The sequence below is a fragment of the Shewanella sp. POL2 genome, assembly GCF_000282755.1.
Classification (GTDB): domain Bacteria; phylum Pseudomonadota; class Gammaproteobacteria; order Enterobacterales; family Shewanellaceae; genus Shewanella; species Shewanella xiamenensis.
Window position 1 is genome coordinate 1 of sequence record NZ_AKZL01000042.1, and the last position, 41301, is coordinate 41301.

29 protein-coding genes and 1 riboswitch are annotated in these 41301 nt (G+C 46.1%); of the genes, 12 read left to right on the forward strand and 17 right to left on the reverse strand.

What is annotated here, in order from left to right; all coding sequences use genetic code 11:
* The 3 genes from SHEWPOL2_RS12585 to SHEWPOL2_RS12595 all read right to left on the reverse strand — a co-directional run.
* Positions 1-1912 (reverse strand): hypothetical protein (locus SHEWPOL2_RS12585; RefSeq protein WP_037428719.1); only part of this gene is annotated, 1912 nt, incomplete at its 3' end.
* 899 nt (positions 1913-2811) lie between these two features.
* Complete coding sequence (locus tag SHEWPOL2_RS12590; RefSeq protein ID WP_037428721.1) at positions 2812-4392, reverse strand: Na+/H+ antiporter NhaC family protein; 1581 nt, start codon at positions 4390-4392, stop codon at positions 2812-2814.
* An 83-nt stretch (positions 4393-4475) separates the two neighbouring features.
* Positions 4476-4647: riboswitch (Lysine riboswitch) on the reverse strand.
* A gap of 140 nt (positions 4648-4787) precedes the next feature.
* Positions 4788-5750, reverse strand: coding sequence for a dienelactone hydrolase family protein (locus tag SHEWPOL2_RS12595; RefSeq protein ID WP_037428724.1), 963 nt, complete (start codon positions 5748-5750; stop codon positions 4788-4790).
* Positions 5751-6032: 282 nt separating this feature from the next.
* Between SHEWPOL2_RS12595 and SHEWPOL2_RS12600 the strand changes: the two genes are divergently transcribed.
* The 4 genes from SHEWPOL2_RS12600 to SHEWPOL2_RS12615 all read left to right on the forward strand — a co-directional run bounded on the left by SHEWPOL2_RS12600 (position 6033) and on the right by SHEWPOL2_RS12615 (position 13799).
* Positions 6033-8306 (forward strand): hypothetical protein, encoded by a 2274-nt coding sequence (locus SHEWPOL2_RS12600; protein WP_037428726.1) that lies wholly within the window; start codon positions 6033-6035, stop codon positions 8304-8306.
* 9 nt (positions 8307-8315) lie between these two features.
* On the forward strand, positions 8316-10049 hold the full coding sequence (locus tag SHEWPOL2_RS12605) for a hypothetical protein (RefSeq protein WP_037428729.1): 1734 nt from the start codon (positions 8316-8318) through the stop codon (positions 10047-10049).
* A 127-nt stretch (positions 10050-10176) separates the two neighbouring features.
* Positions 10177-12489 (forward strand): toxin-antitoxin system YwqK family antitoxin, encoded by a 2313-nt coding sequence (locus SHEWPOL2_RS12610; protein ID WP_037428730.1) that lies wholly within the window; start codon positions 10177-10179, stop codon positions 12487-12489.
* Positions 12490-12701: 212 nt separating this feature from the next.
* Positions 12702-13799, forward strand: coding sequence for a calcium:proton antiporter (locus tag SHEWPOL2_RS12615; RefSeq protein ID WP_037428733.1), 1098 nt, complete (start codon positions 12702-12704; stop codon positions 13797-13799).
* 62 nt (positions 13800-13861) lie between these two features.
* Here SHEWPOL2_RS12615 and SHEWPOL2_RS12620 read toward each other — a convergent pair whose 3' ends face one another.
* Positions 13862-15418 (reverse strand): rhomboid family intramembrane serine protease, encoded by a 1557-nt coding sequence (locus SHEWPOL2_RS12620; protein ID WP_050991360.1) that lies wholly within the window; start codon positions 15416-15418, stop codon positions 13862-13864.
* 211 nt (positions 15419-15629) lie between these two features.
* Entirely contained in the window at positions 15630-16595 is a 966-nt protein-coding gene (gene pbpG / locus SHEWPOL2_RS12625) for a D-alanyl-D-alanine endopeptidase (RefSeq protein WP_037414829.1), read from the reverse strand.
* A 764-nt stretch (positions 16596-17359) separates the two neighbouring features.
* On the opposite strand from pbpG, the gene SHEWPOL2_RS12630 reads away from it, so the two are divergent.
* Positions 17360-17800, forward strand: a complete 441-nt coding sequence (locus SHEWPOL2_RS12630; protein WP_037428736.1) for a DUF2846 domain-containing protein — start codon at positions 17360-17362, stop codon at positions 17798-17800.
* 109 nt (positions 17801-17909) lie between these two features.
* Here SHEWPOL2_RS12630 and lysS read toward each other — a convergent pair whose 3' ends face one another.
* Together lysS and prfB are read right to left on the reverse strand one after the other, a co-directional pair.
* Positions 17910-19412, reverse strand: a complete 1503-nt coding sequence (lysS, locus tag SHEWPOL2_RS12635; protein ID WP_037414843.1) for a lysine--tRNA ligase — start codon at positions 19410-19412, stop codon at positions 17910-17912.
* 29 nt (positions 19413-19441) lie between these two features.
* Positions 19442-20540, reverse strand: a protein-coding gene (gene prfB, locus SHEWPOL2_RS12640) for a peptide chain release factor 2 (protein ID WP_181382077.1) whose coding sequence is annotated in 2 segments (ribosomal slippage) — positions 19442-20464 and positions 20466-20540 — 1098 coding nt in all. Because the reading frame shifts where the segments join, the coding sequence is not laid out codon by codon here.
* Positions 20541-21055: 515 nt separating this feature from the next.
* Here prfB and fdhF point away from each other — a divergent pair.
* Positions 21056-25339, forward strand: a complete 4284-nt coding sequence (gene fdhF / locus SHEWPOL2_RS12645) for a formate dehydrogenase subunit alpha (RefSeq protein ID WP_037428739.1) — start codon at positions 21056-21058, stop codon at positions 25337-25339.
* Between the two features lie 92 nt (positions 25340-25431).
* On the opposite strand, the gene SHEWPOL2_RS12650 is transcribed toward fdhF, so the two are convergent.
* The 5 genes from SHEWPOL2_RS12650 to ohrR form a co-directional block, all read right to left on the reverse strand.
* Complete coding sequence (locus SHEWPOL2_RS12650) at positions 25432-27096, reverse strand: methyl-accepting chemotaxis protein (protein WP_037428742.1); 1665 nt, start codon at positions 27094-27096, stop codon at positions 25432-25434.
* 129 nt (positions 27097-27225) lie between these two features.
* Complete coding sequence (chrA, locus tag SHEWPOL2_RS12655; RefSeq protein ID WP_037428746.1) at positions 27226-28377, reverse strand: chromate efflux transporter; 1152 nt, start codon at positions 28375-28377, stop codon at positions 27226-27228.
* A 183-nt stretch (positions 28378-28560) separates the two neighbouring features.
* On the reverse strand, positions 28561-29715 hold the full coding sequence (rlmC, locus tag SHEWPOL2_RS12660; RefSeq protein WP_037428748.1) for a 23S rRNA (uracil(747)-C(5))-methyltransferase RlmC: 1155 nt from the start codon (positions 29713-29715) through the stop codon (positions 28561-28563).
* 179 nt (positions 29716-29894) lie between these two features.
* A complete protein-coding gene (locus SHEWPOL2_RS12665; RefSeq protein ID WP_037428751.1) occupies positions 29895-31070 on the reverse strand; it encodes an FAD-dependent oxidoreductase in 1176 nt (391 codons plus the stop codon).
* A gap of 64 nt (positions 31071-31134) precedes the next feature.
* Positions 31135-31629, reverse strand: coding sequence for a hydroperoxide resistance transcriptional regulator OhrR (gene ohrR / locus SHEWPOL2_RS12670; RefSeq protein WP_037428753.1), 495 nt, complete (start codon positions 31627-31629; stop codon positions 31135-31137).
* A gap of 127 nt (positions 31630-31756) precedes the next feature.
* Between ohrR and SHEWPOL2_RS12675 the strand changes: the two genes are divergently transcribed.
* The 3 genes from SHEWPOL2_RS12675 (at position 31757) to SHEWPOL2_RS12685 (ending at position 34108) form a co-directional block, all read left to right on the forward strand.
* Positions 31757-32182, forward strand: a complete 426-nt coding sequence (locus SHEWPOL2_RS12675) for an organic hydroperoxide resistance protein (RefSeq protein ID WP_037428754.1) — start codon at positions 31757-31759, stop codon at positions 32180-32182.
* A gap of 215 nt (positions 32183-32397) precedes the next feature.
* Positions 32398-33822, forward strand: a complete 1425-nt coding sequence (locus SHEWPOL2_RS12680; RefSeq protein ID WP_037428756.1) for a cytochrome c biosynthesis protein — start codon at positions 32398-32400, stop codon at positions 33820-33822.
* Positions 33823-33922: 100 nt separating this feature from the next.
* Positions 33923-34108 carry a hypothetical protein gene (locus SHEWPOL2_RS12685; protein ID WP_011621607.1) on the forward strand — a complete coding sequence of 62 codons (186 nt, stop codon included), beginning with the start codon at positions 33923-33925 and terminating at the stop codon, positions 34106-34108.
* Between the two features lie 93 nt (positions 34109-34201).
* Here the strand turns inward: SHEWPOL2_RS12685 and SHEWPOL2_RS12690 are convergent, their stop codons facing one another.
* Genes SHEWPOL2_RS12690 through SHEWPOL2_RS12700 form a run of 3 tightly spaced genes read right to left on the reverse strand, consistent with a single transcriptional unit; the run spans position 34202 to position 35488 of the window.
* The gene (locus SHEWPOL2_RS12690; RefSeq protein ID WP_037414668.1) at positions 34202-34492 is read right to left on the reverse strand and encodes a hypothetical protein; all 291 of its coding nucleotides are present in this window, start codon (positions 34490-34492) and stop codon (positions 34202-34204) included.
* Positions 34493-34547: 55 nt separating this feature from the next.
* Positions 34548-35081 carry a class I SAM-dependent methyltransferase gene (locus SHEWPOL2_RS12695; protein ID WP_037428758.1) on the reverse strand — a complete coding sequence of 178 codons (534 nt, stop codon included), beginning with the start codon at positions 35079-35081 and terminating at the stop codon, positions 34548-34550.
* Positions 35078-35488 carry a hypothetical protein gene (locus SHEWPOL2_RS12700; protein ID WP_037428760.1) on the reverse strand — a complete coding sequence of 137 codons (411 nt, stop codon included), beginning with the start codon at positions 35486-35488 and terminating at the stop codon, positions 35078-35080. The genes SHEWPOL2_RS12695 and SHEWPOL2_RS12700 overlap by 4 nt, the downstream gene beginning before the upstream one ends.
* A 497-nt stretch (positions 35489-35985) precedes the next feature.
* Here SHEWPOL2_RS12700 and fccA point away from each other — a divergent pair, with 497 nt between their 5' ends.
* The 3 genes from fccA (at position 35986) to SHEWPOL2_RS12715 (ending at position 39817) form a co-directional block, all read left to right on the forward strand.
* Positions 35986-37776 (forward strand): fumarate reductase flavoprotein subunit FccA, encoded by a 1791-nt coding sequence (gene fccA / locus SHEWPOL2_RS12705; RefSeq protein ID WP_037428763.1) that lies wholly within the window; start codon positions 35986-35988, stop codon positions 37774-37776.
* A gap of 244 nt (positions 37777-38020) precedes the next feature.
* The gene (gene ldhA / locus SHEWPOL2_RS12710) at positions 38021-39010 is read left to right on the forward strand and encodes a lactate dehydrogenase LdhA (protein ID WP_037428766.1); all 990 of its coding nucleotides are present in this window, start codon (positions 38021-38023) and stop codon (positions 39008-39010) included.
* Positions 39011-39079: 69 nt separating this feature from the next.
* Positions 39080-39817, forward strand: a complete 738-nt coding sequence (locus SHEWPOL2_RS12715) for a dienelactone hydrolase family protein (RefSeq protein ID WP_037428768.1) — start codon at positions 39080-39082, stop codon at positions 39815-39817.
* A 59-nt stretch (positions 39818-39876) separates the two neighbouring features.
* On the opposite strand, the gene SHEWPOL2_RS12720 is transcribed toward SHEWPOL2_RS12715, so the two are convergent.
* Positions 39877-40422 carry a DUF3332 domain-containing protein gene (locus SHEWPOL2_RS12720; RefSeq protein ID WP_037414674.1) on the reverse strand — a complete coding sequence of 182 codons (546 nt, stop codon included), beginning with the start codon at positions 40420-40422 and terminating at the stop codon, positions 39877-39879.
* A gap of 247 nt (positions 40423-40669) precedes the next feature.
* The gene (locus SHEWPOL2_RS12725; RefSeq protein ID WP_037414676.1) at positions 40670-41215 is read right to left on the reverse strand and encodes a mechanosensitive ion channel family protein; all 546 of its coding nucleotides are present in this window, start codon (positions 41213-41215) and stop codon (positions 40670-40672) included.
* Between the last annotated feature and the right edge of the window lie 86 nt (positions 41216-41301).

Genomic DNA, 41301 nt, shown 5'->3' on the forward strand with positions numbered 1-41301 from the left:
CACCATCGGCCGCCATATCAATCTGTTTTTGTAATGCTTCTGTAGATTGACCAACCACTATTGGAAATGGTATTGAAGATAACACTTTATCACCAGTTATAGAGCTGAGTGAATTGAATACTAACTTCCCTTCCCCTTGACTATCTCCCCTAATATCAAGTGTAAAACTATAAGCCCATTGATAGTCTTTAAAAACAATTTCGTTTCCAACCAAACAACTATACTTTTCATGGCTATTAACACATTCGGCACTTAATAATGTGATATTTTCCGGTATGTCCAGTCTAATTTTATTGCCGGTCACAGGATCAAAGCCACCAAATTTAGATTCTTGCTGATGAATTGTAAACGCTAGCTTTTGTGAAGTACCAACTAATTCCATCATATACTCTTGACGGTTATCAATCCACAATCGATAAGATACATCAGCAGCATGTCTTGCAACATCAATTGTTGCTTGGTTATTCGACAAATCCTCATCATGTCCAAGATGCTGTATTTTTGCAGTGATAACACTTTTAATCTCTGCTCCATTTGCTGTGTCAGCATTTAAATAGATCTCTTGAACAGCTTTATATCCTGGTGATATATTATCCCATTTACAGGTCAGTTCGAGCCGATTATCTGTTAAAGTACAAAAATTGGAATGAGCATAACTATCGCTATCAAAATAAACAGGAAGAGATGTTGAGTAGGTCGTCAACACTGTTCCGCTGTCAGTTGATTTTACATCACTTTCGACTTCAGCTTTTACGATAATTTTTTTAGAATAGCCTTGGGTTTCATGGGATAAAGTAACTCCGAGATCAGCAATTTTAGGAAGTATTTTTTTATCGTTAGGATGACCAAAAGATAAGAACTCTTGCAAATTTGTAAAGCCATCACCATCTAAATCTTGAGTCGCATCCAAAGCCGATGTTGGATTTAAACCAAAAGCCAACTCCCAACCATTAGTTATTCCATCGTTATCCGCATCCTCAAATGAGGTCAATATGGAGGGTTTATAGTATTCCTTTAAAAAAGCATATTCTTTATTTACCATGCCACTATGTAGCATAATTTTATAATAGGTGTAATTAGAGATTATGTTTCCTCTTAACTCCTTATAGAATTCAACTGAAAATGTAGCTTGACTACTGTTACTTCCCCTAACAACAAACTCACCACTTTCTTCATAGGCATGTACCATAGTGTTAAGTTTAAATAATTCATTCGTTTGGACATCCCAGAACCCTAAAGATGAATCGAATACGCGACCTTGTATCCTAAAACCATCATTTCCACATAACACCATCTCATTACCAGTTCTAATAAATTTAAAATTTGAAAATAAGATTTGTTTTTTATTATTTACATCTGAAAACATTAAATTATATGTTGCTTCAGTTTTTGCACAAGTTAAGTCCTGCTCTACATATTGTGCAGTACCAGCAAGTAAACTGTGACCTAAAGTACCTTTTACATCAACATCCTCAAAAATCACGGTACTATCAATAAGTATTCCATCGGTGGAAAATCGGTTTGCTCTCACAGTAGCTTTACCGTTAGTTGTCATACCATCTTCAACGCAATTAGTGAAAGCAATATTTTTTTCTTTATCTGAGCTTCCATTCGAAATTTTAATCGTTCCACCACCAGAGCAAGTCGAACCCAGTTCGCCACTTTGATCGTTATAGTCCGGTAGTAATTCAGGAATGAGTGTAAAGATGTACTTGTACACTTGGCCTAATGTTTCTGTATTCAATGGAGCTGCAGACTCAATACCTGCATATTGGTCTTTAATATTGATAAATTTAGACAAGGGATCTTTGGTGACAGGAGGTGGGGTAGGTGTTTCTGCTGAAGAATCTCCACCACCGCCACCACATGCTGAAAGACATAAACACAAAAGGGGTACAAGTGCATATTTCATATCATAACATCCATTTATTTGATTTTATTAAATTATTTAAAATATTCGGATAGGTATAACTTTCATTGTTTATAACTGACACTGAGGTTAAAAAAATTGGACAGGCACTTTTATGCCTTAACAATCGACCTATAACACCTGAGCCGAAGGAATACACCACCCCCTCGGAGTTGCCGCAGGGCATTTGCGTTCGTTGCGTGAGCGAGGCATGGATGCCGAGATAGCGTCAGTCGAATCAGGGACGAGCGTCTGACGCGATAGCATAAGAACGCTTAATGCCCAAGGGGCTTTCAACTCCGTTAGGGGCGGCAAGGGAGATCCAAGAGGGAATTGCTGTTGATCCCCTCTTGGTCGGGTGTGGGTTGAAGACCCACGACCTTGATTCACCTCGGCCGAAAGGCCGCTAAATAACCAGTTCACTACTTTGTGAACCGACAAAAATCTTTCCATGGCTACCGCACTTGGCCAACACCCATTAGCCAAGGGATTGCACTGCTGTAATGCTTTTATAGAATCTAGAATCTAGAATCTAGAATCTAGAATCTAGAATCTAGAATCTAGAATCTAGAACCTAGCACCTAGCACCTAGCACCTAGCACCTAGCACCTAGCACCTAGCACCTAGCACCTAGAGTCTTATCGCATATTGTTCAGGAGGTGTTCTTGCGAAATAAAGACACATCTTCCTGATGCAAGTGAACTGAATCGAGGTCACGATTAAGTTTCATCCTTGTTAAAAACCTAAGATAACGTTGTGCTGAACATCTGTCTACCACTTTCACATTACAAATTAGATAGTTAAGTGATGACTTAAGTTTATTTGAACGGATGCAGGCTTACTCAAGCCCACAAAAAACCAAGGGGCCCATAGGCCCCTAGTTGATAGCGTGTAAAAGTGCCTTATGCCGTAGCTAACAAAGGCTGATTTTTCGTTTTACGCAGATGATAAGCAGTGAAGAGCACAAACCACAGGGCGCTTACGGCGAATCCAGCTAAGGTTGAATGCATAATCCCCATGGCCAAATAGCCTAAGGTGGCGCCAAAGGCGATGGCTAACGCATAGGGTAGCTGGGTCATCACATGGTCAATATGGTGGCAACCTGCCCCCGTGGCCGACAAAATACTGGTGCTGGAAATCGGCGAGCTATGATCGCCAAACACTGAACCCGCGAGCACTGCGGCAAGCATTGGCAGCATTAACGCGATATCGCTGGCAGCGGCCATGTCGCCAGCCAGTGGCAACATAATACCAAAGGTGCCCCAACTGGTTCCGGTAGCAAATGCCATGGCGCAGGACAACACAAACACCACCGCAGGCAACACTTCAATTGGCAAGTTACCGTTGGCGAGGGAGGCCAGATATTTGCCAGTCTCAACATCGCGAACAACCGCACCAATCGCCCAGGCAAACAGCAAAATATTAATGGCGGGTAGCATGGCCATCACGCCTTGCGGGGCGGCTTTAAGCCAGTTTTTAGCACCCAATTTTAACCGCAGCGCAAGCAGAATTGACACCGCTAAGCTGCACAGCGCGCCATACACTAGCGAGGAGCCCACATTGGTGTTTTCAAAGGAGCCAAGTACGCTAAATGGCAGCTCTTTTTCATCCAATACTGCCGCACCAGAGGAAATCATAAAATACACGGTCGCGCCGGTGAGGGTTAGGATCGGCAATACCATATCGATCATGCCACCGTTACTTTCTTCAGGGCTTTCCATATCTAAGCCGATTGGACGAGGCTTAGTCGGATCCCAAAGCTTCCCTTCCAGCGCCCATGCTTCATGTTTACGCATTGGGCCGATATCCATTTGAAAGATAATCACCACCAGCACCATCAACAGGGTAAACACGGCATAGAGATTCATCGGGATCATCTCAACAAAGGCTGAGATTGGGCTTTGCTCACTAATGCCGTGGGCGGCCATAATGCCACCGATAAGCGCGATAATATAAGCGCCCCAAGAGGAGATGGGCATCAATACGCACACGGGCGCAGCGGTAGAATCTAAAAGATAAGCCAGTTTGGCGCGGGAGATTTGAAAGCGATCGGTCACCGGACGGCAAATAGCGCCAACCGACAAACTATGAAAAAAGTCGTCAATAAAAAACGCAAACACCATCACCCCAGTTAAGCCTTTCGCGCCGCGACGGGTCTTAGCGCGCTTAGCTGCCCACTCGGCAAAGGCGCGGGTGGCGCCAGAAACCGTCATCAGACTAATGAGTCCACCAAGCAGCAACATAAACAGCAACATATTGATATTGTCGCGATTAAGTGCGCCATCGACCCAAAAAATCTTCAGCACGGTATTGAACATATAGTGCAATGAATCAAGGGGAGAAAACTGATTGAGTAACAAACTGCCGGCCACAATCCCTACGCCAAGGGATAACAGTACGCGACGAGTGATGATCGCCAAGGCGACGGCTAATAAAGGGGGAAGCACTGACCAACCTGAGTCAGCAAAATGACTAATGTCCATGATCTCTTTTCACCAAAAAACGGGTGGAGATCTACCGAGAGGATAAAGAAACAAAACCTATAGGGAGGTATTACTCCTCAGCCCCTTCAGGTAGCGCTCCATAGTGGATGACTATGGCAGTCTTGCACCTATTTGATGCAAAACCAGCAGCTCGGTTTGATGACCTGGCTACTTCGGCGCTGACTCCTTTCCTTGTACATCTGCGGCATCACCCTCCGCACAAGTAGTCATAGGCAGCGCGCCTCTACTTAAAGGTATTCGAGCGGGCATTCTAGCGAGATGGGAACCGATAGCAAGTATTTTGATCCCACTCGCGTATAAAACAATGAATCACCTACAAGTTGGTAACACAAGAAACATCAGCCCATCAAGCGTTGCAATAGCGCCAAATGGACTTATACGAGTAAATGTTTACCAAAAAAATCTAAGGTTCTTGTCCATGCGAGCTCAGCCGTTGGCTCATCATAACGGGCGGTGGAGTCATTATGAAAACCATGATTCACATTCGGGTAAAGATAAGCGACGTAATCGGCTTTATTAGCCTTTAGCTGGGCTTCATACTCGGCCCATGTATCGTTAATCCGTTGATCTAAAGCGGCAAATTGCAACATCAGTGGGCCTTTCACGCGGCTGCGCAGCTCAGTTGCTGCGGGTGTGCCATAAAAAGGCACACCCGCCGCTAGCTCATCGGGAATGGTGGCGGCGAGCATATTGACGATATAGCCACCAAAGCAGAAACCGACGGCACCGAGTTTGCCATTACTCTGCGGGTGCGACCTTAAAAAGCGCGCGGCGGCGATAAAGTCCTGCTCGATTTTGGCTCTATCAAGGCTAGCTTGCATGGCGCGGCCCGCATCATCATTACCAGGATATCCACCAAGGCTGTAAAGCGCATCTGGGGCAAAGGCGATATACCCCTTGGCCGCTAAGCGGCGAGCCACATCTTCGATATAGGGATTTAAGCCACGATTTTCGTGCACCACCAATACCACAGGGGCTTTTTTACTGAGATCTAAGGTCTTAGGATCGCCCGCCTTTTGGCCTGGGATCAGCAACGCGTTTGGCAAGACTAAATAACCGCGGCCTTCACCATAACCATCGGGAGATGGAAACTTTACATAACTGGCTTGAATGCTGGGATCGTTAAAGGAGACTTGCTCGGCTAAGGCGTAATTAGGCATTAGTGCGCCCGTCAGCGTGGTCATGGTAAAACCCAGTGCCACAAGGCCCGCAAGGCGAGCCATAAACTCACGGCGGTCGATAATGCCGTGGGCATATTCGTCATACCAGTCAAAGGCTTCCTGAGGAATGACAGGGAAAGGTGGTGTGGTTAGTTCTGGCTTATGATCTGGGCTCATCGTTCTTTCTCCATTAAACAAGCTAACCACTGGTTTATATTCCCTAGCTTGTGAGTTATCTAGCGGCCTTACCAAGAGTAAAGGATGAGAGCTTATCAGGGCAATTAGCTTTATGCCGCCCATTTAATAATTCTCCACTCATCAATAGCCAATTTATGGTTGACCATGCGCCCAAATTGGCGTGAGCTTTTTATTCCCTAGGGGTATTTTTGTGTATAATGTCGCCAAACAACACATTAATATCATTACATTTCAATAACATAAGTTACCAATGGAGTTCAAATGGCTATAGGGATATGCAGGGTACTTTGTACCACTGTCACGCTCACGCTTGGGTTAACGGCTTGCGATAATCAGGTTTCTGATAAGTCAGCAAGTATACCCGCTTCGCGCGAGTATCAGATTATTTCTACTTCACACCTCAACGATGGTTTCGAAACTCGTAAAGTGTTGCAGGCACGATTGCTGCTGGATTACCAGTTACAAGATACAGAAGGTAAGGCGGCCAGCTTAACCACGCCACTAACCCATAATGCCCGCTTTTTTATCCAACCTAACCTGCTGCAAATTAGCGATTATGGCATGCCGATCCCGGTGAGTAATATCGACCCAAAAGCCAAATCCAATGAACTCGCTCAGTTGGTTAAAGATGGCTTTAATGTGGAATTTAACAATGGTGAAGTCCGCCAACTGACACCCATTGCCAAGATGGATCAAAAAGATATCAAGGAGTTATTTGAGCGCTGGCAAAATCTTAATAACTTGTTTAAACAAGCCCCAACCTTGCCTGTGGCGCTTGAGCCTCGCGTCGGTTATAGCACAAGCGCCCCGATGGATGGGCGCTTAACTTGGACGGTTGAGCAGGTCAGTGAAGATAAATTAATCGCCGTGTTACAAGGTGAAAAAGGCAAGTATAAGGCCTATGGCAAGTTCGAAGTTAACCGTAAAACCGGTTGGTTAGAGAGCATGGCGTTTTTTCAACGGGAAGAGCGCCAAGGCAGTACTTTCACCCACCGTACCGTGATGGCGCCTAAGGATAGGCCGTATATCATGAGCACGCTTTGGCATGCCGATGATAGATTTGATGCTGAGCGCGATAGGGATGATCGGCAAAAGGAGCTATACCGCATTAGCGAGGTACCGCAGGAGTATCGCCCCAATAATGAGGCATTTATAAAATCCTTATTACCTGATCAACAAGGTATTTTAGATAATGTTGGCCCTTGGGGTACTGATACCCCTGAAGATCTGCAATTGCGCTTTGTCCACAATATGAGCCCGCAATATGTGGAAGCCGATGTACGTTATGAGGACTTAAGCGCCTTTGATGCTAACGGTAAACCGATTGATATTCACTTCTGGCAGCACGGTAGAGGTTGGGCGAGGAATTATAATCCCTCGATTGAATCTGCAACCGATATTATTGCGACGGGGTGGGATAACACTGCGAATAAACTCAAGCAGATAGACCATATTAATGCCAAGCTAACGCTTATCCCACAGACGAATAAGATCGTCGAAAAGTCGTGGGATGAATTGCTGGCAACACCTTACACCTTTGGCGATGCCAGCCTAACAATCCAGGTGCTCGATGCCGAGGCGAAACTGTTTAAAGTCATATCAAAACAGAGTGAGGATCAGAGTATTAACCTGCCTTTCCAACAGTTTAAAGGCATGATCGCAGATGCCCGTCGCGAAGGTAATTATCCCTCCTGGTTAACGGCGACGGAAAAGGAGCTGCTAGAACAATTAATTGGAGCCGATGAGAGCCATCACCTCACCAGCAACGCACTCTTACTCAAGCTCGATGAGACCCCAAAAACCGTGGTGTTAATCGAGAAACAACCCCAGCCGGAGTTGACTCAAACCAAGACGATTCGCTTTGTACAATTTACCGAGTACGACAAAAATCTGGCGAATCCTCCCACCGAGTTTGGTAACGCCAGCCTAGGTAGCTTCACCAATCCGACGCTAGATAGCGCTAAAAATGAGGTCAATACGATCCAAGGGATAAAACTGGTGTCTGACAATGGCCATAATCTATCTATTCCCATGTCAGCGGCTTTGGCGACCGCCTGTAAACCTGAAATAGAACAAGGTTTTAATGAGGGTAAAAATCCCGTCACTTGGCAGTTTGTTCCCAATGCCCTAAGCGGCAGTGCCTATATGTTGATGACTCCGGATCATGTGCGGCAGTTTTTCTACGATAAACAGATCAAGGGTAAGATCCGTTGCCAAGGTGATATCCATTGGCAGCCTTTAGAACTGGCCGCGACAGACCGCCCTTGGTTAATCGATTTACAATCTTGGCTGGCGCAAACGGGATATGGCAATGAGCCGAGTAGCAATCTTAACAATTACTTTAAGGTCGAAGATGCCCAAGGCAATCTGTTAAGCATTCGACTCCCCGAAAATACTGAGCTGCCGATTAACGAGGTGCTAGTCGATGGGCGCTATTTGAGTATTGCAGGCCCAGCCGCCAAGGTGAGTTATATGACGATCGCCAAAGAACCCAGCGATATCCCCTATGAATTCACCTTTAAACCTTTGCCTTAAGGAGCGGTTATGCGTCCATTTACTGTAAAACTGCTCCTAGGAGCACTCGTACTTATCAGTACCCATGCCAGTGCACAAAAGGTGTTACTCGATGCCCATTGGAAGGTTGTCAAAGATGAAAAACAGGCTCAGTACTATCTAAAACAATCGACCGAAGTGATCGACGGCCATTATAAGGCTGAGGTTTATTACAAAAACAAAGATATGCTTTTTTGCGCCAGTGCCCTCGCCGATAACAAGATCGGTAACAAACTCACCAGCGAACAATTTCGCGGTGCATATCAATGTTACTTTGAGGATGGCAAGCCGTACGAGCAAGGCTTTCGTAACGAGCAAGGCCAACTTCATGGCTTGCTTAAAAAATACATTGCCACCGGCCAACTGTATGTTGAATCGCACTATGAAAATGGTGTGAAACAAGGTCTAGAAACGGGTTATTGGAATGGTGGCAATATCCGCTACAAAACCACCTTTAAAGATGGCCAAGAAGTCGGCATCAGCGAACATTTTGGCCCCGAAGGTGAAGTCACCGCAAAAATCTGTAATGACCCAACCTGCGTGAGTCAATATTTTAATCTTGGCAAACTTAACCGTGAAGAGCATCGCGTTGATGGTCTATTGCAAGGAACTGAGACCACTTGGGGCCTAAATGGGCAAGTCATCTCGACCCAAGAGTATGTTAAAGACAAAAGGCACGGTGACTATTTTGAGTATTTTGACAATGGCAACGTCAAACGCCATTACCAATATCAAGCTGATTATAAGGTTGGTGAGCAACTAACTTACTATGAGAATGGTCAGATCCAATTAAAGGAACTGACTAACGATAAAGGTGATGCCCTCCAAGCTATTGAATACGATGAACAAGGGCAAATTAAAAAAACCACCGACAGCAAATACCAAGGTAATCGTTGGGTTTATCGTAAACAGCAGCGCTTTAGTAAAGGCCAACTGATTGAGAGCGCAGAAAACGATCTACTCAAAAACTGGTCACTTAGCGAAGACTACGAGCAAGGCGAATTAGTGAATCGTCGCGAGGAACTCGATAAAAAATTGACTGGCTTGTATGTTGAATCCGTCAAGAGCCGAAGTGGCACAGACATTATCACCCGCGAGCATTTTAACGCAGGCAAGCGTGAAGGCCCCTATGAAATGGTGAAATTCGACCATGAAACGGGTAAGCGTTGGGTGGCTGAACAGGGTCAATATACCAATGACAAGCCCTCGGGCAAATGGAAGAAGCAGCAAGAAGATGCCAGCCTCACCTTTAGCTATGATGACAATGGTGAACTCCATGGCGAGTTTCGTAATGAGACAAGTTCAGGGCAACTGCTTGAATTAATAAATTTTAACCATGGCAACCCCGACGGCTTAGTGCAACGTTACGCCAACAATGGTCAATTGTATGAAAAAGGCGTATACCGCAATGGTCAACAGGATGGCGATTGGATATTTACCGATGGTGAGTACGGTTTCCGCCCAATACCCAACCCTGAAAGACGTTATTGGTATGGTCGCTTTGATCAAGGTAAACAAGTCGGCCATTGGGAACTGCGCTCATCTGAAGATTATGTGCTCCAAATCGCCAATTATGACGAGCAGGGCAGGCTTGATGGTAAGCAATACGAGTTTGAGGAGCATGGCTGGATAGAAGTGATTAATCGCTACAATCATGGGCAGTTTTTGAATCAGGAAACACCGCCGCCGGTAATTGCTCCCGACCCTGTTTTCTCAACGTTTTAGCTTAATCAATTAACGTAAACCTTGGCGCAGGGCACTGCATTATGTCCTGCGCCAAAGACATAAATTCAACAGAGTAATTATATAGGCCGCAAAGGCGCTGCCTTAAGACCCAGAGCAAGGAATCAGCATGTTCTATACGCCATTTCGCTTTATCAGCCTCTCGACTGCCGCAGCCAGCCTAGTCAGTGTCCATGCTCTGGCAGCGCAAAATCTATCTTCCATGATGGTCGAAATTCGCCAGCAAGACGGGATCCCCAGCTATTACAATCTCGCTACTGGCATGCCGCTAAATGGTGATATTGCCATCGTTCGCGATAACCAAGGCTATACCTTAGGGCAATTTTCTCAGGGAATACCGAATGGGAAATGGCAAGTATTTCATACTAATAACAGCAGAATTGTTGAAGGTAATTACCAACAGGGCTACCAAGATGGTACTTGGCGGCTGTTCGACTTAGATGGCACGATAACCGAAGAACAACAATTTGCTAAGGGCGTCCCCGTTGGCGAATGGAAAGAATTTAGCCCCAACGGCCATGTTAACCAAAGCACTGTCTATCAAAATGGCCAAAAATCCCAAGTTAAGCGCTTCTTCCCCAGCGGTAAATTGCAGGCACAAGAAAGTTATCTTGATAACCTTCGCCATGGTAAATGGGAAAGCTTTTATGAAAACGGCACCCTCTCCCAAAGCCAAACCTACGCCAATAACCAACTCACTGGCCCCTATCTTGAACAAAACTCCGAAGGCCAAGTGGTCGTAAGCGGCCGATTTGATGCTGATGGTCGTCGCCAAGGGTTATGGGAAACCTTTTTCGATGGCGGCACCAAAGCCAGTGCCAGCCAATTTAATCTTGATAAACTTGAGGGTGAAGAACGCACCTTTTATCCCAGTGGTGAACTGGCGAGCCTGTGCCACTATCAAGCGGGGCTGCGCCACGGTAAGTGCCAGCAATTTAATGAACTGGGCAAACTCCAAGTCGAAGAGCAATACCTCAACGATGTGTTAGAGGGACGCCAGCAGTACTTTAGCCTTGAGGGCGTACTGACCAGCGATTTGAACTACAAGCAGGATATGCTCGCAGGCGTGCAAAAGTACTTTCACCCTAATGGCCAACTTAAAGAACTGCGCACCTACCAGGACTCGCAACTGGCTGATAATGGTCAATACCCCTTGCATGGCCCCTCAGAGCGTTACGATACGGACGGTAATCTTATCGAAAAAAGCAGCTACAACATGGGCTTAAAGGATGGATTGTTTGAGCGCTATAACGGCGGCAAACTGCAAACCGCTGAAGTGTGGAAACAAGGCCAACGTGACGGAGAATTTCGCCGTTACCACACCAATGGCCAGCTCCGCAGCTTAGATGTTTATGTTAATGGCAAACTCACTGGCCGCTCCGAATCCTTTTACCAAGATGGTACAGTCAATGAGCGCGGCGAGCGTATCGAGGGCGCTTGGGTCGGTAAATACGAGTCTTTTTATGATAATGGCAAACCGAAAGAACTTGCTCACTATGCCCGCAGCAAAGCGGATAACAGCAATAGTTATCCCCTCGACGGCCACTTTAGTCGCTGGTACTACAATGGCGATCTTAATGAAGACGGCGAATATAAAGCAGGCTTAAAAGAAGGCCTTTGGGTCCAATATGCTTCGGGCCTTAAGCAAAAAGAACAGACCTTTGTTAACGGCAAACTCAATGGCGATTACGCCGAATACTACCAAGGTCGCCGCCGCGTCACTGGCCAATATGAGGATAATCAAAAAACTGGCCTGTGGATTGATTACCGCTATGAAGCCAAAGATCCAACCTACGGCGCGATCCCCGAGGGCAATATCAGCCAAAAAACCTACTGGAAAGATAATAAACGCCACGGCACTAGCGAGTACTACAGCTTTAAACAAGTGGTTTATCGCTTAGAAACCTATGATAACAATGATAAAACGGGCACCTATGCCGAATATTATCCCAATAATGGCCAGCTTAAACTTAGCGGCACTATGGATAAAGGCCTGCAAACAGGATTATGGGAAAGCTGGTATGAGGATGGCATTTTAGCCGCCAGCAGCGAATTTTTAGATAATCAGCAGCATGGCAGCAGCAAAGAGTATTACAGCAATGGCCAGCTCAAACTCGAAGTCCAATACACAAAAGGCGAACTCGACGGCGAGCGCAGGGAATACCATCAAAATGGTAACCCTAAACTGAGTGAAACTTGGCTAAAAAGTCAAAAAGAAGGCGAAGCTAGCTATTACCATGTTAATGGCAAACTCGCCGAACAAGGCACTTATCTGAAGGATCGCAGGGAAGGTTTATGGCAACAGTTTTGGCCCAATGGCGAAAAACGCAGTGAAGGCAGTTATCTTGCCGATCGCCAAGCGGGAGATTGGAATCATTACGATCAGCTCGGCAAGTTGATCAATACCGAGCACCATGGCTAAGAAATTGCGTTAGCTTGCATGCAGTTTGCCTAGTTTGTGACTCGCAAAATCGGCTAAGCAAAAGGTATTAATCGATAACTGGGGTTTTGAATAAAAAAGCGATCTCGCTCAAAATTTTATGCCTAACCCCAAATCTAAAAGAATATTCATGCAAAGTGTGCCATAACCAATGTCTATACTAACGGCCTTTTTCCGCTTTGGATCAACTGCCTATGAAGACATTTATCAAAGACGAATTTGCCCTGCTACTCGGAATACTCACATTAGTATTCTTCAAGACTGGCGGTGATAGTTTGCTCGCCGATGGCACGGCTCTCTCAACCTATATTCCCGTTTCACTCGCCCTACTCGGAGTGGTAACTTGGGCGATTTTCTCCGTGGTGCGTCACTCGGATGCGCTTGCCATCAAGCTCGGCGACCCTTACGGTACCTTGATTTTAACCCTGTCGGTAATTTCGCTCGAAGTGGTGATGATTTCTTCGGTGATGTTAACTGGCGAGCCAAATCCAGTGATGGCAAGGGATACCATGTTTGCCGTAGTCATGATTATTACCAATGGCTTAGTTGGTTTCACTCTGCTACTTGGTGGCTGGCGCTATCACACTCAGCACTTTAATTTAGATGGGGTGAAATCCTATTTAGTGGCGATTATTCCCCTCGCCCTGCTCTGTTTAGTGCTACCTAACTTTACCGAGGGCGGCACCATTGGCAGCATGTCCAAGCCCATGTCTTGGATGCTCATCATCATCTCGATTTTGCTCTATGGCATCTTTTTGGTGATCCAAACTAAGAGCCATAGCCACTTCTTTGTCGATGCCGACCACGAGGACCACGAAGAGCATCACGGCATACTGCGCAGTAATATCTACCACACTATGCTGTTGATTGGTTATTTGCTGGTGGTGATTCTGCTCGCCAAAACCCTTGCTATGCCCATTAATTACAGCGTGGCCTCTCTCGGGGCGCCGCCAGCACTGGGCGGCTTTATTGTCGCCTGTTTGATCTTATCTCCAGAGGCCGTAGGTGGCTTTAAGGCTGCACTCAATAATCAACTGCAGCGGGCGATGAACCTCTATTTTGGTTCAGTGCTCGCCACCATAGCTCTCACCGTGCCCGCAGTATTGATTGTCGGAAGTGTGATAAATCAAGAGGTACACTTAGGCCTTTCTGCGGCGGATATGGTGCTTTTAGCCACCAGTTTAATGGTCTGCAAAGTCAGTTTCAGCAGCGGTAGAACCAATGCACTCCATGGTGCGACCCATATAGTGCTGTTTATTGTGTACCTTTTCCTGATGTTTGAGCACGCCTAAATACCGCTTACATTTAATAGTAAAACCCATTAGCCGAGGATTTACCTCGGCTTTTTATTGGCCTACGGTTGCATCTTATTTGGCCGTAGCAGGCTCCCAAGCAATAATCCACAGCCCAAACCGCCAAGATGCGCGGCATTATCCACGCCGCCAAAGAGCCCCATCACAAGACTTGCAGTAACAAATAGGGTCAGATTCAGGGCGAGTGGCATATTGTCCGCCAAGGGCAATAAGCCCAACCAAATCCACATGATCAACACCCCAAATAATCCCATAATGGCGCCCGAGGCACCGATACTGATCATCGCCTCATACCAGCTAATACTGGCAATGCTCGCCACTAAACCACAACATAAATAGACCCCGAGTAAACGCCATTTACCCAGCAGTGGCTCCAAAAACATCCCCGCAAAAAACAGTCCGTATAAGTTAAAAACCAAATGCATCAAGCCGCCATGTAAAAACACATTGCTGATCAACCGCCAAACTTGTTGATCCAAAACCAACTGGCGAAGGTTTGCGCCCCAATCGAGCAACAGACTGTTTGGAAAGGCGATAACGTGCTGGCTGGCAAAGGCCATCAACATAAATATCAAGCTATTGATATAAAGCAAGATTGGCGTGATAACAAAACCCTGCCGAGGTTTAAATTCAGCCAAAAAGCCATAAAGCTCTGCCTTAGGTTTTTCTATGCTTAGCTGCGCCACCAAAGCCTGAGATGCCTGTGTCTCGTCCAGTTTTAGCATCAAGCTCATCAGTAACCACACAATGGCAGCAAAGCTTAACCAGGCGATAATCCACGCTAATTTATGGCCATTACGCGCCTCGAAGGGCTTATTCACTGGCATCAAGACAGTTTGATAACCATCGAAATACACTGAGCTTTTTTGAGCAGCGGTCAGTAGCTGAGTGTAGCGGGTCGACGGGCCGATACGGTCAAGATAGACAAAGTCTTCAGGCTTAAAGGCATTAAAATCCTGCTGGCTCTGATGAATAAACTCTTGAAATAGCGCTTCTTTCTGCTGAGGTTCGAGTCTATTACTGATCGTTTTCTCATAAACTTTGCCATACCATGCCAAGGCTTTAGCACCGACCAACCAACTCTCGTTACGTTTAGCAAAAATCGGCATCGCAATATACAGGCTCATACGCAACTCACTATTACCCTTGCCAATCGGCTCAATATTGCGCTGTACGCCGATATGTTTTTTATCGATATAAAACTGATTTAATTGGTAATACTTGGTTTGCGGCTGGTGCAATAGTGCATTGATGGACTCGAGTTGAGTCAACTTGCCCGTTGCGCTATTAAGGTATTCCTGCGCCACGATAGTGGGCACGGCTAGCAACAGCACGGCAATCACAAAATAGATAAAACGGCTATTACTCTTGGTAAAGCGGAATAACTTAAGCCGAGGTCTTAAGTAGAAAAACAGCAAGGGCCAAGGCAATATCAGCGGCAGCCAAAAATTGATAATCGATTCGTCAATGCTCAGCAGTTGGAACTCGATAATCAACAGCCAATGGAGCAAGCTGTAGCCTGAGACAAATATCAGGCAGAGCAGTATAAAGGGCACATAGATCAACTGGAGTTTTTTTAAGACTAACGCCACACGCATATCATCCTTGAGAGAAAAAACCTGCCAATAATACGGTGTATCGCCACACAACGCACCCTCTACGGGGTGATTAATTGACTTTTAGTTAAGCCTATCAATCATCTACAACACAAGTGCTAGAAAAATGACAATAAAAAGGCCAGAACGATTCTGGCCTAAAAACGGTCAACCTATCCTGTGACGGGACATGGATAAGCAGGAAACGCCTGCCTTAGGTCTCGCTGACCTTAGCAAATTGCTGCTGATTGCGCTGCTTCTTATATTGCTTAGCATCCGCGGGGATCGGAGTGACTTTGCCTGTTTCTAACCAAGTACGTAAACGGTTAGCATCGGCCATATGGGTATACTTACCATAGGCATCGAGCACAACAAAGGCCACTTGGCGTTTGGCCATTTCGGTACGCATCACTAAGCAGTGCCCTGCTTCATTGGTAAAGCCCGTTTTAGTGAGGTGGATATTCCAGTTATCTTTATAAACCAAGCGATTGGTATTTCTAAAATCGAGGCTGTACTTTGGTTTGCCAAAGGTTACGGTTTTCTTTTCGGTCGAGCTTAACTGGCCTAACATGGGATAGCCTTCGCTAGCCTTTAGTAACACCACCAAATCCCGCGCGCTCGAGACGTTCTTCTCTGACAATCCAGTAGGCTCTACATAGCGAGTGTTTTTCATCCCTAGGGCTTTCGCCTTAGCATTCATCGCTTTAATAAAAGCTTTATGGCCACCGGGATAATGGTGGGCAAGACTTGCGGCGGCACGGTTTTCAGATGACATTAATGTCAGCAATAACATTTCTTTACGGCTAATTTCACTGCCAATACGCACCCGCGAATATACGCCGCGCATTTCCTTAGTATCATTGATATTGATAGTAAGCTTTTCATCCATAGGTAACTTAGCATCTAGGGTTACCATCGCGGTCATTAGCTTAGTCACGGAGGCAATGGGCCTTACGGCATCGGGATTACTGGAATAGAGAATTTCATTAGTTTTAAGATCAACGACTAATGCACTATTAGCTGCCACCTCCTGCTTAGCAGGGGCTTTTTTAGCAGAAGTTGCTTTAGTGGCGGTGCTTTTTGTAGTGACAGAGGCCGAATCGGCTGAATGCGCTGTCGCGGCAACAGTTAAACTGCTGCATACCAAGATAAAACTACCAAGCAGAGAAGGGATCTTCATGTAGAATTCACTGAGTCGTTAATAAGTCGAATGTGCTACGGCACAGGGTTGAGGCTAAGTATAAGAGGTATATGCCGAAAGGAATAGAACTGAACACGACTTTTATCAGCAATATCAGCACTTTTTACACTCACTTTATGAGAAAAATCTTAGTTTTGAGCCAACAAACACATCAGAGTAAAAGTGCCTATTAACAAACAATCGTAAATCGGCAATCATAAAAGCTAAAAAACACTTAATATTCAGAATGATAAACCAAATACATTTGGCTTGTCGAGATTATTAATCACCTATTCATTGATGTGCAGACAAGCCGCCATTTCGATAAAAGCCTTCGCAAATGATCCGAATGGAAGATAGAGCTACCCTTCTTAATTTCCTCAAGCTCTATAGCCATAACATTAATGAGTTTAAAACACCTCAATAGTGAAAAATGAAATATTGCCAATGAAGCTCATCACAAAAACCAACAACTGGCGCAACAAAATCACACTTTAAATTACAAACAGATAGCGGGCCGATACAAGTTAAGCTATATTGCGCAACATCAAGGATAGTAGGTTTAGCTTACTGATTAAATAGCACTTTTTACTAATCATTTGCCATATGAAATCACGTAGGCTTGTGTCAGGATGATGTTTTTTCTGTTCATCCCCCGCCCCCCTTTCCTTGAAAACAGGAGTTAATACCGAGCTAATCAGTATTAATGGATATAGAGAGCCGACTCCACAGGCTTGTTATTATTTTTAAATTAGGGATTGATGATGTTAAAAAAACTACTTACCCCCATGTTAGCTATTTGCCTATTTCTGACTGGTTGTGCTTCAGTGCCGATGGCATCACAGGAAGAAGATGCCAAATTAAAAACATTCCAAAAACCAGCTGACAATAAAAGCGGTATCTATGTTTACCGTAATAGCTTTGCTGGACAAGCACTGAAGAAAAATATCTACATTAACGGCAATCTAATTGGTGAGTCAGCAAACAAAGTTTATTTTTACAAAGAAGTTGATCCCGGTGAGCAAAAGTTATCGACCGAATCTGAATTCAGCGAAAATGATTTAACAGTGAAAACAGAAGGGGGTAAAAACTACTTCTTCGAGCAATATATCAAGATGGGTGTATTTGTGGGTGGTGCAGGACTAAAAGCAGTCTCAGATACCGAAGGCATGAAAAACGTTCAAGAATGTAAACTGGCAAAATAGCTATTGCTCCCCCCTTGAATCGCCCATAAAAAACCAGCCAAAAGGCTGGTTTTTTAAATTCATCCAATGCCATTGGGTCGCAGGTTTTATCTGCAACCCGATACAGCAATTAAGCCTGTGGGCGCATCGCTGGGAACAGGATCACGTCACGGATAGTGTGAGTGTTAGTGAATAACATCACTAAACGGTCGATACCAATACCTTGACCCGCTGTTGGCGGTAAACCGTGTTCCAGCGCAGTGATGTAGTCTGCATCGTAGAACATGGCTTCGTCGTCACCTGCGTCTTTGGCGTCAACCTGCGCTTTAAAGCGGCTGTCTTGGTCTTCAGCATCGTTTAACTCGCTGAAACCGTTAGCCACTTCACGGCCACCGATGAAGAATTCAAAACGGTCGGTAATGAAGTGATTGTCATCGTTACGACGTGCCAGTGGCGAAATGTCCGCTGGGTAGCCAGTGATGAAGGTCGGTTGCATTAACTGCCATTCAGCGGTTTCACCGAAGATTTCTTCTAATAGTTGACCACAGGTCCAGAACTTCTCGATCTTGATGCCTAGGCTGATAGCCAGTTCACGCATGAATTCAAGATCTTTCACTTGCTCGTAAGTCATGGCTTGGATAGTCGCGTTGTCAGGATTGTACTTCTGAATCGCTTCTAACATGCTTAAACGGGCATATGGGCCACCGAAATCAACGGTGTGCTCGCCGTATGGCATTTGCGCGCTGCCTAATAACTCAATGGCGATAGAGCTTAACAGTTCTTCGGTTAAGTCCATCAGATCTTTGTAGTCTGCATAGGCCATATAGAATTCCATCATAGTGAATTCTGGGTTATGGCGTGGCGACAGACCTTCGTTACGGAAGTTACGGTTGATTTCGAACACACGCTCAAAACCACCTACCACTAAACGCTTGAGGTATAACTCTGGCGCGATACGCAGGTACATTGGCATGTCCAGCGCATTATGGTGCGTGATAAATGGACGGGCAGAAGCGCCGCCTGGGATCACGTGCATCATTGGGGTTTCAACTTCCATGAACTCTTTTTTGATCATGAAGTTACGGATAGCTGCAACCACTTTTGAACGCATGACGAAGGCTTGACGAGATTCTTCGTTAACGATTAAGTCCACATAACGTTGGCGGTAACGGGTTTCTTGGTCGGTTAAGCCGTGGAATTTTTCTGGCAAAGGACGCAGTGCTTTAGTCAGCAGTTGGTACTCTTCCATGTTGACGTACAGATCGCCTTTACCAGATAAGTGCAACTGACCAGTTACGCCGATGATGTCACCGATATCCAGACCTTGGTATTTATCCTTCAGATCCGCTTGAACACCCTTTTCAGCATAAGCTTGGATGCGACCAGACACGTCTTGGATCACCAGGAATGGGCCACGTTTTGCCATGATACGGCCAGCGATGCTGGTTCTAAAACCTAAGGCTTCGAGTTCTTCCTTAGTGTTTTGACCGTATTTTTCCTGCAACTCAGCCGCTTTATGGGTGCGACGGAAGGTATTAGGGTGAGCATTCGCGCTGCAGTTCGGGCGAATGCTGTCTAGCTTGGCACGACGCTCGGCAATCAGTTTGTTTTCATCTTGTACTTGTTCAGTCATCTTATTTCTCGTCTATACCTTTGAATTAATTACAGCCCTGATTTCAAACTGGCTTCGATAAACTTGTCCAGATCGCCATCGAGTACCGCTTGGGTATTGCGCGTCTCCACGCTAGTGCGTAAGTCTTTAATACGGGAATCATCCAATACATAAGAACGAATTTGGCTGCCCCAACCGATGTCAGATTTGGCATCTTCGGCGGCTTGCTTTTCGGCATTTTGCTTATGCATTTCTAATTCGAACAGTTTGGCTTTTAACTGTTTCATCGCCGAATCTTTGTTCTTGTGCTGTGAACGGTCGTTCTGGCACTGCACTACCGTGTTGGTCGGTAAGTGGGTAATACGTACCGCAGATTCGGTTCGGTTAACGTGCTGACCACCAGCACCCGAGGCGCGGTATACGTCGATACGTAAGTCAGCAGGGTTGATATCGATGGTGATATCGTCATCAATCTCAGGGTAAACGAATACCGAGCAGAAAGACGTATGGCGACGACCCGATGAGTCAAATGGCGATTTACGCACTAAGCGGTGCACGCCAGTTTCGGTACGTAACCAACCAAAGGCATATTCACCGGTAAACTTAATGGTCGCGCCCTTAATACCAGCCACGTCACCGTCGGTCACTTCCATCAGCTCAGGACTGAATCCGTGGGCTTCACCCCAACGCAGATACATACGCAGTACCATGTTGGCCCAATCTTGCGCTTCTGTACCACCACTGCCCGACTGAATGTCTAAGTAACAGTTTGAGGCGTCCTGTGGACCAGAGAACATACGGCGGAATTCGAGTTCGGCCAAACGGCTCTCTAAATAATCCAGCTCTTTGGTGGTTTCATTGAAGGTGTCTTCGTCTTCTTCTTCGATGGCAAGCTCAAGCAGACCTTCAACGTCTTCGAGACCTGCGTCCATATCATCGATAGTTTTGACAACGGCTTCGAGGCTGGCGCGCTCTTTACCTAGGGCTTGAGCACGTTCTGGCTCGTTCCACACCTCAGAACTTTCAAGTTCACGGCTGACTTCTTCTAGACGCTCATGCTTAGCATCGTAGTCAAAGATACCCCCTAAGAAGCTGCGTACGCTCGGCAAGCTCCTTAATTTTGAATTTTACTGGATTAACTTCAAACATGGATTTTTAACTTCGCTTATTTTTGCCGTTTTAATGGGTTTCCCATCAAAGCAGGCGGCGCTTAACGGTAATTGCAACCGCGCATTTTAACCTAACAACGCTGGTAAACCTAGGGCGTGATAGCGTTTCACTGCGATTTTATCAGCATAAAAAGCACCGTTAGGGTCGGCAGATTAACAAACAAAGCCGAGTTAAGACTGTGATCTTACATGAAATTGCCAGCTTGACGCCCCAATTCAATTAAAAATTGAGTTTACTAAACAGTGATAATCACTAAAAACTGCATAGGATTAAACAAGATACAGATAAAACACATATAAAATGCTGAGATAATCACAGTATTCCACCAATAAACTTTCATCAGCGCACAGTCTGACGCCTGTTTGTGATGACAGCAGCAATTTAGCATCAAACTTCCCTCGACCATAAGCGTCTTCTAAAGCGCTCTAGTTATACTCAAATCCACCTTAAGCCTGCCATGCAGCAAGCACCCTACAAATATAAAAGGCCATGGGATGATAGAACTTCGAATCGATAATCAGATAGTCTCGGCCGAGCCGAGCGATAACCTATTACACGCAGCCCGTAAGGCGGGTATTGCTATTCCCAGCCTGTGCGATCCCACTGACGCCTCACGGCAATTGGACACGCAAGCCCATGCCGAAAAGCAGGACTGTAACCTCTGTCTGGTGCAAATCGAAAATAGCGATGCCAGTCTGCGCTGCGTTAAAGCCTGTGAAACCCCTGCCCAAACAGGCATGAAGGTCATCACCCAATCGGCGTTTTTAACCAAACAGCGCCAAGCGGCACTGAACACCATCTTGAGTGATCACTTTGCCGATTGTGAAGCGCCCTGCCAACAGGCATGCCCTGCGGGCGTCGATGTACAAAGTTATCTCTACCACATTGCCCAAGGTGACCACACCCAAGCGATTAAAGTCATTAAAGACACTCTGCCACTGCCGCTGTCGATTGGCCGTGTCTGCCCCGCGTTTTGCGAAACCGAATGCCGCCGCGGCCTCGTCGACGACCCTATTGCCATCCGCCAACTTAAGCGCCACGCTGCCGATTTAGATTTAGCCGATGACGAGCACGGCAATAGCTATCAACCACCACGCCTCGCAGACACGGGGAAGAAAATTGCCATTATAGGCGCAGGCCCTGCGGGCTTAAGTGCGGGTTATTATCTTTCTAATCAAGGGCATAATGTCGAGATATTTGAAGCCATGCCCAAGGCGGGCGGTTGGCTGCGCTACGGTATTCCCGAATACCGTTTACCCAAGGCGATTCTCGATAAAGAAATCGAGCTGCTGTGCCGTAATGGTTTAATCATTCATACCAATACTCGCCTCGGCCATGAGATCCACTTAGCCCAGTTGGTCACCGACTTCGATGCAGTGTGCCTTGCGATCGGCGCCCAAAAAGCAGTGCCGATGAATTATAAAGGCTCGGAGCTGGCGGGCTGTTATCTTGGAGTAGATTTTCTTAAGGATCATTGCCTCGATAAGCAACTGAAGTTGGGTAAAAAAGTCGCAGTCATCGGCGGCGGCAATACCGCCATCGATTGTGCTCGTACAGCGGTACGTGAAGGCTGCGATGTTACTTTAATCTACCGCCGTACCCGCGCCGAAATGCCCGCCGAAGCCTACGAAGTACACGAGGCCGAAGTCGAAGGAGTAAAATTCCACTTCTTAACCAATCCCATTGAAAATCATAGTGATGCCAATGGACATGTACAGTCGGTTACCTTCAGCAAAATGTCGCTCGGTGAAGCTGATGCTTCAGGCAGACGCGCCCCCGTGGACACTGGGGAAACCTTTACCGAAGCCTTCGACACTGTTATCGCCGCCGTCTCGCAGGCACCAGACCTGAGCTTTATGCAAGATCCCATGGGGCAACTCAGCCATGGCGAGCTGGCACTCAGTCGCTGGAACACCCTCATTGGTTGTGAGCAAACCATGTCATCGGGTGTGGAAAAACTGTTTGTGATGGGCGATGCCCGCCGCGGCCCAGCCACCGCGGTTGCCGCGATTGGTGATGGCCGAAAAGCGGCAAAAGCCATTGATAAAATGCTTCAAATTGGCCTTAGCTGTGATTTACATGCCCACGATTTTAACTCGGTAAAAACCATTCCGAGCGCCCTTAAGCAAGCTAAAACAACATCAGAAGCTGCGCCAACGCTTTATCCTCATACGCCACGTCAGCCCCGCTTGAAAATGCCCGAATTAACAGCATTACAACGGCTGCTGAATTACAGTGAAGTCGAATTGGGCTTTCCCGCAGATGCCGCTATGCAAGAGGCTGCGCGTTGCCTTGAGTGTGCCTGCCAGGCCAATACCGACTGTAAACTGAGGGATTACGCTACGGATTACGGTGTTGAGAGCAAAAGCTTAGCCACTGAAAATGCACGGCATTTCAGCGTAGATAAGAGTTCACCCTTTATTCAATTCGATGCTAACCGTTGCATTAGCTGCGGCAAATGCGTTGATGTGTGCCAGCAGCAGAGCGGCCACTGCGCCATCCAATTTACCGAAGATTCCTATCAGGCGCTGCCACAGGAAATCAGTCAAAGCCTCGTGCGCCGCGCGCCGAGAGTTGGCTTTAGCGCGAGCATGGCCGATAGTCGCTGTGTACAATGTGGCAACTGCGTGCAGGTGTGTCCCACTGGCGCACTGGTCGATGCGCGGGACAAACGCCAAGGCGATAAAACAGCACTTAAAACCGCCTCGACGATTTGTACTTACTGCGGTGTAGGCTGTCGTCTGGATCTTAAAATTGACCCTAACACCAATCGCATTCGCCATATCGAAGGCAATAAAGACTCGGTTGTTAACCAGGGCATGTTATGTGTTAAAGGGCGTTTTGGTTTCGATTTTATTCACAGCGACAAACGCCTCACGACACCATTAATACGTAAAAATGGCGAACTACAACCTTGTAGTTGGCCCGAAGCCATCGCCTATGTGGCGAAATGCTTAACCGAGATAAAACAGCAAGATGGCAGCAACGCGATCGCTAGTCTCGCCTCGGCTAAAGCGACTAACGAAGATAACTTTGTGCTGCAAAAGTTTGTCCGCAGCGTTCTTGGTACCAATAATATCGATCACTGCGCCCGCCTATGCCACTCATCGACGGTAACGGGCTTACAGCAAAGTATTGGTAGTGGCGCGATGACCAATGATATTCCAAGTATTAAAGACTCGGATGTTATCTTTATCATCGGTTCAGACACCACCTGTGCCCACCCGATTATTGCCTCAAAAATCCAGCAGGCGGTAATGCAGCACGGCGCACGATTAATCGTGGCCGATCCTAAACGCGTTGGTATAGCAGAAAAGGCCGAACTCTATGTTGCCCACAGACCGGGCACGGATGTGATGCTATTAAACGCCATTATGGCGGAAATTGTTCGCCACGATTGGCAAGATAAAGCCTATATCGCCAAGCGAACTGAAGGGATCGAGGGCCTCTATGCGGAATTAGCGAAGGAGGATTACTCCCTCGAAAACGCCGCCCTAATCACAGGTGTTAAGGCTGAGGATATCGCCCGCATCGCGCATACCATAGGCACGGCGCAAAAAACGGCGGTTTACTACGCCATGGGCATCACACAGCATACGACAGGCCACGATAACGTCACCGCCATTTCTAACCTGCAACTACTCTGCGGTAATATCGGAGTATCAGGGGCGGGTATCAATCCGCTGCGCGGCCAGAGTAATGTGCAAGGGGCTTGTGATATGGGTGCATTACCCAACTACTTCACAGGCTATCAAAAGGTCACGGATATTCATGCCAGAATGCGCTTCGAAAGCCACTGGCAAACGCCGTTATCGGGGGAAATTGGCGTCACGGCAACCCACATGATGCACGACATTGCCAAGGGCAAAATCAAAGCCTTATATGTGATGGGTGAAAATCCAGTGCTGAGCGATCCCGATCAAGCTCATGTGCTTAATGCACTGAGTCAAATCGATTTTCTGGTAGTGCAGGATATCTTTTTAACCGAGACGGCCGAGCTTGCCCATGTGGTCTTGCCCGCCGCCGCTTTTGTAGAAAAACGCGGCCACTTTACCAATACCGAGCGTCGGGTGCAGCGACTCGAGCAAGCGCTTGCCTCACCGGGGGAAGCCTTACCCGATTGGCAGATCGTACAAGCGCTGGCTAATGCCATGGGCGCAAACTGGGATTACAAAGATGAAGAGGCTATTTGGGCTGAAATCAATGTATTAACACCCCAGTATCGCGGTATTCGTTGGGAAAGATTAACCACAAGTGCAGAGGGTAAAGTGCATCAAGGTATTCAATGGCCCTGTCCAGATGAAAATCATCCGGGGACACCGATTATGCACCAGAGTCAATTCACCCGCGGTTTAGGCTTATTTACGCCCGTCAGTTATCGTCTTCCCGCCGAAATGCCCTGCAACGAGTATCCACTGACGCTATCGACGGGGCGGCTCTTGGAACAATTCCACACAGGTACACTCACCCGTAAAACACCGGGACTGGATTTACTCGGCGCACCTAAAGTGATGATTTCAGTCTATGATGCCGAGCAACTCGGGATAAATAATGGCGACAGAATTAGCCTTATCACCCGCCGCGGCGAGATTGAGATAGATGCCTTTGTGACTAAACGCGCCCAAGCCGGTGTACTGTTCTTGCCGTTCCATTTTGTCGAAGCCGCAGCGAACAAACTCACCATCAATGCCTTAGATCCCGTGGCTTATATCCCTGAATATAAGGTTTGCGCAGTAAGAGTTGAAAAGGTGACTAAGCGGGTTATCGAACCAGCCTAAACAGATATTTGGGGATACGACTCAATAAATGGATATAAAAAACGGGAGATGTTATCTCCCGTTTTATTTTATAACTCAATAATAAATCAGTATTAAATTTTAAACTGCCCAACTAACTTGCCAAGATTGGTCCCTTCCTGCGACACAGTCTGACTCACCCTTGCCGCATCTTCACTGGAATGCAGCAGCTCATTCACAATTTCTTGGATAGCATAAACGTTACGGTTGATTTCCTCGGTCACAGAGCTTTGCTCGGTCGCCGCAGTGGCAATTTGGGTACTCATATCGTTAATCGCCGTTACCGCCGAGGTAACCGAACCTAAGCTTTCAGAAATAGCACGGGAAGATTCAACCGAGCGCACACAACTCTGCTGACTCTCGTCCATGGTTTTCACCGCCTGCGAGACCAGCTTATGCAGCTCAGATAGCATTTCATTAATTTCTAAGGTGCTTGCCTGAGTTCGGCTGGCTAAGTTACGTACCTCATCGGCTACCACGGCAAAACCTCGTCCCTGTTCACCTGCTCGGGCGGCTTCAATGGCTGCGTTAAGAGCGAGCAAGTTGGTTTGCTCGGCAATGCCACCAATCACCGACAATACGCTGTTAATCTTCTGCGATTGTTCACTCAACGATTTGATACTGCCCGCGGCATTATTGATTTGCGCCATCAATCCAGCAATTTCTTCTAATGATGCATCGACACAGCGCTGAGCGTTAGCTACATCACCTGTCGCCGCTTGAGTAGCTTCGGCCACTTGGGTGGTGTTTTGCGCGACTTCACTCGCGGTAGATGACATTTCAGTAATCGCGGTAACGACTTGGTCAGTCTCATTGTTGTGACTGAGCAGTTGGTGTGACATCACTTTCGTTTGGTCATGAATCGCATTGGCAGCCGTTTTGACTTTGGCGGTCGCATTCGCCACATCACCGATAATGGTTTGTAGCTTATCGACAAACAAGTTAAAAGCTCGACCTAATTGAGCAATCTCGTCTTCACCTTTAACCATTAAGCGCTTAGTTAAATCCCCTTCACCCTTAGCAATATCATTAAGATTATCAGCCATATTTTTGATCGGCACGACCATTCGATGGGCGGCGACCATAATGATAAACGCCGTAATCCCCGTTAACACAATGGCGATTAGGAGGATCATAAACGATTTCTCAGCCATCTGTTCAGTCACAGTTTGACGATAATCTTCAACTACGGCTTCAATATCATCAATATAAGCGCCAGTTCCTAACATCCAGTCTGTACCTGGAACCATCATCACGTAGCTTATCTTCTCAATTTGCTCATTGGTATTAGGCTTCTGATAATAGTAAGAAAAGTTACCATCACCCCGTTTCGCCGCATCCAGCAAACCAACAATAATCTTGGTGCCGCGCGGGTCGGTCATATCGATTTTGTTTTGACCTTCTAAATTAGGTAATAAAGCATGGAATATATTTTTACCTTGGGAATCATACATAAAGAAGTAACCCGCACTGCCAAAACGAATATCTCGCAATGCTTGATTCACATTACCTTGCTCCTTTAAAGACAATTGGTATTGCACAATTCCCGCGGCAATTTCGGTCGCTTCTTTAATTTGTTGTTTACGTTCGCCCACTAATTTTGTTCTAAAGGTCACAAACTCTTCCGCGAGAGATTCCTGTTCGACATAGTAGGAAACAGTCATTAACACTAATAAGGTCAAGATGAGGGGAAACAAAGATAACAGCAGTAATTTATTACGCAGGCTTAAATTCGACATGCTTGCTTACTCCAGAGTGATGTAATTTATATTTTTTATATGGTCGAAGTATAGCCAAAAAGGTGCATCCACTTAGCGCTTGGGTTAACAAAATTTTCTATAGAGGATAAAAATTATACTCAACTGATTTTAAGCTAATAATATCAGTCCTATGCCACATAGGCTAAAACCTAAGACCAGTAACAACATCTGCGGTTTAAAGAGTTTTAATGCACCAAAACCAAGCAAGACAACAGCCATATCCACCGCAGATAACACCCCTTGGGTAAATACAGGTTGATACAGCGCAGCCGCCAATAATCCCACCACACAGGCATTTATGCCCGAGAGCATGCCGGCAATCTTGGGCCTTGCGGCAATAGCATGCCAACTTTTTAAGCCCACCAGCATCAATAAAAATCCCGGTAAGAATATTGCTACAGTTGCGATGGCCGCACCGACAAAGGGATTGTCTAGCATCATCTCAGCGCCAAGGAAGGTGGCAAAGGTAAACATCGGCCCAGGCACAGCTTGGGCAAAGGCGTATCCGGTGAGAAAACGATCGCCGCTCATCGTATCACCCACAGCGGTTTCAAGCAGTGGCAGCACCACATGGCCGCCACCAAAGACTAAACTCCCGACACGAAAAAACTCACCAAAAATCCCTGCTTCAATCCCCAGATTTAAGGCAAAAAAACTCGCCACAAATAAGACAATGAATAATCCTAAGCTCAGGTAATTTAACCTAATCGGTTCATCTTTACTGGACTCGCTCTCAGTCGCACTCAGGAATGACATACCTAAAATGGCAGCAAGCAACAGTAAGGTGATTTGTGTCCATAAGAAAGGCAGAATGAGTATCGCAGCGGCACTACCGAGCATGAGTAAACGCGCCGTTTGCCGTTGACAAAATTGCTTAAACATCGCCAATACCGCATCTGCGACAACCACGACGGCCAGCAGTTTTAAACCATGCACTATGCCTTGCATGTACTCGTTACCTAACCAAGCGGCAGTCGTCACAGCGAGTAAATACATCAGCACGAAGGAAGGCAAGGTAAATCCAGCAAAGGCGGCTATCGCCCCTAAAAGCCCACCACGATGATAACCAATGGCAAACCCCACCTGACTCGATCCCGGCCCCGGCATAAATTGGCTTAAGGCTACAAAACTGGCATAGCGTTTATCATCAAGCCAGGCGAGTTCGTTGACAAAGGTCTGGCGAAAATAACCAATATGCGCCGCTGGCCCACCAAAGCTCATCAGACCAAGTGAAAAAAAACGTAAGAATATCTGCAGCATAAACTTTGCCCTTCGATGCATAAAGTGAACAAGATTATGTCACTAAAAAGACCGTTTAATGAAAGCTAAATCCGCAAGACACAAAAATACTCAAACAAAGGTAAAATGAGCAAAATTCCTTTTTATCGACCTCTAAATTGACTATAGCGATCTACTGCTCAGGAGATCATTCATTTAGATCGCTTAATCTTTTACCAACATGGCTAAGACTTCGAAATGATCCGAATGGGGAAAGAGATCGAACAACTGCACCTTAGTTAATCGATAGCCACGAATATGGGCGAGATCTTTAGCAAGGGTTTTGGGATTACAACTGGAATACAATATCGCCCTAGGGGCAAATTCACTTAAGGCGTGACACAGGGACTCACCAATCCCACGACGCGGCGGATTAACAATAATCAAATCGGGCTTTGTTTGCGCCGCATCACCCTTGGCAAAATCGGTGGAATCGAGCGCCATAAACTGCACGTTATCCAGCCCCATCATTTGCGCCGACATCTTCGCGCAAGCAATTGCCTCAGCTTCGATTTCAATCCCAGTTAAAGGGATATCTTTGGAGGCACAGTGCAAACCAAAACCGCCCACACCACAAAATAAATCCCACAGCGAGTTTGGCGCAAATTCGCCAACCCACTCACGGGCGGTTTGATACAGTTTTGCAGCAACCTGTGGATTCGTTTGAAAAAAGCTTTTTGGGCGAATAAATAACGGCACATCGTTAAAGCGCTCTTCAAGACGAGTATTTTCAGTTAAGAAAATTTCCTCATCCCCTTCAAGGATCGCCATATGAATGGGCTGAATATTTACCGATACGACGCTGATTTGTGGATATTCAGCCAGCAACGCGGGTAATTCCCGTTCAATACGGGCAATGGCATCGGATGAGCGCAGCACAAAACGCAGCATATATTCGCCGCGCACTTGGCTGCGCGTCAGTAGAATAAACTTAAGCTCGCCCTTGGCTTTATCGATACGATACGGCGGGATACCCGCTTGCTGCACAAAACGCTCCAGACGGTGGAGCAACGCTTGCATATCAGCAGGATACAGCAAGCAGTCACAGAGACTCACCGCCTCACCGCTTGGACTGACAATCCCCAGTACAGGCGCATGAGCCGCGCCAAGCACCACCATTTTCGCCTTGTTACGAAAACCTTGGTCTTCACCCACTACGGGCGGCAAAAATTGGGTATGAGTATGCTCAACAAATGGGGCTAACAATTGCTGTAATTCTTGGGTTTTCGCCGCTAATTGCATCGACATAGGGAGCTTAATATGACGACAGGATTGGCATTGGCCTTGTTCAAAATACCCACATTGCACTAATGTACTCACAGCATCGTACCCACAGCAGTTCCCGTCTATCTTATCTATTGAGATGGCGAGTGAAATTGAGATAACAACTGAAGCATTACAAATACCGTAACGGCCTCAGTTAAAAAGCGCCACACTTTAGCGTTTTTATGCAAAAAGATCATCTTCAACCACAGCATCACGCCCAATGTTAGACAGAATTAAGTTAATCTGAGGCTGTCTACATCGGCGATTGGTGGACGTTTCCCTAACTTTTGTTCAATCCATTCAATTACTTCAGCAGAAGTGCTTCTAAAGGTCGTGAGTTTGCCACCATATAAACTCAGCAGCCTTGGATGTGAAACTGAGGTTTGCATTAAGGTATCCCTAGGCCGCTCAAAAGCGGAACTAGCCTGTTTAGGTAGCACTCGCACGCCGCAATAGGTTTGCACTATCTTAGCCTTAAGCTCCTCAATCGATGGGGAAAGTGGAAAGTAATGACGATAAATACCTAAGAGGTACTGAGTTTCAGATTCCGTTACTTTGGGAGGGGTATCGATGGACGTCAGCACTGTTTCAGTGGTGCCGATGAGCATTTGTCCATACCAAGGCATCACAAAAATCACCCGCTTATCGAAGCAGGATTCTAAATATAAAATCCCCTCAGGTGCAGGCAAGTCGAGCAATAAATGCGCTCCCTGCACCCAATCGATTTCAACACCCGCAAGAGGCGGCTCAACGTTAGCTAATACCTGATTAACCCAAGGGCCAGCGGCGTTTATCACCAGCTTGGCATCAATTTGTTGTACTTGGTCGCAATGGCGAAAGCTAAGCTCAATATGCTCCCGTAAATGATTGAGCTGCAAAAACTCGGCCTCGGCATAGATATGCGCGCCAAGTGCTTGAGCGCTGCGCGCCACTGCTTGAGTGAGTAATTTATCGTCGGTTTGTGCATCCCAGTATTGGAATACCGCTTTTAACCCAGTGAGTTTAAGCCCGTTAAAACGATGCCAATGCACTGCGGGAATAGAGACAAAACGCCCAAGCGGGTCAAATTCACTCAACAATGCATATAAACTCAGCCCAGCACGTATCGTCAACGGATTGCGTTGACTGTCCTGATAGACGGGAATGTAGAAAGGAACGGGTTTGACTAAGCTAGGCGCCAGATCCAGTAAATTACGCCGTTCAAGCAGTGACTTACGCACGAGATTAACTTGCCCACTCTCAAGGTAACGTAGGCCACCGTGGATAAGCTTACTGGAATTGGCTGAGGTTTGGCCGCCAATCTCACCTTTTTCAATAAGTAAAGTTGAATACCCTGCCGCTGCGGCATATTGGGCAATGCCGACACCGCTGATGCCACCACCGATAATAGCAATATCGAATGAACTCATAGAGGTTTTATCCATCCTGATGTGCTTCTGGCTAACGTATCCCAATTATTTCGAACAGAGATACCTAATCTACACTGTGCAACTGTGCCAATGCTTTATCACACATGGCTTTTAGCGCTTTAAGATCATCAATTTCAGCCCCAATTTTACAGCGCATTAAATGCGGGATCTCACTAGCCTGTCGCTTTAACGCCTGACCAGCAGAAGTCAAACTGAGTACCCGAACTCTTTCATCCTGTTCGCTACGACCGCGACTCACTAATCCCTTCGACTCTAAACGTTTAAGTAACGGCGTCAATGTACCCGAATCGAGAAATAATTTATCCCCTAAGGTCTTCACGCTAATCCCCTGATCCTGCCACAACACTAGCATGACCAAATATTGGGGATAGGTTAAATCTAGCTTATCAAGCATAGGACGATAGGCACGCACCATGGCATTTGCTGCACTGTATAGAGAAAAACAAACTTGATTCTCTAGGCATAACACATTGTCTGTATTGGTGGTTTCAGACATTTCTAACGCGTTTTCCATTGAAGTTAACTCAGAGCTTGGCATAGTCATTCCAAAAAACTTAAATATATTGCGCACAATACTTGCATTCACACTAAAGATCGAACTATAGTTTATCACAATTAAATTGCACACAATTTAAATTAACTATTTAAACACTGAGGATCTAAACATGAAAACATTATATGAAACCCGAGCAACCGCCAGAGCAGGTCGTCAAGGCCAAGTCAGTACCGATGATGGGTTACTCGATGTAACACTCGCCTATCCAAAGGCAATGGGCGGAAGTGGATTAGCAACGAACCCTGAGCAACTGTTTGCAGCAGGTTATGCGGCTTGTTTCTCTAATGCGGTTTTGCACGTTGCCAAAATCGGCAAAGTGGCCATTACTGAAGCGCCTGTCAGTGCTGTGGTTGGCATTGGCGCCAATGATGCGGGAGGTTTTGCCTTAACTGTCGCCCTAGAAGTCAATCTTGACCTGCCGCAAGCTGAAGCCGAAGCCTTAGTACAACATGCCCATCAAGTGTGTCCATATTCTAACGCTACACGTAATAATATCGATGTAAAACTGAGTGTTAATGGCATAGCATTAAACTAAGCGCTTAACCATAGACTGAAAAGCACCTTGGGGTGCTTTTCAGTTATTCGCAGCTTATTTCCCCAACAGTAAACCTGCCTCACTTCCCAAAAACCAGTTAATCGCGAGTTAACTAACATTTCTTAATGCTTAATTTAATCAAAAGGATTGAATTCAGTAGAGTAATAGTCAGAAATCCATTTAAAACACATCTTGTCCACAATTGTGGAGGCACTATGACTAAATACTTAACCCAATTCGCTCTGCTATGCTCTCTCGCATTAGCAATGCTCAGCACACCTAGTTGGGCCGACACCCCAAATACTTCCGATCAAACGTGGCATTACGTCAACGCCCAAGGTGAGCTTAAGATTAAACTCTACTTTTTTTGGTCAAAAACCTGCCCCCACTGTGCAGAGGCTCACCCCTTTATTGATTCACTCCCCCAAAAATATCCATGGATAGAACTCGAGTCACATATGGTTTCTGCACCTGGCGTGCAGGATATTTGGCAAAATATCGCGGCCAAAACCACGACTGAAGCTCGCTCCGTCCCTTATATGGCAAGCTGTGAAAAAGCCATTGTGGGTTACTCGAGTGAAGCGGTGACCGGAGAGTTTCTCGTAAATCGTTTGAAGAATTGTTACTTATCCTTAGGTGGTCAGCTAAGCGAAGCAGATATGCCAACAAAAGGCACACCGAGTTCAGCATCAACCAGCAGTGCACCATTATTTGGCACCTGTGGTTCTGACTCCGGCGAAGGCACCTGTGATGCAACTAGCCTGGCAAGTAACGACCAAGCTGAAGTACAACCCGTTGAATTACCACTTGTCGGAGTGGTCACTCCCGAGACGATGTCACTCCCGCTGCTAACGTTAGTACTTGCTGGCGTCGATGCCTTTAACCCTTGCGCCTTCTTCGTATTGCTGTTTTTACTGTCGATTATGGTTAATGCGAAGAGCCGTAGCCGTATGCTGTTAGTCGGCGGTATCTTCGTGTTCTTCTCTGGCTTTATTTATTTCCTATTTATGACGGCATGGCTGAATATCTTCAAACTGCTAGGAGCAGGTAGTGATGGTGGAATGATCATCTTAGCGGCTGGGGTCTTAGCCTTGATCGCAGGCACCATTAACGTAAAAGACTACTTCTTTACTAAAGGAGAAGTCACCCTCTCAATGTCGGCTGAAAACCGTACGAGCCTGATCAAACGCATGGGAAAACTCTCTAATTCCAGTAGTTTAGGCGCCTTAATTCTGGGGTCGACCGTACTGGCGATTTTAGCCAATGCCTACGAGCTGCTCTGCACCGCAGGCTTCCCAATGATTTATACCAGCGTACTATCCATGCATAACCTGCCTGAGATTGAGCGCTATATGTATCTGGTTTTATACAATATTGTCTATGTGATCCCACTGGCAATTATTGTGATTGTGTTTAGTGCGACCTTAGGCAAACGTAAACTGACCGAAAAAGAAGGCCAGGCACTCAAGCTAATGTCGGGTGTGATGATGTTTGGTATGGGGGTTGCGCTAGTGATTGATCCCACTGCGCTACAGAGTGTTGGGCTGGCACTGGGGTTAATCCTAGGCTCTTTAGGGCTCACCTTCATCATAGTGCTAAGTCGCAAGTTACTGACGGCAAAAGCCAACAAGGCAGTATAAGCATTAACGCTCGGCTTTGGATTGGCAAACTTGGGATAACGGACTAAAGTAAAACCTGAGCTTGCCGATACAAAGACTCAGCTTACAATTGAGGTTAGTTATGTCTATTTCACTGAACACCCAAGCTATCACGCCCAACTTAGAAAACGGTGCCGTTGGCGTTAAAGTGGCCCAGTTAGCCAAAGAGCAGCAAAAGGCAGAAGGTCAAATTGCCGTTGATTTAATTAACGCTGCAACACCTCAACCCGTGGGAAATACCGGCCACAATATCAACACTACGGCCTAATCCTAGCTCAATGTGTAACCAAAACGCCCCGAAATTCGGGGCGTTTTTATTTACAATTTTTAATGCACTTATGCTGAGGGGAACCAATCAAGCTTAAGAAAAGGCATTACCATTCACATGCATAATAGTGAAAGTCCACACAACAAAGGCCAGAGGAATATGCACTAAGGCATAAAAACATTGGTCGAGTCGACTCATCCCTTTGGCAAGCCAAATCAAATATAAATGCAGCCCAATAACAGCTGGAAACAAGGTAAACAGTGGATACAAGGCAAAAGGGCTAGCATCGGCTAACAAGCTGTGGCTTAACAGGGCCCAAGCCACCATTAGTGCCGTGGTTATAGGTGGCATGGCAACACGATACTGCTCTGGATACGGAAACATCCTTGGCCTCTTACACTTATTTAATACTTATGGTGGCAGTTGACCCCAAATGGGATCACTGGAGCGGTTTTCGCGCGATCAACTGCGCCTTAGCACTTTCAATACCCGTAACAGCATCGCTTAACCGCCCTTCAAAGTAATGCAAAGGTTGCCAGTTAGCAAATACGGATTGTAGTTCGTGTTCTTTGAGTAAAAAATCGGGATTGCGAGGGCGGCCAATTTCCGCCTGTTGCCACGTAAAGGTCTCATAGACAATGAGTCCCCCGTGCTTAAGGCTAGCGGCAATTTGCGGGAATAGTGGCCGATGTAAGTAATTAAAGACTAGCACTATATCAAAAGTGTCTTGGGGTAACAGAGGGGCGCTGCCATCTTCTAAATTCCACTGCCATTGATGTGCTTTGTCGTGTGTTAGCTTGACCAATGTACTCAAATCTTGATCGATAAAGGTCACTTCACAGCTTTGATTCAGAAACCACAATCCATTTCGCCCAGAGCCACAGGCTAAATCCAATACCTTAAGCCCTGCAAGCTCGGGCCATTGAAACTGGGTAATTAAGCTCGAAGCTGTGCAGAGTGTAGCGTGTGTCATCCCTTTATCTCTTTTTTAGTGTCTATCTGTTTGCGATGCACTATCGAATAGTGTCTGAGTCCAGACGGGCCATGAGAGACTATCACAGATAAAAATAACACCAAGATAAACAACTCTGGCTTGTAATTGGCAAGCGGGATAAACAGACAAAGCAAACCTAATTTTCCAAGGGTTAACACACCCTTAAGTTGAATTAACCAACGCCAATCCCGAATAATTTCCCACAACATTAATATGCTGCCGGTGCTCATGGCGAGATACCAATAATTTAACCAAAGGGATTTATCAATGTTTAATAATATCCCGCCACCCGCACCTGCAATGCCTAATATATGTAAAGCCCTTAAGGCTGTTTTACTAAGTCGCTGTACCCAAAAACGTTTTTCAGAAATCTGCTGCCTAGGCATAAATTTAACCCCTTAACACCACTTAAGTAACATTTTGGAAAAATATATTGTATTTTTTCAAAAATACACTAGCGCTATATTATTATTTATTGAATACTCAATCTGCGAGCAAAGAATATTTAAAACAATAAAAGCATCAAAATACACAATTAAAATCAAAAAGTTAAAAACAAGTCACCAACTACAGTTGATTTTACCATTCATTATTCAAATATAATTAAGCCACCAAAATATGTTAACTCACGCAAGTTATACCGTATTCTCTAAGTGATTAACTTCAATTTCAGTAATATTTTCAGCCATATTGCACATTTCAATTATGTAATTCTCACTGTAACAATCGTTATGTGACCTAAGTACGCATATACCTCTTTAGATAGTGGTAACTTTGTTCATGGAGAATACTCTAAAAGCGCGTGAGCTAAGTAAAATATAAATATCACGCCATGATGAATAACCCTTATTAAGTAGATGAAATGTACGGCGGAGGAACAATTATGTTCATAAGAAAGATTCAAAAAACAGCACTAGCCATGCTGATCTCTGGTGCAATGGCTGGCACAGCCTATGCTGCACCAGAAGTACTAGCCGATTTTCACGGTGAAATGGGTGGCTGCGATAGCTGCCACGTATCAGACAAAGGTGGCGTAACCAACGACAACCTGACTCATGAAAATGGCCAATGTGTTAGCTGCCACGGTGATCTAAAAGAACTGGCTGCTGCAGCGCCAAAAGATAAAGTTTCTCCGCACAAATCTCACTTAATCGGTGAAATCGCTTGTACCAGCTGCCACAAAGGCCACGAAAAATCAGTAACCTACTGTGATGCTTGCCATAGCTTCGGCTTTGATATGCCATTTGGCGGCAAGTGGGAACGTAAGTTTGTTCCTGTCGATGCAGACAAAGCGGCTCAAGATAAAGCCATTGCCGCAGGCGTGAAAGAAACAACTGACGTTGTCGTTATCGGCTCTGGTGGTGCAGGTCTTGCTGCTGCCGTTTCAGCCCGTGATGCTGGCGCAAAAGTGATCCTGTTAGAAAAAGAACCTATCCCAGGTGGTAACACTAAACTGGCTGCTGGTGGTATGAACGCCGCAGAAACTAAGCCACAAGCTAAGTTAGGTATCCAAGATAAGAAACAAATCATGATCGACGACACCATGAAAGGTGGTCGTAACATTAACGATCCTGAATTAGTGAAAGTCCTGGCCAACAACTCTTCAGACTCTATTGATTGGTTAACCTCTATGGGTGCCGACATGACTGACGTAGGCCGTATGGGTGGCGCAAGCGTTAACCGTAGCCACCGCCCAACGGGTGGTGCAGGTGTTGGTGCTCACGTTGCACAAGTACTGTGGGACAACGCCGTTAAACGTGGTACTGATATTCGTTTAAACAGCCGTGTTGTACGTATCCTTGAGGATGCGAGCGGTAAAGTGACCGGCGTTCTAGTGAAAGGTGAATACACTGGTTACTATGTAATCAAAGCCGATGCGGTAGTTATTGCTGCTGGTGGTTTCGCGAAAAACAACGACCGCGTTGCTAAGTATGATCCTAAATTAAAAGGCTTTAAAGCAACTAACCACCCAGGTGCTACCGGTGACGGCTTAGACGTCGCTCTGCAAGCTGGCGCAGCAACACGTGACTTAGAATACATCCAAGCTCACCCAACTTACTCACCAGCCGGCGGTGTGATGATTACCGAAGCCGTACGTGGTAACGGTGCGATCGTGGTTAACCGTGATGGTGACCGTTTCATGAACGAAATCACTACCCGTGACAAAGCATCTGCTGCGATCCTGAAACAAAAAGGTGAAAGTGCTTACCTCGTATTCGATGACTCTATCCGTAAGAGCTTGAAAGCCATCGAAGGTTATGTTCACTTGAACATCGTTAAAGAAGGTAAAACCATCGAAGAGCTAGCGAAACAACTCGATATACCAGCAGCTGAACTGGCAAAAACAGTGACTGCTTATAATGGTTTCGTGAAATCAGGTAAAGACACTCAATTCGAACGTCCTGATTTACCACGTGAGTTAGTTGTCGCACCTTTCTATGCCTTAGAAATCGCGCCAGCGGTTCACCACACTATGGGCGGTATCGTGATTGATACTAAAGCCGAAGTGAAGAGTGAAAAAACTGGTAAACCTATTGAAGGTTTATACGCTGCGGGCGAAGTCACTGGTGGTGTACATGGTGCTAACCGCTTAGGTGGTAACGCTATCTCTGATATCGTGACCTATGGCCGTATCGCAGGTGCATCAGCCGCTAAATTCGCGAAAGATCACTAATATCAATTCTTTCTAGGTTAATGGACTAACCTTAGGCTCACATAGCACGACCATGAGAGCCAAGCTTGAACACTCAAGCTTATCGACACAAGCGAGCCGTCAGGGGCTCGCTTTTTTTATGCTTTTTTGAGCAATTGATGACTAAGCTCACTCTTTTTACGGGGTAAATTCATCACCAGAGGACAAATGTCGCCGAGTCACATACACTCAGTGCCAGTAACAATGTAACCCTTAGGTGATTGAAATGAGAATTGGATTTTTTAGCGCAAAACATTATGACATGCAGCATTTTAACCGTACTAATGCCGCATTTGGTGCGCAAATTGAGTATTTCGATTATCGTCTCTGCATGCAAACGGTAAAGCTTGCCGAAGGTTTTGAGGTGGTATGCGCCTTTGTTAACGACTCTCTCTGTGAAGAAGTGTTGGTCGAACTCGCTAACGGCGGAACAAAAATCATCGCCATGCGCTGTGCAGGCTTTAACAATGTCGATTTAGTCGCCGCAAAACGTTTAGGTATGCAAGTGGTCAACGTGCCCGCCTATTCCCCCGAATCCGTAGCCGAGCACACGGTCGCCTTAATGCTGACCCTAAACCGCAAAATCCACAAAGCCTACCAACGCACCCGTGATGCTAACTTTTCACTCGAGGGGTTAGTCGGCTTTAACATGTTTGGCAAAACTGTTGGTGTAATTGGCACTGGTAAGATTGGGGTCGCCACCATTAAGGTATTGCTCGGTTTTGGTTGTAAAGTGATTGCCTTTGACCCCTATCCAAATCCCGCGGTAGAAGCGCTCAATGTGGAATATTTAGATCTCGATACCATTTACGCCACCAGCGATATTATCAGCCTGCATTGTCCATTAACCGCCGATAACCACCATCTGCTGAATAAAGAAAGTTTTGCCAAGATGAAACCCGGCGTCATGGTAATCAACACTAGCCGCGGCGGTCTGCTCAATGCCTTCGATGCGATGGAAGCCTTAAAGCTCGGCCAAATTGGCTCCTTAGGGTTAGATGTGTATGAAAACGAAAAAGAACTGTTTTTCGAGGATAAGTCGAACCAAATCATTCAGGACGATGTGTTCCGTCGCTTATCCGCCTGTCACAACGTGATTTTTACCGGTCACCAAGCCTTCCTTACCGAAGAAGCATTGGGCGCGATCGCCAATACAACCCTGAGCAATGTGAAAACCGTGCTCGCAGGCGGGCGCTGTGGTAATGAACTGTTTTAACTGACAGATTAATACCTGACTGCTAAAGTGAGGCTTCAACGTTTGAAGCCTCACAGAGAGAATCTCAATATGTTAGTCACTCAGGAAACTCAGGATATCTCCACGCCTTCAGGGCTAATGCGTACTTACCTCTACCGCCCAGATGCCACCGGGCAATTCCCCTGTATCATTTTTTACTCGGAGATATTTCAGCAAACCGCGCCCATCGCCCGCACCGCGACTATTCTCGCAGGTCACGGTTTTGTGGTGTTAGTGCCAGAGGTATTTCACGAGCTTAATCCGATAGGCACAGTGCTGGCCTACGATGATATGGGTAAAGACAAAGGCAATGCCGATAAATTTGCCAAGCCCTTAGAGCAGCACGACAGCGACACCCAAGCCCTTATCGATTTTGCCCGTCGGCAGAGTTATTGCACCGAAAAAGTCGGCAGTATGGGCGTGTGTATTGGCGGCCACTTAGCCTACCGCGCAGCACTCAATCCCGAGATTTTGGGCGCGTTTTGCCTCTATCCCACCGACATTCATTCCAATACCCTGCCCTGTGCCTATGGCAATGACTCGCTGAGTCGCACAGGCGATATTCAAGGGGAATTAGTGTTAGTGTTTGGTAAGCAAGATCCCCATGTATCGCCCGAGGGGCGGGTATTGATCCACCAACAGTTGATGGCTAAAAACCGCAACTTCAGTTGGCTTGAGGTGAATGCTCAGCATGCCTTTATGCGTGATGAGGGCGAGCGCTACGATCCCGCGCTAGCACTGCAGATGTATCAGCAAGCTGTGGCGTTTTTCCAGAGGGTACTGCGATAATATTGTTATTATCCAACCCATAAATCTAAACCATTTTATGGGTTGGATAATTCAAAAGCTTAAGCAGCAGGTGTTGCTGGCGCATGTAAACGGCTTTGGCTATAAGCAACAAGTTCTTGGTTACTCACTCGCGTGATAAAAGCACCATCGAGGAAAAAGTCCACATCTTCGCCAACTTTACGGCCCGATAATAACTGGGTGCTACCGTCTTCGTAGGCTAACGTCATAGTGACCGTATGCTCATCGGGGTAGGCAATTTGCGCCTGAGTCAGCTTCACTGGCGCAGATCTAAGCTCATCACTCACGTGTGGATTAATCTTAAAAATCGCCTCAACTGGCATATCAACCACAGCGGGTGATTTATCGGTAATCGGATTCTTGCCAGTCCAAAACTCAATGGTATTAAAGATGAACAGATCGCCTGTCGCCGCGATGCCATACACTGGGCTTAACAGCATAAACAAGCCTGCACGACCATAACGGTTATCCACCGCACTTAAATTTCCCTTAGTCACCATTTGGCTTAAACCCATTTGTCCCATACAACCGGTTAACTGGGTCGCGAGTAGCGTGCCAATCGTCACAGCTAAAAGTTTAGATTTCATTAAATTAGATCCATTAGGTAAAAACAAAAGCGCGGATTCTACGGATTCGTGAGCACTAAACCGTGCAACAGGGCACAATCTAAGGTAAACAAATGGAGGAAAATGTAATCAATAACACTGATTTTGTTATATAAAACAGATTAAGCAACGAAAGCTAACGCCAAGATAATAAAACTAAGTGCTTGCGAGTGCGCCGACAACAGTTTGCTAATAAATGTACAGTGATGGCGCACATACAGGAGAATGATTACTCGAGGTCGAGTTTCTTTTTACCATCCTGCAACGCTTGACGCTCGGCAAGCGGTGACTGATCGGCCAGCTTTAACACCGCCTTCTGCAGCATCAAGTTATTGGGATAGGTGATGGTATCGCCATTATCCCTGAGGATAAGTACATGAAACAGCGCGATTTCAATAATCACTCCACTGATATCTTCATCCTTATCCACCACCCGAATACGTTCACCAATCCGATACGGAAATACAAAAAAGATCAGTACGCCAGCAGTCAAGTTGCTCAAGATCGACCATTGGGCAACTAAGGCGACACCCATCACCGCAAACGCGGAGGAAACAAACAGCGACACATCTTGATAACCTAATCCAAGTGAAACCGCCATTAACGACAAAGTGATAAAAAACATCACATAGGAAATAAACCGCGTGACTAGGCTGGTACGGGCCGCACTCACCTGCTTCATTAATGAGAGTTTTTTCACCCATTGAGTTAATGCTCGCTGCAAAAAGATAAACACCACAAGATAAATACAGGCAAGCAGGATTTGATTTGTCATAATAGCCACTTAAAAAACGAAACCAGCTGAATTCTAACTTTTTTATACCTGCACGCAAATCAGCTCAACGCAAATAGAGTAATAAT

What these genes read in the sequence shown, in the direction of transcription:
- SHEWPOL2_RS12720 (WP_037414674.1), bottom strand. Translation starts at nt 40,422, where the DNA reads ATGAAATCTAAACTTTTAGCTGTGACGATTGGCACGCTACTCGCGACC.
- SHEWPOL2_RS12610 (WP_037428730.1), top strand. Translation starts at nt 10,177, where the DNA reads ATGTTCTATACGCCATTTCGCTTTATCAGCCTCTCGACTGCCGCAGCC.
- SHEWPOL2_RS12600 (WP_037428726.1), top strand. Translation starts at nt 6,033, where the DNA reads ATGGCTATAGGGATATGCAGGGTACTTTGTACCACTGTCACGCTCACG.
- SHEWPOL2_RS12725 (WP_037414676.1), bottom strand. Translation starts at nt 41,215, where the DNA reads ATGACAAATCAAATCCTGCTTGCCTGTATTTATCTTGTGGTGTTTATC.
- SHEWPOL2_RS12700 (WP_037428760.1), bottom strand. Translation starts at nt 35,488, where the DNA reads ATGCCTAGGCAGCAGATTTCTGAAAAACGTTTTTGGGTACAGCGACTT.
- SHEWPOL2_RS12595 (WP_037428724.1), bottom strand. Translation starts at nt 5,750, where the DNA reads ATGAGCCCAGATCATAAGCCAGAACTAACCACACCACCTTTCCCTGTC.
- SHEWPOL2_RS12650 (WP_037428742.1), bottom strand. Translation starts at nt 27,096, where the DNA reads ATGTCGAATTTAAGCCTGCGTAATAAATTACTGCTGTTATCTTTGTTT.
- fccA (WP_037428763.1), top strand. Translation starts at nt 35,986, where the DNA reads ATGTTCATAAGAAAGATTCAAAAAACAGCACTAGCCATGCTGATCTCT.
- SHEWPOL2_RS12605 (WP_037428729.1), top strand. Translation starts at nt 8,316, where the DNA reads ATGCGTCCATTTACTGTAAAACTGCTCCTAGGAGCACTCGTACTTATC.
- SHEWPOL2_RS12690 (WP_037414668.1), bottom strand. Translation starts at nt 34,492, where the DNA reads ATGTTTCCGTATCCAGAGCAGTATCGTGTTGCCATGCCACCTATAACC.
- SHEWPOL2_RS12665 (WP_037428751.1), bottom strand. Translation starts at nt 31,070, where the DNA reads ATGAGTTCATTCGATATTGCTATTATCGGTGGTGGCATCAGCGGTGTC.
- ldhA (WP_037428766.1), top strand. Translation starts at nt 38,021, where the DNA reads ATGAGAATTGGATTTTTTAGCGCAAAACATTATGACATGCAGCATTTT.
- SHEWPOL2_RS12590 (WP_037428721.1), bottom strand. Translation starts at nt 4,392, where the DNA reads ATGGACATTAGTCATTTTGCTGACTCAGGTTGGTCAGTGCTTCCCCCT.
- ohrR (WP_037428753.1), bottom strand. Translation starts at nt 31,629, where the DNA reads ATGCCAAGCTCTGAGTTAACTTCAATGGAAAACGCGTTAGAAATGTCT.
- SHEWPOL2_RS12715 (WP_037428768.1), top strand. Translation starts at nt 39,080, where the DNA reads ATGTTAGTCACTCAGGAAACTCAGGATATCTCCACGCCTTCAGGGCTA.
- pbpG (WP_037414829.1), bottom strand. Translation starts at nt 16,595, where the DNA reads ATGAAGATCCCTTCTCTGCTTGGTAGTTTTATCTTGGTATGCAGCAGT.
- SHEWPOL2_RS12685 (WP_011621607.1), top strand. Translation starts at nt 33,923, where the DNA reads ATGTCTATTTCACTGAACACCCAAGCTATCACGCCCAACTTAGAAAAC.
- SHEWPOL2_RS12675 (WP_037428754.1), top strand. Translation starts at nt 31,757, where the DNA reads ATGAAAACATTATATGAAACCCGAGCAACCGCCAGAGCAGGTCGTCAA.
- SHEWPOL2_RS12630 (WP_037428736.1), top strand. Translation starts at nt 17,360, where the DNA reads ATGTTAAAAAAACTACTTACCCCCATGTTAGCTATTTGCCTATTTCTG.
- fdhF (WP_037428739.1), top strand. Translation starts at nt 21,056, where the DNA reads ATGATAGAACTTCGAATCGATAATCAGATAGTCTCGGCCGAGCCGAGC.
- SHEWPOL2_RS12680 (WP_037428756.1), top strand. Translation starts at nt 32,398, where the DNA reads ATGACTAAATACTTAACCCAATTCGCTCTGCTATGCTCTCTCGCATTA.
- SHEWPOL2_RS12695 (WP_037428758.1), bottom strand. Translation starts at nt 35,081, where the DNA reads ATGACACACGCTACACTCTGCACAGCTTCGAGCTTAATTACCCAGTTT.
- SHEWPOL2_RS12615 (WP_037428733.1), top strand. Translation starts at nt 12,702, where the DNA reads ATGAAGACATTTATCAAAGACGAATTTGCCCTGCTACTCGGAATACTC.
- chrA (WP_037428746.1), bottom strand. Translation starts at nt 28,377, where the DNA reads ATGCTGCAGATATTCTTACGTTTTTTTTCACTTGGTCTGATGAGCTTT.
- SHEWPOL2_RS12620 (WP_050991360.1), bottom strand. Translation starts at nt 15,418, where the DNA reads ATGCGTGTGGCGTTAGTCTTAAAAAAACTCCAGTTGATCTATGTGCCC.
- lysS (WP_037414843.1), bottom strand. Translation starts at nt 19,412, where the DNA reads ATGACTGAACAAGTACAAGATGAAAACAAACTGATTGCCGAGCGTCGT.